This is a genomic window from Bacteroides sp. An19, assembly GCF_002160215.1.
Classification (GTDB): Bacteria; Bacteroidota; Bacteroidia; order Bacteroidales; family Bacteroidaceae; genus Phocaeicola; species Phocaeicola intestinalis.
The window spans coordinates 1-46720 of record NZ_NFKD01000034.1 but is presented as its reverse complement, the minus strand read 5'-3'; the positions used below and the strand labels follow the sequence as shown (position 1 = coordinate 46720).

General features: G+C 42.6%; 41 protein-coding genes and 1 tRNA gene. 7 read left to right on the top strand and 35 right to left on the bottom strand.

Annotated elements, in window-relative coordinates:
• Positions 1-201 precede the first annotated feature (201 nt).
• Positions 202-273: transfer RNA gene (locus B5F25_RS12925), tRNA-Arg, on the top strand.
• A 76-nt stretch (positions 274-349) separates the two neighbouring features.
• Here B5F25_RS12925 and B5F25_RS12920 read toward each other — a convergent pair.
• The 10 genes from B5F25_RS12920 to dapB form a co-directional block, all read right to left on the bottom strand.
• Positions 350-895, bottom strand: a complete 546-nt coding sequence (locus B5F25_RS12920; RefSeq protein ID WP_087207113.1) for a 7-carboxy-7-deazaguanine synthase QueE — start codon at positions 893-895, stop codon at positions 350-352.
• On the bottom strand, positions 882-1214 hold the full coding sequence (gene queD / locus B5F25_RS12915; RefSeq protein ID WP_022039288.1) for a 6-carboxytetrahydropterin synthase QueD: 333 nt from the start codon (positions 1212-1214) through the stop codon (positions 882-884). Before queD ends, B5F25_RS12920 begins: the two co-directional genes overlap by 14 nt.
• A 217-nt stretch (positions 1215-1431) precedes the next feature.
• Entirely contained in the window at positions 1432-4428 is a 2997-nt protein-coding gene (gene secDF, locus B5F25_RS12910) for a protein translocase subunit SecDF (RefSeq protein ID WP_087207117.1), read from the bottom strand.
• A gap of 292 nt (positions 4429-4720) precedes the next feature.
• Positions 4721-5800, bottom strand: a complete 1080-nt coding sequence (locus B5F25_RS12905) for an endonuclease/exonuclease/phosphatase family protein (RefSeq protein WP_087250004.1) — start codon at positions 5798-5800, stop codon at positions 4721-4723.
• Entirely contained in the window at positions 5797-6696 is a 900-nt protein-coding gene (locus B5F25_RS12900) for a rhomboid family intramembrane serine protease (RefSeq protein ID WP_087250003.1), read from the bottom strand. Before B5F25_RS12900 ends, B5F25_RS12905 begins: the two co-directional genes overlap by 4 nt.
• Complete coding sequence (locus B5F25_RS12895) at positions 6668-7345, bottom strand: rhomboid family intramembrane serine protease (protein WP_087207123.1); 678 nt, start codon at positions 7343-7345, stop codon at positions 6668-6670. Before B5F25_RS12895 ends, B5F25_RS12900 begins: the two co-directional genes overlap by 29 nt.
• 105 nt (positions 7346-7450) lie before the next feature.
• Positions 7451-8095 carry a WbqC family protein gene (locus B5F25_RS12890; protein ID WP_087250001.1) on the bottom strand — a complete coding sequence of 215 codons (645 nt, stop codon included), beginning with the start codon at positions 8093-8095 and terminating at the stop codon, positions 7451-7453.
• A gap of 3 nt (positions 8096-8098) precedes the next feature.
• The gene (locus tag B5F25_RS12885) at positions 8099-9010 is read right to left on the bottom strand and encodes a S26 family signal peptidase (protein WP_087249999.1); all 912 of its coding nucleotides are present in this window, start codon (positions 9008-9010) and stop codon (positions 8099-8101) included.
• Positions 9011-9087: 77 nt separating this feature from the next.
• Entirely contained in the window at positions 9088-10512 is a 1425-nt protein-coding gene (locus tag B5F25_RS12880; RefSeq protein ID WP_022039295.1) for a S26 family signal peptidase, read from the bottom strand.
• Between the two features lie 9 nt (positions 10513-10521).
• Complete coding sequence (dapB, locus tag B5F25_RS12875; protein WP_022039296.1) at positions 10522-11277, bottom strand: 4-hydroxy-tetrahydrodipicolinate reductase; 756 nt, start codon at positions 11275-11277, stop codon at positions 10522-10524.
• 84 nt (positions 11278-11361) lie between these two features.
• Here dapB and B5F25_RS12870 point away from each other — a divergent pair, with 84 nt between their 5' ends.
• From B5F25_RS12870 to B5F25_RS21810, 6 genes are all read left to right on the top strand, one after another.
• Positions 11362-12633, top strand: a complete 1272-nt coding sequence (locus B5F25_RS12870) for a DUF2851 family protein (RefSeq protein ID WP_022039297.1) — start codon at positions 11362-11364, stop codon at positions 12631-12633.
• 130 nt (positions 12634-12763) lie between these two features.
• Positions 12764-13168 carry an acyl-CoA thioesterase gene (locus tag B5F25_RS12865; RefSeq protein ID WP_022039298.1) on the top strand — a complete coding sequence of 135 codons (405 nt, stop codon included), beginning with the start codon at positions 12764-12766 and terminating at the stop codon, positions 13166-13168.
• Positions 13165-14277 carry a DNA-processing protein DprA gene (dprA, locus tag B5F25_RS12860; RefSeq protein ID WP_087249997.1) on the top strand — a complete coding sequence of 371 codons (1113 nt, stop codon included), beginning with the start codon at positions 13165-13167 and terminating at the stop codon, positions 14275-14277. The genes B5F25_RS12865 and dprA overlap by 4 nt, the downstream gene beginning before the upstream one ends.
• A 42-nt stretch (positions 14278-14319) precedes the next feature.
• Positions 14320-14559 (top strand): hypothetical protein, encoded by a 240-nt coding sequence (locus B5F25_RS21815; RefSeq protein WP_158100045.1) that lies wholly within the window; start codon positions 14320-14322, stop codon positions 14557-14559.
• Between the two features lie 40 nt (positions 14560-14599).
• A complete protein-coding gene (locus tag B5F25_RS12855; RefSeq protein WP_087213079.1) occupies positions 14600-15568 on the top strand; it encodes a DUF5106 domain-containing protein in 969 nt (322 codons plus the stop codon).
• 604 nt (positions 15569-16172) lie between these two features.
• The gene (locus B5F25_RS21810) at positions 16173-16343 is read left to right on the top strand and encodes a hypothetical protein (RefSeq protein WP_158100044.1); all 171 of its coding nucleotides are present in this window, start codon (positions 16173-16175) and stop codon (positions 16341-16343) included.
• Here the strand turns inward: B5F25_RS21810 and B5F25_RS12845 are convergent.
• The 25 genes from B5F25_RS12845 to B5F25_RS12725 all read right to left on the bottom strand — a co-directional run bounded on the left by B5F25_RS12845 (position 16340) and on the right by B5F25_RS12725 (position 46413).
• Positions 16340-17572 (bottom strand): hypothetical protein, encoded by a 1233-nt coding sequence (locus B5F25_RS12845; RefSeq protein ID WP_087249993.1) that lies wholly within the window; start codon positions 17570-17572, stop codon positions 16340-16342. The genes B5F25_RS21810 and B5F25_RS12845 overlap by 4 nt on opposite strands.
• Positions 17559-18443: a hypothetical protein gene (locus tag B5F25_RS12840; RefSeq protein WP_140406938.1), complete on the bottom strand. Its 885-nt coding sequence runs from the start codon at positions 18441-18443 to the stop codon at positions 17559-17561. The genes B5F25_RS12845 and B5F25_RS12840 overlap by 14 nt, the downstream gene beginning before the upstream one ends.
• 189 nt (positions 18444-18632) lie before the next feature.
• Positions 18633-19871: a hypothetical protein gene (locus B5F25_RS12835; RefSeq protein ID WP_162614416.1), complete on the bottom strand. Its 1239-nt coding sequence runs from the start codon at positions 19869-19871 to the stop codon at positions 18633-18635.
• Between the two features lie 155 nt (positions 19872-20026).
• Positions 20027-20692: an acetyltransferase gene (locus B5F25_RS12830; RefSeq protein ID WP_087249988.1), complete on the bottom strand. Its 666-nt coding sequence runs from the start codon at positions 20690-20692 to the stop codon at positions 20027-20029.
• A gap of 26 nt (positions 20693-20718) precedes the next feature.
• A complete protein-coding gene (locus tag B5F25_RS12825) occupies positions 20719-21861 on the bottom strand; it encodes a DegT/DnrJ/EryC1/StrS family aminotransferase (protein WP_087249986.1) in 1143 nt (380 codons plus the stop codon).
• Positions 21862-23029: 1168 nt separating this feature from the next.
• Positions 23030-23236: a hypothetical protein gene (locus tag B5F25_RS21250; RefSeq protein ID WP_140406937.1), complete on the bottom strand. Its 207-nt coding sequence runs from the start codon at positions 23234-23236 to the stop codon at positions 23030-23032.
• Between the two features lie 13 nt (positions 23237-23249).
• Positions 23250-24686: a lipopolysaccharide biosynthesis protein gene (locus B5F25_RS12815; protein ID WP_087249982.1), complete on the bottom strand. Its 1437-nt coding sequence runs from the start codon at positions 24684-24686 to the stop codon at positions 23250-23252.
• 146 nt (positions 24687-24832) lie between these two features.
• A complete protein-coding gene (locus B5F25_RS12810; RefSeq protein WP_206423551.1) occupies positions 24833-25747 on the bottom strand; it encodes a glycosyltransferase family 2 protein in 915 nt (304 codons plus the stop codon).
• Between the two features lie 189 nt (positions 25748-25936).
• The gene (locus tag B5F25_RS12805; RefSeq protein WP_087249980.1) at positions 25937-26533 is read right to left on the bottom strand and encodes a sugar transferase; all 597 of its coding nucleotides are present in this window, start codon (positions 26531-26533) and stop codon (positions 25937-25939) included.
• A 10-nt stretch (positions 26534-26543) separates the two neighbouring features.
• A complete protein-coding gene (locus B5F25_RS12800; protein ID WP_087249978.1) occupies positions 26544-27704 on the bottom strand; it encodes a glycosyltransferase in 1161 nt (386 codons plus the stop codon).
• 19 nt (positions 27705-27723) lie between these two features.
• Positions 27724-28818 (bottom strand): glycosyltransferase family 4 protein, encoded by a 1095-nt coding sequence (locus B5F25_RS12795; RefSeq protein ID WP_162614415.1) that lies wholly within the window; start codon positions 28816-28818, stop codon positions 27724-27726.
• The gene (locus B5F25_RS12790; RefSeq protein ID WP_087250006.1) at positions 28808-29830 is read right to left on the bottom strand and encodes a Stealth CR1 domain-containing protein; all 1023 of its coding nucleotides are present in this window, start codon (positions 29828-29830) and stop codon (positions 28808-28810) included. Before B5F25_RS12790 ends, B5F25_RS12795 begins: the two co-directional genes overlap by 11 nt.
• A complete protein-coding gene (locus B5F25_RS12785) occupies positions 29820-30815 on the bottom strand; it encodes a glycosyltransferase (protein ID WP_087249974.1) in 996 nt (331 codons plus the stop codon). The genes B5F25_RS12790 and B5F25_RS12785 overlap by 11 nt, the downstream gene beginning before the upstream one ends.
• Complete coding sequence (locus B5F25_RS21245; RefSeq protein WP_140406936.1) at positions 30805-31638, bottom strand: hypothetical protein; 834 nt, start codon at positions 31636-31638, stop codon at positions 30805-30807. The genes B5F25_RS12785 and B5F25_RS21245 overlap by 11 nt, the downstream gene beginning before the upstream one ends.
• 454 nt (positions 31639-32092) lie before the next feature.
• Positions 32093-33307: a hypothetical protein gene (locus tag B5F25_RS12775; RefSeq protein WP_087249970.1), complete on the bottom strand. Its 1215-nt coding sequence runs from the start codon at positions 33305-33307 to the stop codon at positions 32093-32095.
• Positions 33308-33318: 11 nt separating this feature from the next.
• Entirely contained in the window at positions 33319-34560 is a 1242-nt protein-coding gene (locus B5F25_RS12770; RefSeq protein ID WP_087249968.1) for an OmpA family protein, read from the bottom strand.
• A gap of 27 nt (positions 34561-34587) precedes the next feature.
• The gene (locus B5F25_RS12765; RefSeq protein ID WP_087249966.1) at positions 34588-36987 is read right to left on the bottom strand and encodes a tyrosine-protein kinase family protein; all 2400 of its coding nucleotides are present in this window, start codon (positions 36985-36987) and stop codon (positions 34588-34590) included.
• A gap of 10 nt (positions 36988-36997) precedes the next feature.
• A complete protein-coding gene (locus tag B5F25_RS12760; RefSeq protein ID WP_087249964.1) occupies positions 36998-37786 on the bottom strand; it encodes a polysaccharide biosynthesis/export family protein in 789 nt (262 codons plus the stop codon).
• Between the two features lie 21 nt (positions 37787-37807).
• Positions 37808-38353, bottom strand: coding sequence for a UpxY family transcription antiterminator (locus B5F25_RS12755; protein ID WP_087249962.1), 546 nt, complete (start codon positions 38351-38353; stop codon positions 37808-37810).
• Positions 38354-38928: 575 nt separating this feature from the next.
• Positions 38929-39588, bottom strand: a complete 660-nt coding sequence (gene mnmD, locus B5F25_RS12750; protein ID WP_206423552.1) for a tRNA (5-methylaminomethyl-2-thiouridine)(34)-methyltransferase MnmD — start codon at positions 39586-39588, stop codon at positions 38929-38931.
• Between the two features lie 58 nt (positions 39589-39646).
• The gene (locus B5F25_RS12745; RefSeq protein WP_087213074.1) at positions 39647-40108 is read right to left on the bottom strand and encodes a YqaA family protein; all 462 of its coding nucleotides are present in this window, start codon (positions 40106-40108) and stop codon (positions 39647-39649) included.
• Complete coding sequence (locus tag B5F25_RS12740; RefSeq protein WP_087249958.1) at positions 40084-41025, bottom strand: hypothetical protein; 942 nt, start codon at positions 41023-41025, stop codon at positions 40084-40086. Before B5F25_RS12740 ends, B5F25_RS12745 begins: the two co-directional genes overlap by 25 nt.
• A gap of 50 nt (positions 41026-41075) precedes the next feature.
• Positions 41076-42350, bottom strand: coding sequence for a phosphoribosylamine--glycine ligase (purD, locus tag B5F25_RS12735; protein WP_087249956.1), 1275 nt, complete (start codon positions 42348-42350; stop codon positions 41076-41078).
• 110 nt (positions 42351-42460) lie between these two features.
• Entirely contained in the window at positions 42461-44743 is a 2283-nt protein-coding gene (locus B5F25_RS12730; RefSeq protein WP_087249954.1) for a DPP IV N-terminal domain-containing protein, read from the bottom strand.
• A 155-nt stretch (positions 44744-44898) separates the two neighbouring features.
• Entirely contained in the window at positions 44899-46413 is a 1515-nt protein-coding gene (locus B5F25_RS12725) for a THUMP domain-containing protein (RefSeq protein ID WP_087249952.1), read from the bottom strand.
• Positions 46414-46720: the final 307 nt, after the last annotated feature.

Genomic DNA, 46720 nt, shown 5'->3' with positions numbered 1-46720 from the left:
TAACCAAGATCAGGAAGAAAATTAATGCCAGACCGAGAGAAAAACTCAATTTCTCGACTCCGGCTGAGGTCTTTTTCAAAAATATTTCGTAATGTTGCACTCGCTGGTTGACTCTGCCTATTACAAAAAATGTAAGGTCCTTGTGTTTTTCTTGAGCAAATATATGGGAATTAGCACAAAAAGCAGTAAATTTGCACACTCGCCTTGGTAGTTCAACGGATAGAACAAGCGTTTCCTAAACGTTAAATAGGGGTTCGATTCCCCTCCGAGGTACTTTTATTTACTATTTTACTATTTACGATTTACTATTTTAAGCAAATGACAAAATAGTAAATCGTAAAATCGTAAATCAAGGGATGTTTATCAATTTGTGTATCTGAAGGCTTAACCGCCACTGTGGATGCTTCTTTATATACTCAATCACTTCTTCTGTATTTTGGCACGAACATGGCTGTAGGAAATGTTCTTTTGCTTCTATTAATAAATAAGGAGAGACATCTTGTCCGAGATAAACCACTTTCACTTCATCAACATGCTTGACGCGAAGAATTGTTCCTTCTTTTGGAGAACAGGTTACCCAGTCTACCGCTTCGGGCAAGATTTGTGTTCCATTGGTCTCGACAGAAACATATTTGCCGGCTTTGTGCAACATATCAACCAATGCATCGTCTATCCACAACCCCGGCTCTCCTCCAGTCAGAATAACCATCCGGCAGGGATATTTACATACCTCTTCTACAATTTCCTCATCGCTCATTTCCGTTCCTGATTCATGCGATGTATCACAAAAAGCGCACTTCAGATTGCATCCCGAAAAGCGTACAAATACAGCAGGGGTTCCTGCATGTGCCCCTTCTCCTTGCAGGCTATAGAATATTTCGTTAATCTTTCTCATAAATTACCGTATTGCCTTCCGATTCCCTTACTTCCACCTTAAAACAATGTGGTACCTGTTCGCATACCCAACGAGCGATATTTTCTGCCGTCGGATTAAAAGAGAATACTTCATTCAAATGACGGTGATCCATTTGTTCTTTTACTATCTTTTTAATTTTAGAAAAATCAACTACCATACCACACTCGTCCAGCTCCTTGCTGCGGCAATATACGGTGATTATCCAGTTATGTCCATGCAGATTTTCGCACTTGCTGGGATAAGAAAGTGACAGGCTGTGCGAAGCCGATATTTCCATACGTTTGATGACTGTATACATAATGCTTGTTGTTCTAAGATTGTTTATCGTAAAAAACGGTTAGTGCCTAATGTCACCTCGGCACTTTGCAAAGATAAGAAAGAATTTGCATCTGGGCAAACAGGAAGAAAAGAGTCTATATAATAAAGGAGTTAAGCCTATAGCTGATTTTCCACCACCAGACTATTGACTTAACTCCTTTACTTCTTTAATTTCTCAATTCCTTATTATGATATTATCAGGCTTTTCCGGTTTCTTCTTTCTGTCCTTTCCGGCCTCCCAACATCAGGTAAGCCACCGGAGCAGCTACAAACAATGAGGAGAACGTACCGACTACCACACCCAGAATCATTGCAAATGAGAAACTGCGGATGCTGTCGCCTCCCAAGAAGAAAATGATAAGCAATACAATCAACGTACTCTGACCGGTATTCAACGTACGGGCAAGTGTCGTATTCAAAGAATCATTGAACAGTTTTGTACGTTCACGTTTCGGATACAGGTGATAGAACTCGCGCACACGGTCGAATATAACCACCTTGTCGTTAATAGAATAACCGATTACCGTCAATACTGCACCGATAAATGTCTGGTCTACCTCCAATGAGAACGGCATCCAACCGTAACATAAAGAATAAGCACCTACTACCAGCAGCGTATCCACCGCCAATGCAGCCGTTGCACCCACACTATATGCAATGTTGTTGAACCGAATCAAGATATACAGACCGATAGCAATCAAGGCAAAGATGACCGACCATACAGCAGATGTCTTCAAGTCGTCTGCTACGCTCGGACCCACCTTCTGCGAACTGATGATGGAACATCCTTCCGTATTGTCACGGTCAACAAACTGCTCGAGAGTCAAGCCATCGGGCAACAGATTGCCTTCCTTGAAAGCGTTATACAAAATACCTTCTATTTCGGCATCTACATTCGCACCATCCTCGGCTATACGATAGTTGGTGGTCACACGGATACGGTGTCCGTCAGTTCCCAAGGCAATGGCTTGGATATTGGCATCATCCACCTTGTTTTCCAATAAGTCGCGTACGGTTTCTGGCTGAACCACCTTGTCGAACTGTACAACAAAGTTACGTCCACCTGTAAAGTCAATACTGGGCGACAAACCACGAACCACAAACGAAACCACGCATACCAGAATAAGAATACCCCATACGGTAAACGAACGTTTGATGATTCCCATAAAGTTGAAATGCACATTCTGGAACAGGTTCTTCGATATGGAAGTAGAGAATGTCAGGTTACGGAGCTTTCCTTTTGCCAGGAAATGTTCGTAAACCAGACGGGTCATATACACTGCTGTAAAGAACGAGCAGATGATACCGATAATCAATGTGGTAGCAAATCCGCGGATAGGTCCGGTTCCGAAATAGAACAGGATAACACCCGTAATGATAGATGTCAGGTTAGAGTCGAAGATGGCCGAGAAAGCACCTGAATAACCCGCATTGATTGCTTCTTTCATTGTCTTTCCAGCCTTCATCTCTTCCTTGGTACGTTCGTGAATCAACACGTTGGCATCCACCGCCATAGCCAGCGAAAGCACCATACCGGCAATTCCGGACAATGTCAATGCGGCTTGGAACGAAGCCAGAATACCCATCGTAAAGAAGAAGTTGAATATCAGTGCAAAATTGGCAATCATACCTGGAATAAAACCATACATCAGGCAGAGGTAAGCCATCAAGGCAATCAAGGCTACTATAAACGAAACCAATCCCTGATTGATAGACTGCTGTCCGAGCGAAGGTCCTACGATATCTTCCTGTACGATACGGGCAGGAGCCGGCATCTTACCCGACTTCAGCACGTTAGCCAAGTCTTTAGTTACTTCCGGAGTAAAATTACCGGTGATTTCCGAATTACCTCCCGTAATCTCAGAATTTACACGCGGCGCACTATATACATAACCATCCAGTGCAATAGCTATTTCCTTGCCGATATTTTTCTTGGTCAGTGCAGCCCAGCGGCGCGAACCGTCGGTATTCATCGACATTGTTACACAAGGCTTGTTAAACTGGTCGTATGAGTCGCGTGCATCTGTGATGACATCACCTTCCAGCGGAGCACGTCCGTTACGCTCGGTTACGCGGATGGCATACAATTCGAATATGTGTCCCGTCTGGTCCATTTCCGAAGCCTTCACACCCCACATCAACTTCAGGTCACGCGGCAGGATTTCTTTCACTTGCTTCAGATTCAAGATGTTGTTTATGGCAGCTGTATCCTTATAGTCAGCATATCCTACGATAGCTCCTATACCGCTTTGGTTGGGCTGGAAAACAGCCAGCAACGGATGTTCTTTCTTCAGTTGTTCCAAATCGGCGGTGCTTTGAGCTTCGGCCGTCTCTCCCTTCAGTACTGCGGCCAGGCTGTCTTTCGAAGAAAGAGCGGCTTTGGCTTCTTCTTTCTTCATTTCCACCGAGTCGGTCTTCACCGAATCCGTAGCAGTCCCCATCGCAAGACGGGCACGTTCATCGGCCGACATCAATATAGGAACAATATCCTTGGCTTCGTATGTTTCCCAAAACTCCAGATTGGCAGAACCTTGCAGAAGGTTTCTCACACGTTCCGGTTCTTTGATACCCGGCAATTCCACCATGATGCGTCCCATCGAACCTTCTACTGCCTGAATATTGGGCTGAACCACACCGAAACGGTCGATACGTGTACGCAACACGTTATATGAGTTGTCGATGGCAGCCTTCACTTCTTCACGCAAAGCTCTTTCCACTTCAGCATCGGTGCTGCGAGTATTCACCTTGTCCTTCATCTGCTGTGTAGCGAACAGCTCGGCAAGCTTGCCATCGGGAACCAACTTTTTATACTCTCTCACAAACAGTGTGATAAAATCTTCCTGACTGGTCACCTGTTTCTTGGCAGCTTCTGCCACAGCCTTGTTGAAAGCTTCATCAGTCTTGTTGTCGGCAAGCGCCTTCACTACATCCGGCACAGAAACTTCAAGGATGACGTTCATACCACCCTTCAAGTCAAGGCCCAGTCCGATTTCCATCTCACGACATTGTTTCAGCGTATAACTGCCCAGCCATACCTTCTTGTTCATTACCGAATCAAGATAATGTGTCTCGCCTTTCGGATCTTCCTCCGCCTTATTCATGTGATAGCGGGTCACGAAAGAAAACGAAAGGTAGAACAAGCAGACCAGGGTCAGTAATAGCGCAAAAAACTTTACGAATCCTTTGTTTTGCATGTTACTTTAATTTATTATTTACTTTTTAATTAATATGCGTTTATTCAAGGTTGCAAATATAGTTCTTTTCATTTACATGAAGAAAAGGATTTTAATTATTTCGGCATTTCAATGCAAAAAAAGATGGATTTCAACAACAACAGGCATCAAGAAACAATCCTTTTCAGACAAAGAAGTGACCCGATTGCATATAAGTGCGCGGCTCTACGCATATAAGTACATCGGACAACGCACCTATATGCATAAGCCCATGTAAGTAAGTGCTTTCCTCATCTCAAGTTTTCCAGACGGTTCACCGCTCCAAGATGCACCATACGGGATAATGGTCGGAAGCACGGATGCTGCGGTCCACCTTACATTCGAGTACACGAAATGCCGGAGTAGCAAAGATATGGTCGATGCGAAAATAAAAGTGGTTCTGATTATAAGTAAATCCAGGACCGGCACCAGCCTCTACGAATACATCGCACAGCCCTTCACCGATAACCCGATGGGCATACGAAAGGGGAGAATCATTGAAATCACCGCAAACCAGCATATAACGTGAGCGGTTCCGCCGGATAGCCTGTGCCACCGAATCGGCTTGCGGACCCCGGAGTGCCCCAGCATCTGCCAGTTTGCGCAACAGGTATTTGCTCTCGCTCTTCACATTGCCTTCAGTGGGCGACTTCAAGATATCGTTGTACACCTTCTTGTCGTAACTGTCCAATTTATTCGACTCCAGATGGTTATTGATAACTACGATTGTATCTTCGTCCACTTTCAAGCGATACATCACGCTCCCGTTAAACTGACTGGCATACGCAATGCGCTCTTCCGACAAAATGGGATAGCGTGAATAACAAGCCAAGATGTCTCCCCCTTCCGTACGTGTCGTTTTCGAATACGGATAAGCCGCCAATGCTTCCTTTATTTGTGCCTTCGAAGCATGGGCTCCCGGCATAAACTCTTGCAGGCAGATAATGTCTGCCCCACTCTTGCGCAAATAAGCCAATACAGGATTCTCTCCGTCGGTTTCTCCTTTCTCGCCGGCAGCAATGCCCTGTGTGTTATACGTGAGAAATTTCAGGTTCTTCGCTCCTGGCGTACCCTCTTTGATAGAACCTACGGGGAAATATATCCGCAAGCTGTTCCATGCGGCAGCAAAAAACAACAAAGGCAAACACACTCCCCATGGCTTCAGGCAAAGCCAGACGAAACAAAAAGCCAGGTTCAGGCACATAAATATGGGAAAGAACAAACCTGCACACGCTCCTACCGGATGTTCTACCGGAGAAATATAAGGACTATAGGCACAAACCAGAAAGGCTATGCCTATCAATCCATTCGACAAGGCCAAAATGGTCAGTATGAAATGCTTAACGATTTTCATTTCTTGCTTGCATCAAACAGACTTTTCTTTTCGTCTTCGGTCAGACTATTGTAACCTGACTTTCTGAGCTTGTCCAATATACGGTCAATCTCATCAGCACGTGCTTTCTTGCGTGCATTGAAGTCGTAATCTTTTTCTTTGTCTCCATAATGCACTTTCATCTTCGGCTTGCGGGGAGTCTGACGCCAACGACCCGAACAAAAATCTAAAGCCATGTTAATCCATCGGGTTAGGTCGCGCCCCTTTACCAGACCAGAAGCAAACCACCATCCAGCCAAAGCACCTCCCAAATGAGCCAGATGTCCTCCAGCATTGTCTGCAGTCATAAACAACAGGTCGAGCACTACCATAAAGATAGCTACATATTTCAAGCGTACCGTTCCGATAAACATAAATTGTACGGAATAATCGGGCTCACGCACCGCCGTAGCCACTACTATGGCAAGTACTGATGCCGAAGCTCCCAGCAAGTATGAAAAAGCGACTGCATCCCGGAAGTAAGGGAAAAGATTATAAGCCACCATATAAAGTACCGCACCGGCTATGCCTCCCAACACGTATAATCCACGCAGGTGTCTTGCCGAGAAAAAGTTCAGGAACAGCCGTCCGAACCAATACAGCCACAACATATTGAACAGGATGTGCAAAATACCGGCATGCATGAACATATAGCTCAGTACCGACCAAGGCTGGCGGATAAATCTCTCCAACGATGCCGGAAACATGAGGTAATTCATCCACTGTTGTCCTCCCCCCATATTAAATAAGGTAAGGAAAAGGTTCACCAGGGCAACAAGCAAAAACACGCCGACATTAATGTAAATAAGTTGGGTCACAATATCCCCACGCCTGAAGTTCTCTTTCAGGTTAGTAATAAATCTGCTGTCCGCCGCCATTTTTCTTTCTCCAATAAATGATTAATATGAATCCAAAAAGCATGCCTCCCAAATGAGCGAAGTGTGCCACCCCGTCTCCCCCACTGATGCCCAGCACCAGTTCGAGTACGGCATAACCAATAACAAAGTATTTCGCCTTGATAGGCATCGGTATCGGAAAGATGAACATCTCGCTATTGGGAAACAGCATACCGAAAGCCAGCAAGATGGCATATACAGCCCCGGATGCTCCCACAGTGGTCAGCATATTCAAGTATTCTGCCATCGAAATGACACCCATACCGGTATCTACCCCATCGTATTGTGACAAACTCACTACATACTCGATGTATTGCACCGCTTCCTGTATCAGTCCGGCGCCGATACCGCACAAGATGTAATAGAATAAGAACCGCTTCGGTCCCCAAACATTTTCCAACGTACGTCCGAACATCCAGACTGCAAACATATTGAAGAAAATATGTTGGAAATTGGCATGCATGAACATATAGGTAATCAGCTGTGCCGGGTTGAAATCAGATGCCAGGAAGAAATGCAGCCCCAACATATCGTTCAAGTCGATTCCGTACCGTTTTGCCACGACATAGCCAAAAAAACACAGTACATTGATAATCAGTAGATTTTTTGTTACAGTTGGCATATTGTTCATATCGTTGTATTCTTTAGTTTTTAAGTTTATAAGTTTTTAAGTTTATAAGTTTTTAAGTTTATAAGTTTTTAAGTTTATAAGTTTTCAAGTTTAATTCTTCATTCATCATTCTTCATTATAAAAGCTTTCCTTCAGCACCAGTAATCCTTCGGGTCCCATATTGAATAACAAATCGATGATGCTTAGGTTCGGAAGGAAACCGGTTTGCGCATCGAACACCTGATAATAAGGCTTAGGCACGAACCGCGGGTCATTAGCCTCAAAAGGCTTTTTCGGATGAATCCGTTCGCGGAAGTCTTCTACCCCTTCGGGTGATACACAAAAATCATCAGTAGGTACAATGCAAGGTTGCATATCCAGTTGCCTGCATATCCACTGGCACAAGCCGGCATTGAAATCATACAAGAAAGTATACCTCCGCTTGTAAAACTCCTGGAATTCATCAGCATAATAATCAAAGAACGGGCTGTGCTTATAGCCCGCCACAAATGCATTCCAATGCACATGCCGCCAGTTCCCATGGTCGGAAATGCGCACATCTTTCATCAAACATTTCTGTTCGTCACTCTTTTCGGTAGGAATGGTCAGAGCCAACGGTCCTGCCGCCGAAGCGATAACACACCGGTTCCGGTAAGTCTGTTTCGCATAATGGTCGAACCGTTCCACATATACCTTATCATACGCATAGAGTTTCGTATAATACTCTACCGGTGCCAGATACGCCGAACTTAACAATATTTCTTTTTCCATTCTCTATTCTACACGTTGTAAGAAACGCCCCTTCCGGGTAGTAAACCAAATGCGCCACGCTTTGCCGATGATGCATTCTTCGGGCACAAAGCCAAACAAACGAGAGTCGGCAAGATTAACCGGGTCATTCGAAGCCATCCAATAATAATCCTTACTGAATGTGTACGAGCGTACCGGCTTGCCTTCCACCCACAAGGTATCTCCCTGCACGGTGGCATTTTTCCCCTCATGCGACACAATGGTGTTGCAAAGCAATACCGCATTCCAAGGATAGACCATCACCGGAATACCTTTTTCGGGCACCACATAAGGATGTACCTCCTTTGCTAGTTTGGCATTCAACGGTGTAAAAATTACCTTCCCTTTTCCCTTTTGCGCAACGAGATACAGTTCATATCGGCTGAAGCTCCGGATGAAATCGCCTTCCTCGGTATATCCCACCAAAGGATTCTCAGAAATACCTACTGCCTTCAATATTGCCTGTACAGTATCTTCTTGTGCCGAAGGATATACATACAAAGCTTTGTTGTCGGGACTCCAGACTTCATTTTCCGCATCAATCAGCTCGCGGTTCAACAACAATGTATCTCCAGCCCTACCTATACAACGGCTGATAAACACACCACGCCCCTCCATCCATCGGGACGGATTACCCGGACTTGGGTCGTTGAACAAGACTATATCTCCTTTCCTGATATCGCAAGAACCGATACGGTAGTATCCGAATACCGATGGAAAAGGCATACGCAAACCGTAGCTCCACTTGTTCACCAATACCCCTTCGCCTTCGTAAAGGCTGTTTTCCATTCCCGACGAAGGAATAAAGCAAGACGTGACAAGGAAAGCTTTCACCAATACTACCGCCAGCACACATCCGGCAATTCCTTTCAGTATGGTTTTCCAGCTTGCATTCATATAATTAATCAGGTACTGGCTGACCAGGTTTTCAATACATCAGGTATCTAAAGCCTGGCCAACCCGTACACGCTATGTTATTTTATCGAATCCACAAACTTAAACAACCGGTTCCAACGAACCTTACCGTCCAGCCATCCACGGTCTTGATCCAAGGACAACCAGATAAATATCGGCTTGCCCACAATATGGTCTTCAGGCACAAAGCCCCAAAAACGGGAATCGGCCGAATTATGCCGGTTATCACCCATCATCCAGTAATAATCCATTTTAAATGTATAACGGGTGGTCTCCTGTCCGTTGATATAGATTCTACCCTCCTTTACTTCCAAGGTATTTCCCTCGTAAGCATGGATCGGACGTTCATAAAAAGGCAGGTTGTCCAAAGTCAAGTCGATGGTCTCCCCCTTCTTTGGAATCCATATCGGACCATAATTGTCAAGTGTCCATCCGGTCACCTTATTTACGGGGTAAAGTCCTTCGATAGCCTCATCAGGCATGTTTTCGATAGAGACCACGATATCCTTGCGTGCCAAAAGACCTGCTTTCGCCTTCTCCGTCAACGGTATATTATAAACAGATTCCTCGGGATAATACATAGCCCGGTCCTCTGCACTGATACCCAGTTCGTGACACAGGTCATCGGGTAACATGCCTTTCGTATGTACGATATAGCGGTATTGTACATTGTCGGGCTCTTTGTTTGCCTTACCGTCCAGATATACAATGCGGTCTTTTATCTGAAGCGTCTGCCCCGGAAGTCCGACACAACGTTTCACATAATTCTCACGCCGGTCTACCGGACGTGCGATGACTTTTCCATATAGTTGCGGGTTTTCATCGATATACTTGCGTCCGGCTGCGTAATAATAATCAAATACTTGCCGTTGCTGCTCGGCATCCAAGCGCGAGAAATCGACCTGTTGTGACAATTGTCTGCCTGCATCATAACTCAACCGGTACAAGTCATCAGCAGGTATGGCTGTAGCCACGCTATCTCCTGCCGGGAAATTAAAGACCACGATATCATTCAGTTTTACCGTACCCAATCCGCCCACACGCTTGTAATCCCAATGAATCCATTCCAGATACGACTTACAATTGAAGACCGGAAGCGTGTGCTGAGTGAGCGGCATATGCAAAGGAGTCTGTGGAATACGAGCCCCATAACTCATCTTGCTTACGAACAAATAGTCGCCTACCAACAATGATTTCTCCAACGAAGAAGAAGGAATAACATAGTTCTGGAAAAAATACAGGTTGACGAAATAAACCGCTACCAATGCAAACACAATGGCATCTACCCACCCCATTACCGTGAGCACCGCCTTATTCTTCGATTTTTTCCACCACGTCCAAGGTATTTTCTTGGTGATATAGGCATCGAAGATAAAAGGGATGACGACTATACCCAGCCAGCTTTTCAGCCAGATGAGAAAGAGAATGTATAAAAACAAGACAATGCCGAATTTCACCCATTGCCTGCGCGATGCTTGTATCATACCCGATCCTTAAAATTGAAATAAGTCATTCATTCCCAAAAAGCCTTCGTGAACAGCTGTATATTCAGCAGCCAGCACAGCCCCCAAGGCAAACCCTTTCCGGTTTTTTGCATCGTGTGTAATGATGATGGAATCGGCTTCCGATTCGTAGCGGATAGTATGGATACCCGGCACTTCATCCCGCCGGATAGCACTGACCGGCAATTCATCTGGAGCACACTCCGTCGTTCCACTTACAGTACCGTCGGGAGCAGTTAAGGTACCCATTACCCATTTACTCTTACGGTCCAGGTTTTCCAGGATACCTTCGGCAAGTGTGATGGCTGTACCGCTGGGTGCGTCCACCTTATGGATATGATGTGTTTCCACCATCGAAACATCATAGTTGGGAAAACGGTTCATTATCTTAGCCAGATACTTGTTAACCGCCGAGAATATAGCTACCCCCAGGCTGAAATTGGATGACCAGAACAACGTCTTTCCTTCTTCCTTGCACAAGCGGCGCACCTCATCACCGTGTTCACCCATCCAGCCAGTACTACCTGATACAACTTTCACTCCTTGCTTGAAAGCCTCCATACAATTGCCGTATGCCACTGCAGGAGCTGTAAACTCAATAGCTACGTCTGCCGAGCGGAAAGCATCAGAATCGATGTCCTGATGATTGTCCACATCTATGATACTTACTATTTCATGTCCGCGGGAAAGAGCGACCTTTTCTATCTCTTTACCCATCTTTCCATATCCGATTAATGCTATTTTCATAAATAAATCAATTAAATTCAGCCACAAAGATAGCGTTTTTCGTTATTAATCATTACATTTAGCGAACATTTACACCTCATTAACATGGAACAACTCTTACATTACGTGTGGAAACACAAACTTTTTGCCCTTCAGCCGCTACAAACAACCGATGGACAAACAGTGGAAATCATCGACGTGGGACTGCCCAATATACATGCAGGCCCTGATTTCTTCAACGCCAAAATCAAGTTAAACGGTGTGCTGTGGGTAGGCAACGTGGAAATACATCTGCAAGCATCCGACTGGTTTGCCCACCGGCACCACCTTGACCCGGCATACGATTCAGTCATTCTGCATGTAGCTTCACGAATGGATGCCTCCCCAGTCCGTACCAACGGCGAACCTATCCCGCAAATGGAGCTGCATTGCCCGCCAGCCTTGCTTGCCCATTACGAACAATTGCTGCAGGAAGACCGTTATCCGGCTTGTCATGAACTGATTCCTTCCCTATCAGCGTTCTTCTTGCACAGCTGGCTATCCGCCTTGCAAGTAGAACGGTTCGAAAGCAAGACAGAACAAATACACCAGCGACTGAAAGCCTGCAACAGCGACTGGGAAAATGCTTTCTTTATCACTCTGGCGCGCAATTTTGGTTTCGGAGTGAATAGTGACACCTTCGAATTATGGGCAAAAACCGTACCTTTAACAGCAGTCAACAAGCACCGCGATAGTCTATTTCAGGTAGAAGCCCTATTTTTCGGACAAGCCGGACTGTTGCAGGAGCTTCCGATAGACACTTATACCGAAGCCTTGATAAAAGAATATGCTTACCTCAGCCATAAATTCGGACTTACTCCCTCGGCAGACTGCCATTGGCGTTTTCTCCGGCTGCGTCCGGGCAATTTTCCACATATACGTATTGCCCAATTGGCTTGCCTGTACCATCGTTCACAAGGATTACTTTCTCAACTGATGGAAACAGACAACCTGAAGCAAGTACGTGAACTGCTCCGAGGAGGTACTTCCGAGTACTGGCTGACACACTATACATTCGGCGAAATTTCTCCCGCTCATCCGAAAACGTTAAGCAACAATTCTATCGACTTGCTTATCATCAACACGGTAGTTCCTTTTCTATATGCGTATGGCAAACACAAAGCGAACGAAGCCCTTTGCCAACGTGCCAACCGCTTCCTCGAAGAACTGAAACCGGAAAACAATTACATCATCCGGACTTGGCAGGAATGTGGACTGAAAGCCAACCATGCCGGAGACAGCCAGGCGCTTATCCAACTCAAAAAGAACTATTGCGACCCAAAGAAATGCTTGTATTGCAGAATCGGGTACGAATATATGAAAAAGGTAACGAGGTAACAAGGTGACGAGGTGACAAGGTTTTAAATACCTTTACTATCCGAGGCCTTGTTTACTTGCCAACTTAAAAACTCAATAACTTAAAAACTCAATAACTTAAAAACTCAATAACTTAAAAACTCAATAACTCATGAAATATATCTATGAACTGAAAATGAAAGTACGCGACTATGAATGCGATCTGCAAGGTATCGTAAACAACGCTAACTACCAACATTACATTGAACACACCCGGCATGAATTTTTATTGTCTGCCGGCATCAGTTTTGCCAAACTTCATACAGAAGGTATTGATCCGGTAGTAGCACGGCTGACCATGGCATTCAAGACACCACTGAAAAGCGGAGACGAATTTGTTTCCAAACTCTATCTGAAGAAAGAAGGCATCAAATATGTCTTCTACCAAGATATTTTCCGTTTGCCTGATATGAAAATAGCCATTAAATCAACAGTTGAAACCGTATGCCTCATCAACGGACGGCTGAGTGACAGTGAACTTTTCAACAACCTTTTTGCACCTTATTTCAACGAATGAACACACAAGAAACACTTTACCGGCTTGCCTTGACCCAACTGCCCGGCATCGGCATCAATCATGCCCACAATCTGCTACAAGCGGCAGGGAATGCCACCTTTCTCTTTACACATACCAAAGAGTTACGCGACTTACTACCCCAAGTCAGCCCCAGACTTCTACAAGCATTCGACCATCCGGAAATACTTCGCAGATGTGAAGCCGAACTTACTTTTGCCGAGAAAAACCACATTGCCTGCCTTACCTCCGATGACGAAGACTACCCTTCCCGGTTACGCGAGTGTAGTGATGCTCCACTGGTCTTGTTTTATCAAGGCAATGCCGACCTAAACAGCCGCCACATCATCAGTATGGTAGGTACACGCAATGCCACAGGTTATGGCAAAGCCTTGTGCGACCGCTTCATACACGACCTGCAAGAACTGATGCCTGATACTCTTATCGTCAGTGGGCTGGCATACGGCATTGACATCCATGCCCATCGCGCAGCCTTGCAGTACCAATTGGATACAATAGGTGTACTGGCACACGGACTAGACCGGATTTATCCATATATTCACCGGCATACGGCTATTGAAATGACAACCCACGGTGGACTGCTGACCGAATTTATGAGCGGAACAAATCCCGACAGACAGAACTTCGTAAAACGGAACCGGATTGTAGCAGGTATCAGTGACGCTACTATCGTAGTAGAATCGGCATTGAAAGGAGGCTCACTGATTACTGCCGAAATAGCCGACAGTTATCATCGGGATTGTTTTGCCTTTCCCGGACGGGTAGACGATACTTACTCTGAAGGCTGCAACCGGCTTATCTACTCCAACCGTGCCATTTTACTTCAAAGCGCCGAAGAACTGGTGAAAGCAATGAACTGGAACCGCCCCAAAGAAATACCGGCGGCTATCCAGCGGCAACTGTTTCCCGAACTGAACGCGGAAGAGACACAAGTAGTACAACTCCTTCAAAAACAAACCGAAGGCATGCAAGTGAATAGCTTAGTAGTAGAAAGCAATATCCCCATAACCCGCATGAGTGGCATCCTCTTCGAACTGGAATTAAAAGGTATCATCCGCAATTATGCCGGAGGTGTTTACAAGCTGGTCTGAAAAATAATGAAGGATAAGAAGCTGTTTTGAATTTATCGTGCGATGATTTGGGATGAGTTTTTGAGGCATTTTTGCTTCTGTGATGAGGAAGATAGCGGGCTATCTGACGAAGAACAGGAGCGAAAAGGACCAAAAAATCGCCCAAAGCACACACGAAAACGGATACATCAAGCCAAGAAAACTTTTTGGAGAAATTCAAAACAGCTTCTAAAGATAAAGAATGTATGCCAAGCCAAATTTGCAAGGATTCTTTATGCTAAATCCTTCATTCTTCATTTATAAAATCGTATCTTTGCACTTGTAATATTCAAAAAATATGGGTATGAAAACACACCTTTATTACTACATCGCAATTGTATGCATCATTCTCGGAACTTCATGCACCTCCGGGCAAAAACAGCATGCGACCGAAGAACACACGTCCATACAAAAAGAAAATGTAGCCACACAACCAGACAAAGCACAGTTCCCTTTCCCCGACATTCCAGTGATGTTGACTGAGCCGGAAGAACGTCGTGAATTTCTATTGGCACACTATTGGGATAATTTCAACTTCTCCGACACGACTTTACTTAATAACCGTGACATAACTGAACAAGGATTCGTCAATCACATCTCGTTACTGGCAGATGGTGAAAGTTCTTCACAAGAAATCACAAAGAGTCTGGATGCTCTCTGCTCGCATATAGAACAGCAACGGGAAGCGTGCAAAACATTCATGCATTTGTTCGACGAATATTTATACAATCCCAACTCACCCTTATACAACGAAGCATTGTATCTTGTTTACCTGAACCGTATGCTGCAAAGCAAAACCATAGACGATGCGACTAAAAGCACATTGGCTTTCAAACAAAAGCTCATCAGCCGGAACCAGCCTGGTACACTTGCTTCTGACTTTACGTATTATCTACCCAACGGACAGGCAAGCAAACTTCATCAAACTCCAGCCTCAAACAACCGTCTGCTGCTGATATTCTATGATCCGGAATGCCCCAGTTGTCATGAAATCATGCAAGACATGCTGCACGACCAGACCTTGGCAGATGCTGTAACCGATGGGAAACTCACCGTATTGGCCATTTACACCGAAGGTAATCCAGAAGCATGGCGTAGCGATCTCTCCAACCTCCCGGCCAACTGGATGGTAGGCACCGACCGTGAGGCTATCAAGCTAAACGCCCTCTATGACCTGAAAGCCATGCCATCGCTTTACCTGCTTGATGGGAATAAAAAAGTCATTTTGAAAGATGCCCCCTACGCACGTATCCGTGCCGCATTACATTTTTAAGACATCAAGACGAGAAAAACTTTTTGGAGAAATTCAAAACAGTTTCTTCTATGTCATAGGCGGTGCAGGTATGTTCTAATTGGATAAGAGGACATGAATGGCATTTTCTTGTTTGTATGCAAAAATGCAGAATCTTGTCCAGATATGCGAACAAAAAAGAAAAAAATGCGTACTATGAGATGTTGGTAATACCATCATTTTTCTATCTCATGATAAATGGAATCAATTTCCTGTTGAAGCTGGATTATTTTTTCTTTTTGTTTATGTCTGTCCTGTACATTTATTACAATACCTGTTATATTTCCCATCAGCAACAGGATAAGTATCCCTATTAAAAGTTGGTTGTAATTAGTTTCGAGCCAGTATTTAAACATAATTCTACAAAAAATTTTTCTCGTCTTAGAAGCTGTTTTGAATTTATCGTGCGATGATTTGGGATGAGTTTTTGAAGCATTTTCGCTTCTGTGATGAGGAAGATAGCGGGCTATTTGACGAATAAAATCGGGAAAACAGACCGGAAACAAACGCAAAAGAACCTGATAGAATATTACTTTATTGGAAAATTTAAACGAGCTCTTAGAAGCTGTTTTGAATTTATCGTGCGATGATTTGGAATGAGTTTTTGAGGCATTTTCGCTTCTGTGATGAGGAAGATAGCGGGCTATCTGACGAAGAACAGAAGCGGAAAGGACCAAAAAATCGCCCAAAGCACACACGAAAACGAACACATCAAGCCAAGAAAAACTTTTTGGAGAAATTCAAAACAGCTTCTTAATGTTTCCGATGATTTTTCAATAATGCCTGGTGCCGTTCCATAGCTTCCGGGCAATTCCGCCTCACATACCCTCCTAAGCTATTGTAGACCAATCCCAATTTTTGTGCAATGGATTTCAGGTTTTCAGTTGTGGTTTCGTATAGCCGGATTGCCTCAGCATATTTTTCAGCTGCAAGTTTTGAAACATATTTCCCATCAGCGGTTTTCATCATGCCGTACCGCATGGCAAGCTCAGGTTCATGTTCTTTCAGGTACATTCTGAAAGTTTCAGGGTGCAGGCCAAAGTTGGTTGCAGCCTGCTGTATCGATTTACTTCCTGCTTTCAGGCTGGCTATGGCATCGGCATATTTACTCGCAGATGATTTCAGGTAACGTTTGGTTTGTTTTAAGTCTATACAGTCACGATCCACTGTTGCAATGTTGACTCCTCTACGTTCCAACATCAAATCGCGGTGCCATGTGCGCAGGTAATACCGGAAACCTTCCAGTGGGACGCCTGTCTGCTGTACAATGTCTTTTACTATCATGCTTGTATGCTTATACAGTTCCAGGGCTTTCTTATATTTCTCCACGGTCTCAGGTTCAGGTATATGTTTCCGTCCGTTTCCAGACGGATGGCCTATCCGGTTATGACGTTTGGCTTTTTCCCGTTCGGCAGAACGTTTTCTGATAACTGCTTTATGATAGAAACGCATGTATTGGCTCAGTCCGCCCAATGACACTTTACAATCTTCTGCCACTTCAGAAATAGTCTTTTCTGTCGTATTATACATTTTTACCGCTTTGTCATACATCTCTACAGAATGCCGGCGGGCTCCTCGTTTTTTGTTGTCACCGATACCTCGTTTCATTCTTTCTTTTTCCCTGCGTTCCAGTATGTCGGAATAATGCAAACGTAAAAAATTACCCAGACCGGTTTCGCTGACTCCAAACATACGGGCTATTTCCGAAATGTTCAGTCGGATATATGTCAGACTGTCGCAAGCCGCTACCGCATCCTTATATTTCTGGTGCGAACTGGGACGTTGTCCTTTCTTTGGACGAAGCTTGACAGGTACTTCTGTTTCTTTTATTCCATACCGTTTTAAGACCAACCACCGGTGGTAGCGATACAGATAGGCACGGAATCCGGCAACAGCGACCTGACATTCTTTAGCTATTTCCGCACCAGTCAAATCTGTTTCAGCATAGAGCTGAAGAGCTTTCTCGTATTTTTCATGGATAGACATAATGACAGGAATCTATTTGCCTGGAAACTTCTTTCATTATATGTTGACATTTGTTTTCGATAAGCACAGAGAGTGCGTAAAGCCATTCATCGCTATCCGCACGCAGTTTCAACAGGCAAGCAGACATAAATCTGACAACAGCTTTCATCGTGTCCCAGTCTGCCGGATATGCCTTGGTAATGCCTGCTTGTTCATACAGCATGCCTGCTTGTTTTACTATACAGGTATCTATGTTGCCTTTCAATGGCACCCGCATACGGTAGTAATGATAAATGGCGCAAATAATATTATCGTAAGCATCATCCAAGAACATATAAGAATTGCCGTTCAATACCCGGAGTCGTTGCAAAGCCTTGCAGACAGAAAGGTTCTGCCATTGCCCGTCGGTATCCCAGTCGATTATCCATTTTTCCAGTTGTTGCCTGAAACGCAAGAAACATTCTTCTCCTGCCGATTCGTCAGATAAAGGGTAACAAGAACAAGCCACACACCACAACCATTGGGGAATATCCCAGTTTTTTACTATCCGGCTTTTCTGTTCTACGAATTGCCACATCTGTCTGTAGCATGTATCCTGCCATTGCGAGTCCAGGACGCCGGGCGCATAAGCTAACGACTGCATTACGTCTGTCAACCGGCATGCGCCGATGATATCTGCTCTTTTATATCGATTGCTGCAAGTCTTATACAATTCTTTCATTCGGGTAAAATACTTTTCCCGTTTTCCATAAATAGAATCTAAAGCATCGGTTACAATCATTCCATATAAGGAAATATGAATCCGGGAAAGTGATTCAAGCCCCCAAACTGACAGGTTATGGCAGGGCAAATTCAAAATCCATTGGGCGTATTTTTGTAAATCGAAATCCATGAATACTCTAAAATAAATCTATACCGTGCAAGGTACAAAGCTTCAGTTTCAGAAACCGATGCGCATCACTGCGAATCGGTTTCCTAAGATTACTAAATTAAGTCAAAAATGTAGAAACGCTTTTCTACGGGTTTTGATAGAGATATAAAAAATAGTAAGTGCACAAAAACGGTGCACAAAAACGGAAGCCTATTGGGTTAATATATTCACAAAAGACACTTCATAAGGCAATAGCCGAAGTCTTATCTTCTCACCCGTGGCATGCACCTTCTTGCCTTTCATCTGTATCTTGTATTCATCCAAGCGGACATTTTTTATTCGGACATCCACTTCTTTAGACTTGTCCGAATCGTTCACTACCATGATGCCCATTTCTTTCTTCCCGTCCGTAGCTGCCAATACATAAGTATCTTCCGGCACCTTGTCCGGTTTCACCTCATAACCCAACTTATAGAGTTTGCCGAAATACCGGAAGGTATCATAAGCGGGAAGCACCACGAATTCTCCTTTACTGTTCCGCTTATACAGCCCCGTCCAAAATCCGGGCATGTCCGAAACATAATATACCGCTCCTGCCAAGTCTTCCGCCGCTTGCATGTGGATGAGCTGTTTGGCATACCAAGCGGCAGCCTGCTGGGTCTGAATCGCATAAAACGTAGCGGCTAAATTGTTCCATTTCTCATCCGGGGAGAGATAATTCCATTCATTCATGATAATATCCGCCCCCAGTCCATACTGCTTCAATTCATTCTTCAACTTCTTCGCATCTTCTCCGATTCCGGCAAAGTCGTTCCAATAATGATGCACGAAACAATGACCGATTCCCAATCCGTTATCCCGTATGTAACGGTAAAGTTTCGCCCGGTTTTCCGCGCTATAAGCATACGAAGGCGAAATATCCGCATCGGGATGCTTGGCGTGTATGCACCGCCATACTGTCTTATAAAACTCACAATAAGCGTCGAACGTACCGTTCCAGCACTGGTGATTATCCGGTTCGTTCCACACCTCCCACATTATACCCTTGTAACGAAAACCGTTATTCCACCCCTCTTCATAATGGGCAATAATCCGTTCGGCTATCCTTGCCCATTTATCGAAATCTTTAGGAGGAGTATTGTCTCCTGTGACAGAACCCAGATTCTGGATGTTTTCTCCCAATCGGAAGATAATCCGGGCACCGGTTTCTGTGGCGGCTTTCATCAATTGGTCGGTTGCAGAAAAGTTGTAAGAAGACGATTTAGATTCATCTGCGTCAAGATTCGGAAATATAGCACTGATGTTTACAGCTTGATTTTGTTGATTCAAGTATTCTACATCGTGATAGCGGATAATAGGAATATCCAATTCGTTAAATTCTGTAGACCAATCAATGGCATATCGACCATTTTGATATCCATACAATGGACCGTTACCTATACCGTTCAAAGGTTTTATGATGCATTTACTCAATACACCTTTATCCGGTTCAAAAGAAATCGAATTTTCATATTTTATAACTGAAACAGTAGAAAAAAACTTCGAATCACAAGAAACAAAATAAAAGAATGAAACTAAAGTAATAATAGGAGGATATGCAGCTTTCATCTTTTATGATTCAAAATCATTTTTAGCCAGCTTCTGCTTTCTATAGCAGGAACACCCATTACCGTAGTTCTATCTGGTACATCCCGTGCCACGATACTTCCAGCATTAACTACCGCATATTCACCTACAGTTTTATGGGGCATAATTTTAGCACCTGTAGAAATAAGCGCAACTTTTTTTACATGTGAGAAGCCTCCCATAAATGCATGGCTGTCTAACACACTAAAATCCTCTATAATAGCATCATGTCCAATAACAACACAAGGAAACACAGAAACGAAATCTCCAATTTTTATATCGGCCGTAATTAAAGATTGAGAAAAAATGATACATCCTGTTCCTATTTTTACATGAGGAGAAATAGTGGCCGTCTTTGATATTAAAGAAATAAATTCGCCTTGTTTCTCTCTAATTATGTTGATATATTTTTGTTTAGCCTTAGGATCTCCAAGAGCGCATATAAATACATCATTTTCTTGAATTTCATAATCCTCCACAGAAGATAGAATAGGTGGATAACCCTCATATCCATCTAAAAGAGTTTTATCACTATCTAAATATCCCTTATATACAAATGTCTCATTATAACCAATATAGTCCTCTCGAAGACTATACATTTCACGTCCTAATCCTCTTGCTCCAATAATTAATAAATTCTTCATGTCTTTTTTATTTAATTGTCAAACACTTATTTAATAATTTGCGCAACCACCCGATCCGTTTCTTCTTTAGTCAATCCGGCATACATTGGCAGGCAAATGACACTATCTGCTATCTTATTAGCCACAGGCAAATGACTTGGGTCTGCGGTTTCCAAAGAGCGGTAAACCGACAAGTTGCTTATCAACGGATAAAAATATCTTCTGCCTAACACATTCCTCATTTTCATCTTGGCATACAGTTCATCTCGTGTCATGCCATACACATCCGCATCTACAAAAATGGGAAAATAAGCATAATTGTGCTTTACGTCGGGCATATCCTCTAAATAAGAAATGCCTTTCACATTCTTCAATGCATCCCGAAACCACATCGCCACCTGCTTCCGGGATTCAATTGCCGCATCCGCTTGCTTCAAGTTAATCAATCCGTATGCAGCACGTATCTCGTCCATCTTGGAATTAATACCCGGAGCTACGATTTCAGTCTCTCCTGAAAAACCGAAATTTCTCAGGTAATCAATGTATTGTTTTGTTTCTTTATCATGCGTAATCAATGCACCGCCTTCTACCGTATTATACACTTTGGTTGCGTGAAAACTCAACGTAGACATATCTCCAGCTTCCAATATAGATTTCCCGTTCACTTCCACACCAAAGGCATGAGCCGCGTCATAAATCACTTTCAAGCCATGCTTGTCAGCTATCGCTTGTATCCGTTCCGTATCGCAAGGTGTGCCATACACATGTACAGGCATGATAGCGGTAGTCCGTGGAGTAATGGCTTCTTCTATCTTATCCGGATTGATATTGCAAGTCACCGGGTCAATATCTACAAACACTGGTTTTAGTCCGTTCCACCAAATTGCATGAGTGGTCGCCACAAAACTATAAGGTGTCGTAATGACTTCTCCCGTAACTCGCAATGCTTGCAAGGCAGTTATCAAAGGCAATGTACCGTTAGTGAAAAGCGAAAGATATCCTACTTTCAGGTATTTACATAGTTCTGCTTCCAATTTCTGATGAAACGGGCCATTATTGGTCAGCCATCTATACTTCCATATTTGTTCGAGAAACTTTACCAGTTCTCCCAAATCGGGCAACAAAGGAGAAGTTACGGTTATCAACTTATCCCGATGTTCCAAGTCGAATCCTATTTCTATGGTATTCATACTTTATTGAAGTTACTTATTAAAAATATAATTATAATATCAATTCTGAAGTTATGAGTTTATATTTCGTACTCGTTCAATCACCTTTTTATATGCAAAAACGGGACCTATACTTAGAATAATGGCCAATATAATTCTTAATATAGCGGTGATATATCTACATCCTATAAAGTTTAAATCTTCGGTAAGTGGTAGATATGAAAATACCAACATTTGACACAACAATATTTCATACGAGCATTTTCCTATCTTTATAAATAGCGATTGAAAACATTTGTTAATATATAGGTATGTTTTGTAAAGAATAAATACGAAAAGATAAGCTGGATAAAAGTAACAAACCCAATGATAGAATGACCAATAAGTATGTTTATAAAATATGGGTTCCAAGTTTAGAGAATTTCTTGTATAAGTAAAAAAAAGAAGAAATATTATACTTATAAAAGATAACATTAAAGTTATTTTATTTATTACAACACCTTTCCTAACCCACAAATATCCTAAAAGAAATAGAAATGTAAATCGAAAAAATAACAAAGTGTATAAATATTCTTTCATATGCCAATAGCTGCATACGAATTCTATAATCATACTTAATGATATAAATATAACAAATTGCCAAGAAATATTTTTGCATCTACAAAACAAAAAAGCAAATATAGGTAATAAAAAAAAGAATTGTATGTATATATATATATAATAAGAACCTGGACCAAGACCTCCTCCTTCTGTAGCAATTCTTTTCAGTATTAACAGCCAATTAGGTTCCTTTAAATATGCGATTATAATTTGAATGCAAAGAATAATTAAAAAAGGACGTAATATTCGATTGAAAAGTTTCTTTAGTTTATATGAAAAAGATACATTTTCAATACCTTTCTTATATGCATGAAATACTTGTATTATAAGGAAAAGAGGAACTGTTGGAACCGCCCATAGTGGCCAAACAAGATCATCTAACCTATCTATACTAAAGCAATGAGCAAATACTACAAAAAAAATACATACTCCTTTCAAAAAATCAATAAAAGGGTCATACCCTTCAGTTTTCAGTGGAATTTTAAATTGATTATTCCAGCATTCTTTCAAACTTTTATAAAATGTCATATCTAATTATTATTTATAATATAGTTTTACTTCATAATAGAATAGTATCTATAACTGATATTTAGAACATAACTTCAATCGTATTTTGAAAAGAAGAAATATTTTCAAAGCAAGCCGACATATCCTCAGCTGTTCTCGCTAATACCAAGCGAGTAGTTGCAAAATCAAATGCAGGAAAACCTGAAAGTGTATATCTTTCCCGTCGAAACATAGCGCAAATAATGAATTGCAACGCTACATCCTTAGCTTGCTCTATTTCATCTATCACCCACCGATTCTCATTAATCGGGATGATGAGACTTTATGATATTCATCAGATACCGCATTTCTTTTGCCCGAAATCCAAACGTCACAATTATATAAGAAACGATTCCTGCCAGTGTTCCCCATAACAGTCCGGTAACATCACTTCCAGTATTTATTCGGACAAAATACACTGCTATTCCCATTACAGCGGTATATCCCATTACGGGCAACACATCCTTCATTTGCTTCCAAAAACCTACCCGAATCAGTTTCCCGGTATAATAAGTGTTCAATATCCAAGCCAAAAACGAAGAAACAATACCACCTATACAAATGGCACGAATCCCGAACGGAAGGGCGACAAGCAACAGTCCCAACATTAATCCTTTCTTAATGATTTCCAAACGCAAGAACAAATCGGAACGGCCTTTCACTTGAAGCAGGTTCAAGTTTAGCGCATGAATAGGATAAAGCATAAAGGCAAAACAAAGCAACTGCATGTATTCTACGCAAGGCAACCACTTCTCGGTAATCATCAACACTATCAGCGGACGGGCAAGCAATGCGATTCCTGTCATTAATGGAAACACGATGAACGCCGCTAAGCGTAACATTTGCCGGTAAACTTTTGCCAAACGTCCATTATCATCCTGTATTTGGCTTAGCATAGGCAAAGTGACGCGTGAAAGCACTCCTGTAAGCACAGTAGGCGGAAGGGAAGCATAACCATACGCCCGTGTATAATAGCCCAAGCTGGATGCCGCGAACTTCTTGCCGATAATCAGGGTGAACAAATTGTTGCCCAATACATCCAATACGCCCGACAGCATCAGCTTGGAACCGAAGCCAAACAGTTCGCGGAACGAACGCCAAGAAAAGCAGAACCGAAGTTTCCATACCGAATGCCACCAATAAAGCATGCACGATACTACCGCTCCGGCTACTCCCGACCAAGCTATTGCCCATACGCCATAACCTGCGTATGCCATGCCGATGCCCGTGCCTCCTTTTGCCAATGCCGATACCACCGATATTTTAGCCTGTGTCTTGAAATCCATCCGGATAGTCAGATAAGTGCGTTGCACCAAGAAAAAAGCATTGACCACAAAAGGAATGGCGGCTACCTTTATAAGGTCTTGCAACAAGGAAACCTTGTAGAAAGCGGCAATGGACGGTGCCGAAAGGAACAAGCCTCCGTATAACATGAATCCGACTCCAATGTTGAAATAGAATGCCGTAGCGGCATCGGTATCCGTGCGGTCGGTCTTCCGTATCAAGGCGGTAGAAAGTCCTCCGTTCAGAATGGCATCCGACAAGGCGGTAAAAATCAACAGCATCCCCATCAGCCCATAATCGGAAGGGGACAGGAGGCGTGCCATATAGACTCCTGTTACGAACTGGATAATCTGTACGGAAAAGTTATCCGCTAAGTTCCAGAGTATGCCTTTAAAGGCTTGCTGGCGAAACGACATGGATTATTTAATCGAATGTCCGCATTTTACCAAATTACCTGTAGGGGCAGGGTCTGCCTGCCCAAATGCGCCCACAGATATATCAGTTGATGTATTCGGGCGGGCAGACCCCGCCCCTACAGGTTGGCATTTTGCGGATATTCATTTTATTTAAAATATCTATCTACAATTTTTTTCATTATGTACTTGTTTATTTCAAGGATACTACTCCATCCACAATATCTAATTGCTATAGGTATTATTTTTACAGCTTGGGAAAAAGAGTGTTTTTTGCGTATATAAAATAATACAAGTTCACCTAAAATGCGAATAATCCATTCCCTTGTATATTTGTTTTTTCTTCTTTGATATATTTCATAAGCATCAAAGAAACTATTCATTTTTTGGTTTTCTATGCATAATCCACTCCAAATTCCTTGATGATGAATTCGATAAATAGACATTAAGTCCTTCATAAAATATCCCATTCCATTCTCTAAGGATGAATAAAAGAGATGGATATCTAAATTATTTTTGAATGATTGTAAGAATGCTATGTCTAAACTATGCCTCCTTATTATCACAGACGATGTTTGAAATACATATCCCCAACGAATCCAATCTTGAAGTTTGAATGATATGCCTTCTCCTTTAATTTGCACAGGAGGCATACGAGGCCAAAATTTCTTTTCATCTTGTATGTATCTATCTGTTCGATGGCAACACAACGAATGGTCAGGATGAGATTCCAAAAAGTCCACTTGCTTTTGCAGCTTATGCGAATCAGTCCAATAATCATCGCCTTCGCAAAAAGCAATGTATTTGCCCCTGGCTTTCGGGAAAAGGAATTCAGTCGTCACGTGTTTTCCTTTCGAATACTGGTTTTCCGTCTGAAGGATCAGATGAAACAAGTCGGGATATTTCTCTTTGTATTCCCGGAGGACATCCTGAGTGCCGTCTGTGGAAGCGTCATCGTGAACAATAATTTCTATCGGGAAATTTACCTGCTGCATCAAGAAACCGTCCAAACATTCTCGGACATAAGGAGCATGGTTGTAAGTCAGGCAACAGATGCTGACCATAACACTATTGTTATCCATATAAATATCCAGTCTCAAAGTTCATTTATAAAAACCGATACTAATTGCTTTGCCTGCAAGATTAATAATCTTACACGTGCAAGATTAATAATCTTCCGGCTGTAAGATTAATAATCTTACAAACGAAGCACCTATATGCATCAGACATCGCAGTTAGTTGCACAATAAAAATCAGATAAGCTTCCCACCGAAAACACTCAAGAATGTATTTGCCATAATCTTGAAGTCAAGCCATAGCGAAGCATGGTCTAAATAAAACAAATCATACCGCAAACGCCGGAGCATCTTTTCTAACGTATCGGTATAGCCATTATGCAAAGTAGCATACGAGGTGACTCCCGGACGAACCTGATACAACAATTGGTAACGTGAATCCGCCTGCATAATCTGGTCGATATATACTTTCCGCTCGGGACGCGGACCGACAAACGACATATCCCCAATCAATACGTTCCAAAGCTGGGGCAGTTCGTCTAAATGATGCATCCGCAGGAATTTCCCTACCTTAGTCAATCTTTTATCCTGTTCTCCGCAGCAAAGCATGGCACCAGCCCTTTCGGCATCCGTTCGCATACTGCGAAACTTATAAATGTAAAACGGACGTCCGTGCAGCCCGATACGTTCTTGTTTGAAAATAGCAGGCCCGCCGTCTTCCTGCTTGATGGCTATGTAGCAAATCAAGAAAACTGGCGAAAACAATAGCAGCAAAAGAAAAGCGATAGTGCGGTCGAATATGAACTTAACGCCGCGTTCGAATGTGTTCATCATAACTAAGAGATTATTGATTCATAAACTTCCAGAATTGTTGGCTGATAACCTGTTGGGAGAGATTCTTTATGACATACTCACGTGCCGCTTTCCCCATGCTCTTACGTCTTTGCTTGTCTTCCAGCAAAGAAAGAATCGTCCGTGCCATATTGTCTTCATCGGCAATGGCTAATTCATCATGTTGGATATTCAAGCCCTCGGCACCGATGGAAGTTGTTACTACGCAACATCCGTATGCCATTGCTTGTATGATTTTGTTTTGTATTCCTGCACCTGTCAGCATAGGGCAAGCTACAATGGTAGCTTTCTGATAATAGGGTTCCACAGTATCTACATAACCGGTGACAATTACGTTTTTATAAGTTGCTAACTTTTGTACACGAGCGTCAGGTAATGCACCTACAATAACGAACCGCAAACGAGGGTAACATGACGTCAGTTTTGGGAATATATGTTCTGCAAAATAAGTGACAGCTATTATATTCGGTTCATAATTCATTTTGCCTACGAAAACGATATTTCCCCAGTCTTCATGCCGGGATACAAGTGCCTCATCAGGTATGTCTACTTTATTACCTACAACGTGAAGCAATGAATGAGCATGCCGTAAAAGGTATTGTTTATCTACTTCTGAAATGATGGCACAACGATTGAAAGAACTGAGTACCTGCTGTTCATAAATCGAACAACGTTTGTATTCTATCGCATACATCCATTTCCAAATGCCGTGACTGCATTTCCTAGCTTTTTCATAGTTCATTGAAAGAGCATCTACAAAGTCAATACATTTAAGAATGTTCTTGGTTTTTAGTACATATTGAGCAGTACGGATATTGTTGCAAAACACAATATCATATTCGCTTAAATGCTTGTCTATGTATGCTTGTATTTTCTTTTCGTAATAATAATTCACTTGTAAGGGCAAAGTATTAAACAAAAAACGTAAAGTCTGTAAATAGCTTTTCCACTTTGGCAATTTGAAACAAATGACCTTTCCCACTCCGGGCAATTGTTTGCGTACCCATTCTTCCCCTTCTTTTTTTTCAGACTGATAGACTACATCCACGTTATAGCGTTGCATCAAAAGCTCCAATTGTTGGACTGTCCGGATCTGAATGCCGCTTATAACTGGATAAAGGGGACGGGAAGAGATAAAAAGAACTTTTCCCATAAGCGTTATTACTTATCATTCATTCCATGAACAAAGTCTGCCATTTCCGGTAAATCGCATTCGGGGTATATTCCGATGCAACCTGCAGACCTTTCTTAGCATAAGCTTCACGAAGCTCCGGATGTTCTATCATCCGTATTATAGCATCGGATAATGCTTGTATGTTTTCAGGTTCTACCAAAAGTCCGGCTCCATCCTTCAATAAAGCCGCTGGTCCATTAGGACAATCGAAAGAAACAACTGGCAGTCCGCATGCAATAGCTTCCAATAATACCATAGGGAAACCTTCATGCCGTGAAGACATTACATAAAATGAGGCTTCTAAATATGCGTTGTGTATATTGGAAGAAAAACCTAAGAAATGAACATAAGGAAGCAAACCTAAATCATCCCGAAGTTTTTCAAGCATAACCCGGTCGTCACCTTCTCCATAAATGTCTATAGACCAATCTGGGTATTTAGTAAAAACAGGTTTCAATGCCTGCAACAATAAATCGTATCCTTTTTCCGACTGGAGCCTGCCTGCCGAAATCATTTTTTTTGCATTGCCGGCATGAATATTATCAACAATAGGAAATGGAAGCATATTGGGAATTACTGTTGTTTCCACACCATGGCGTTTATACTCTTGCGCATAACAATCGGTTAACGTAATGACTTTTTTAAAACGACAATACATCCAATTCCGGAAAGCACGAACAGGACGATTATATAACCCGTATTTGTAGTGTTCACAAGCAAAGGCCTGCCGGGCATATCCACTCATCCATAAAAAGAAACATACTAAAAATGCCTGTCCGATAATTATATCTTGTGGATTGTGCTGATAATACTTGCGTATAGCAATTATGGCTTTTATATATTGTACGAATATGGATAAAACCGATGCTTTATGAGTATAAGGCTCTGGTATGAGATAGTCGACCGTAACTTTTTCGTTTAAGGGAAAACTTGGTCTGTCCCCTTCCTTAAAAACAGAAAGGATAGACACTTTATGATTTTGCTCTGCAAACTTATTTGCCAACAATGTTGTTGTCCGCTCCGTTCCATAACAACGGGTTATATCAAGAATGACAAATGATATTCGCATAACTTTAAAAGCTTTACTTTTCAAAAGAAGATTTTTCTGGCAATATCTGTTGGAACACAGAAAGAATACGCTGGCGACATTCATCAAAAGGAATCCGTACATTTTGTTCGACATCATTCAACACGAGAATCTGTTTCTTCTGCCTTAAAATCACTTGTTCTATTTGTGGCAAAGTCCGTTCGTTTATTCTGTAATATACCGAACTGCGATAAACATTAATGGGATTGAATTGTCCGGTAGCCAGTTGCCAATAACGGAACAACCAGTGATTATAGTCATACTGCGTGCGGAACTTATGCGTGCTGGTGTCTGCCAGCAGCTCCCCATATGCACTCCATACGGTGTTTAGTGTAGACTTCAGGTATGCATTCGGCAAATGAGGATCTCTGAAACCCACAAAATAAGGCCAAGGGAGCAAGGCTAAAGTACGAAGCAAATAAGAGCCATATTCTATACGAAACCATTTACTCCAATCTTTACGAAGCACATTCCGTTGTTTAAATCGTTGATTGATGGCTGTAACATTATTCAATACGGTATGAGCAAAATTATTGGCAATACACGTACTTGCTACAATGTCAAATGTGGCCATATCACACGGCAAACCATTGTGAAAGAAACGTTTTGAATCCACTTTGTCTATAATAAACATATCGTCATTAAATAAAACAAAATGCTCAGATAAGCTATCCAGCCGATGCAAATGCAATTCGATAGGATTTGAATTAAATGTAGGAAGATACTCGGAAGGAATATAATCTTCATGCCGGACAAAATGCAATTTCGGATGCGCTAAATTCAACCATTCAGGATAATGTCCGCACGTAATGAAATGAATCTTATTCACCCAAGGAGCGAACTGTTCTACTCCGCGGAACCAATAAGGAAGCAATCCCCAATCACGGTAACGGACATCTCTCACATCGTCTGATTGCTTGCTTTCCGGCAGATGTTCCAAAAAAGATTTACGCCATTCAGAATCGTTACCGTCTACCCATAACAATACAAAATCTATTTTTAAATCCTTATTTCCCATTAGCTGTATAGAAATTTACAGGCAATATACCACAACGACATAAAAACCGGCGAATAAAAAGCCATGTTTTCAACATAAATTTTGCTATCTTATAGTGTCCAGACAAGCAAATCCAGACACTAATGGAAATCGGAGATTTGCATTTTTGATAACATGGATACACTTGATTTATTTCTTTATATAGATTTATAAAATCTTCTTTCGAATAAGCTTGTGAACACCAAGCAATTTTTTTTACAGAACATTTCATACTATTCAATTCTTCTTGATAAGCTTGAGGTAATTCCTTTTCCATATAAGAAATAAAAGCGATGCGAGATACAAGAGAATGTTCATTATAATTTAAGGATAAACTTTCTTTATTGATTGTCCGGTCATAATGATAAAAAGCTTTGTTTAAATAAACAATGTGTATGTTGTTCAGACACAAACGACAAACGACAAATAAGTCTTCTAATATCATATTTGCCGGAAATGTCAAATTATAATCATTATAACAAGCACGTTTTATTAATTTATTCCAACAATACCCCATCAATTTACTAGTCAACAAATTTTTCAACACAATGTCAGCTGTTAATGCTGTTGGTTCTTGTTTTACATATCGTTCTTTTAATTTTATTTCAAAATAATCACAAATTACCATATCGGCATCTTCTTGCTTTGCTTTTTGATAAAGTTCTTCCAACATGTTCGGCTCTACCCAATCATCAGCATCCACATGAATAGTATATTCGCCTTGCGCATGATCTATACCACATTGCCGGGCACTTGATACTCCACCATTTTTTTTATGAATAACACGCATGAACGGATATTTTTTAGCAAACCGATCGCAAATATTTCCACTGCTATCCGGACTTCCATCATCAATTAACAAGACTTCATAATCCTCAAATGTTTGTTCTGCCAAACTATTCAAGCAACGGTACAAATATTTTTCTGCGTTATAAATAGCTACAATTACAGATATTTTAGGATTCATATGCAGATGTTTTTAATGTTTCGTTGTCATTAATCGTTTCATCTTCTTCCCATGAATTTTCCTCAGCATCATTTAAATAACTGGCATTAAATAAAAGCATCCAAAACAAAGAACCTCCCGCCACGCCAAAATTTGCAATAGTTTTTTCTCCAATGCCGGAAATAAACATTACCACTATGACAGAAAGCATTGCCGTAGGAACCAAATCCTTATACTTTACCAGCTGAAAATAACGGCAGATAAATATTCCAACAGCCACAGCACCACCTATACACAACATAAAAGCAATCCCATTATCGACCGGAAAGTCGACATTTCCCACCATATCAGATTGTAATCCTGTCAGGAAAGTAGACGGGGAAGAAAACATATTCATTACAATGTGCAGGTTATTAATCCGACCACTTACCAATGTATTGAAATCTGTCAAGAATTCGGTTAAAAAGATAAATGCTATTAATATGATAGGTATCAGACTTAAAAATAACTTGTTATAGACATAACGTTTCAAGAAGTTTTCCGGGACAAGATATGTCAATAATAAAAGTATGCAAGCAAAAAAAGAAGTGCGGCTGGCTGAGTATTTAAAAGAAATAATGCTTATGATCAAAATTAAGCTAAAAGACAACCATCTCCATCGTCTGTACATTAAGATATACAAGCAACACAAGGTAACAAAGATTGTAATGCCTGGAGTATTAGGATTTCCGTAGCCCAAATCGTAGGATACACCGTCAGCTACCTTGTCCGTATATGTGTAATTTACTTCTAATATGTCATTTTGTATTAAAATACACCTCATCAGTAAAACCATAACTTCCATAAAAAAGAATGATTTTACAATGAATCTGAAATCTATATCCTTGAACGCAACAGCCGACAGGAACAACGGTAAAAACAATTTGATACCATTCAAATTAAGAGGGATAATCGCTATGTAAAAACAAACGACACATCCAATCAACCATATTGATTTGCGTGACATACGCCGATGCAGTATTTCCCGCACAATAATAATGCAAGGAAGTAAAAATATCAATGCTAAAAGTGGGAGTACAGATATACCCATATTAGGTAAAATATCCTTGAGCCCCAAGCATATTATTGACAAGCATAAAAAAGTTTTATCAATGAAATGATTGAATGGTATATATAATTCTTGTTGATACATAACCAAAATAAAACCTCTGAAGAAGATGTGTCAGAAACGACTCTGATGCATCTTCCTCAGATAGTTACTATGCTAATGAGAACGAATTAGTATATAAGTGCTTCATTTATTTCATCACCGCAAAATTAACGCTCTGCTCGTATCCTGTCACGCCATACTTGGCATTGACATCATACGTGCGGATATCGAAACGGTTGGACGCGATGCCGTAACGGTTGACCAAGATGTCGCGGATGCGTTCGGCACGACGGCGGGCAAGACGTTCGGAAACGCCCCCTGTATTGCCTACAATAGTCACTTTCATATTTCTATCTCGTTCCATATAGCGTGCCACACGGAAGATATTAACTTCCTGCAACTCTTCGTTGAAAGAAGTCTTGTCTTTTTCGAATACGACCGAAGGAATCAGCAAAGTATTGGTGATTGCGCCTTCCTGCTGAACGGTCTGGACAATTTCTTCCTTGGGCAACACTTCTTCGCTCCGAATGGTAGTTATGACATTGTTGAGTGCCGCAACCTGCTCTTGGGGCACCAATCGTACCACCCGGAAACCTTGCCTGCCAATGCGGTAACTCAAACCGATATTCCCGTTCAAGATGCCGGCGAACTTATCGCCTTTGCCCAACTCTCCGTCGAAACTGGAATTGGTAATCGTACCGCCTATGCTGGCGTGTATGCCCAAACGGGAAGTGATGTTATAGTTGCCTGTCAAACCCAACCGGAAACCGACTTTGGCGTTTTTTTCCATACCATGGTATTCCATGGGACGAAGCAAACCTACGCCTACATAGCCTTGCGCCGTCCAGCGGCGGTTCAACCGGTTATTGGATGTAAAAGCATTATAGAGGTCGAACAGGAAATCGGCATTCAATTCAAAATACTTGATATCCTGACGGTAACCGTTCTTTGTATCTACCCCCTCGCCTTTCCAGTATTGTTCTACCGGGTCGCCTTCATCGGTCCATCCGTGGTCGTAGGCGTAAATGCCTGTAGAACCGCTATTCCAGCCTTTCAACCGCATTCCGCCAAAATTAATGCGAACACCGAAATCGGGATGAAACCATTTGCCCACGGTAAGGCTGAAACCCGGTTTCAACCGCTTGCCAAATGAAAGCTGTGAATCATCTTCACCCATCAGCATCCGTCCGGCAAAGTCGGCTTCGATATAAAAGTTGCTCCAGAAAGGTGCCGTATAACGTGTCTTATAATCAACCTTGAGCGTATCCATCCGTACGGTCCGCTCTATTTCCTGCTGTTGGGCGTGCAGCTTAACCGTTGTGCACCCCAAAGCCAAAACTGCCAGTGCCAATATCTTTTTCATATCTTCAGTCTTTATTTTTCGTTTTTGTCGTTGACAATTCTCATAATTACCACGCGGTTCCAACGGTAGTCTTCATTGTATACGCGCTCGGTATCTCCTTTTGCATTGATGGTGAGGCGGGAAGGAGCGATGCCACATTTATCTACCAGATAATCGTAGACAGCCTTTACCCTCCGTTCGCTCAACTTCATATTATATTCCGGATAAGCAGTCTCTTTATCAGCAAAACCAGTTAATTCCAACCGTGCTTCAGGATAACGCAACAGGTAACGTGCCACACGCTCGATGTTCAGTTTCTGGTCTTCTTCGATGTTCGACTGGTCAATAAAGAAACGAACCGCAAAAGCGGTGACTGTAGTATCCTTCACTACCGGACGAGTTTCTTGCTTAGGAGCCGTCCGGTAACGAATCTGTTCGTAAGTGACCGGATTAACCTTGGCATAGCGTTTGAACTTACGCCCGCCGAACTTATAGCTCAACCCCACCGACAAACCGCCATAACCTTCTACCGAACGATTCCGCTTGTGAGTAATACCTCCGATTTGACCATCAAAAGTTTCATCGACAATCGTTCCTTGAAACTCGCCGAAAACATCCCAATGCTTGTTCAAATTCACATTCAACTGGATTCCAGCCTTGAAAGCAAACGAATTATTGGCACCCATGCCTTGCGCACCAAACGCATGGGCAAATCCCGGACCTGCGGAAAGAATCAACCGTACCGGCTTCATGTCATTGGTAAACCAACGGACCGCATCGGTGATGACACTGACCGACCAATCCATATACGCAAATTTACGGTGCAACCAATACTCGCCATATTTTTCGGATATATTGTATTTCAAATCGGCTGGAATCTCCGTGCGGTCGGCACCTTCGCCATAAATGTCAGAAAACTGAAAAGCGGACAAACGGGAGTGACCTGACAAACGACCTGCTCCCATCTGCACCTTGAATCCCCATACGGGAGTAAACCATTTGCCCACACTGATGCGCCCTACGAAACGGCTGCGCGCCATAAAATTATCATAAACCCGATTGGCTTCCGCTGCCAACGAGTTGATACCGCCGGAAAAACTAAGAAACCAGTTTGATGTACCGTCTCCAGCCACCACCAAATCGGTAGAATCTCCTATCGCTTCAATAAATTCAGCCTGCAATCCGGTACGGATTGTGTCTGTCTTCACTTCTTGGGCAATAGCCATAACAGGCAACAATCCCAAAAACATTCCGATAAAAATCGATTTCTTCATAAGCCATCTTATTTCTGTTTACTAATCTCATTTGTATTTCCCATAGCCGTAATGGTAACCGTAACGGCTGCCATACTTATAAGCGTACCCGTGCTTGCGGTCGCTTAAATTGATGGCATTGACCACACAAAGCAACTTAGATAACCCACATTGGTTTTCTAAAATATGAATGTTGTCGAGGCTGTTCTTAGGCGTATAGTCCATGCGGCACACATAAATTCCGCAATCGGCATAACGTGCGATGATGGTAGTGTCGGCAACCATGCCGATGGGGGCGGTGTCTAAAATCACGTAATCGTATTTTTCTTTCAGTTGTGCCAATGCACTTTCGAATGTTCTTTTTTCAAGTAGTTCGGTGGGAGAAGGAGGGATGGAACCGGCTGTCAAGATGTCCAGTCCTTCTATTTTGTCGGATTTCTGAATCAGGTCCGACAGGCTTTTATGTTCCATGTCCTCCAGATAATCGGTCAGTCCTTTGGTTTGGCGAGGCAGGTCAAACAACTTGTTTAAACCGGGCTTGCGCAAATCCATTCCTACAACGATGACTTTCTTCTTCAAGAAAGACAATGAAACAGCAAGGTTTCCGGCAATAAATGATTTTCCTTCATTGGGCATGGTGGATGTGACAATTACAATTTTTCCTGTATCGCCTAAAGTCATCAACAAATTGGTCCGCAGGATACGAAATGCTTCTTCAATGATGTCGTTGCGGTCTTTGCGGATGGCAATCCCTCCGAATTGTTTTTGTTTCTCGAACGGGATTTCATAAAGAGGAACCTTTATCTGATTCTCCACGTCTTCACTATCCTCTATTTTATATTTTAATAAGTCGCGTAGGTAGATGATTCCGGCAGGCACCCCTAAACCGAAGAGAAAAGCGGCAGCCATAAAGATTAGTTTTAAGGGGAAAACAGGCTTTTTCCCAGCCGCTGCATTTTCTATTATACGTCCGTTAGTAGCTGTAGAAGCCAAAGTGATGGCATTTTCTTCGCGCTTTTGCAACAACATGGTATAGAGTGAAGCCTTGATTTCCTGCTGGCGGGAAATATTCAAGAAGTCTTTTTCGTTTTGCGGAACTCGGCTGATACGGCTCTCAAACTTACGCGCTTGACGGTCAAGGTCGTCTTGAGTTATCTGCAACCCATGAAGCACATTGTTAACCGATATTTGAACATTGTTTTTCATGGTTTCAATGCTTGCATTAATATTGATGATGGCCGGGTTGTTTTCGGAAGAAGTCCGCAACAAGCGTTTCCGTTCCATCAACAAATCATTATACCTGCCGATAACCGTATTAAGGTCGGCATCTTCCAGTCCGATATTGATAGGAATCACCTCATTTTGGTTTTTGGGATTGGTGATGTATTCTTTCAGGTAGTTGACTAATCGGATTTGTGTAGCATTGGCAAGGCGCTGTTGCTCATATTTAGAGCTTTCTTGTAAAGCCAGTTGGGTGTCATTAGTCAGGTCGGTCAAACCGGATTGTTGTTTGAAATCTACCAGCTGCGTTTCGGTCTGACTCAACTCTTGGTCAATAATCACCAACCTTTCTTCAATAAACTCGGCACTTTTTTGTGCTACTTCATTCTTTTCGTCATTTGCGTCTTCATTATAGTTCTGTATCAAACGATTGACGAAATCAATGCCTCTTGCTTTTACTGTATTTTTGAAAGAGAGTTTAGCGATGGTAGTGGTCTTCGATGCCGGTTTTATCTCAAGATAATCCTTTTTATAACTATTCGCTACACCAAAAGGCGTATTGATATAAGCCACCAAATGCACGCTGCCGTCCTCGCTTAATATTTCTACGGAATCGTTACGGGTAAAACTAATCGTACCAAACCGTGCCGGATAGATTGCCGGAAGCGAATCGAATGTCCTTTCCTCTTCTAATTCCTGTTCATCGCCATACTTGTCGGTATACTCGTACTCGACTTTTACGTGTAATTTCCCGTCCTGCTGATACTCTACATCAAGTTCCAGTTCCGATTCCAACTTGTCAGCTTCTTGCGGAGTAAGATAGATATTTATCGGCGTATCCTTGTAAAGGGGTTTATCGCCCAACAGACCTTTTTCACGAATGTCTATATACAACCCCAAATCGCACACCACCTTCTGAATCAGGGTACGCGACTGCAAGACCTCCAGTTCGTTCTCGAAATTACTGGTCATAGAAAACAGACCGAAATCTTGCCCGATAGCCATATTCTCGCCCATGCCTTGATACTGATTCTGGTCGGCCACTTTAATCAATACGGCTGAACTGATTTTATAAACCGGCGCGACATAACATATAAATAAAAACATAGCCGCACAAAAGAAACATACACTTGCCACAAACCAAGGCCAATAGGAAAGGTATTTGAAAAATGTGGCATAAAGGCTTTCACTGCCTTTCTTCTTTTCTAATTTATTGGTAGTACGCATATTCGTTTATTCATTTTACAAAAACAGTAGCCAAAAGACTGGCTATGGATACCAGTATGGATGTCATGTTCAGCCAAAGCGAGGTAGTATTACCTATATCCGAGTTTTTTGCTTTCACTTTATTTGGCCGCACATAAAGGATGTCATTTTGCTTCAAATAATAATAAGGAGAAGTGACAATCCCCGCATTCGTCAGATTCAAGTTGATAATCTCCCGCTCTCCATCTGCATCTTCGCGGATAAGTTTCACATCATCACGGACACCGTAAATCGTCATGTCGCCAGCCATTGCCAACGCCTCCAACACATTCACTTTCTCATTGCTCACCGTGAAACTGCCCGGACGGTTCACCTCACCCAAGACGGATATTTTATAGTTCGCCATCCGCACCGTGACAATAGGCTGTTCATTAACAATATACGCTTTCAATCTCTCTTGAATCATCTGCTCAGCTTCCCGTTTTGTACAACCTCCTACATGGAGCCTGCCAAGGACAGGGAAATCTATCATCCCCTCATTATCAACCAAATACTGCTGTAAAGTCGGCTGGGATACCGTAGAAATAGAAGTGTTAAGCGAGGTTTGAACCGTCAGATTAAAAGGTGCAGCCGTCAAAGGATCGGTCGCATTTACTGTGATGGTCAACAAATCTTTAGGCATGATTTTCGCATCATATAATGGTAAATCTTCTGGAAAATCATTGACTATTTGAGGATTTTGTAAATAAGGTACATTCTTATAGCTAGTACATCCTGCCAATATCAATGTAGTGAGGAATAAAAATAAGAACTGTTTCATTCAATATGGCTTTAATTTAATTTATATTTTTTGTAAAAAGCACTGTGGTATATACGAAGTAGCCACTGCACACACTCCTTGTATAGCAACAATAAGCCGATGATTTCCTTTTATGCGCCGGATATATCCTTCTGCCCCCTTTAATGGTCCGTCTATCACCCGGACATGTTCTCCTTTATGATACGGGACAGAAAAATCCCCAAAATATTCTAGACCTTTTTCTCCAGAAGAGGATACAAGCATAAACATATTCATTTCTTTTTCGGGGATAGCTATGGGTTTTTTGCTTAAGCTGTTTTGTTTGACGTATAGCATTACGCGGTTATTTAAAAGTTCTTGTACTTCCAATGCCTGATGTTCTGTGGACTGAAAGAATAATAACGAAGAAATAACTGGTTTGCGAATTTTCTTTTTCACGCCATTTTTTAAGACAACAAAAGTAGTTTCACAAGGAATGTAACTATTGATTTGTCGTTTTTTTAGATAATCTTCAACCCAAAATACCCGATTGAAAAAAACTTTTAAAGCATACCAATGGATTGATGTTTCGGAAAGATTTTTTCCCATTTTTATTTATTTCAAGATAAATCTTCCATTCCTCTACATCCTGTATTCATTGGATATAAAGGTCTAAAAGAAAGGTATCTATATGTACATATAGCATTTACAACATTGCTCTTGATCCAAGAACAGATTTGTTGTTCCTTTAATATTTCTATCTGTTTATTACTATATCAGTAATTCTATCAATGAATCTTTTCTATACAAAAAGATGTGTGCAAAGATATAAATTTTATTTATATGACAAATAAAACAGTAAAGAAAATATTTTTTATTTAATAAAATAAATGTTGATGATTTTTGTCTGAGTTGATTTTGAAACAGTAATGGGAAAGCATCTTTGCTATAGTTTGCAGAGTGTTATTAATGCGAATCAGAAGTCAAACGTAGTTATGTTTCACTAGAGTTATCGCTTCGTTCAGGAATTAAAGGCCAATAGTCTTGCTGCTGAAACCGATGCAAAAAGTATTGGCATCTATACTTTAAGCAACATTAAAATGTGTATATTGTATATGCCACAGGATAGGGATAATGTGCACATCGTCTCTACAACACATGGTTGACAGAAATAATATTGTCTCTTAAAAGCGTTTACTTGCCCGTAATATCTCACGCTTGCCTTCTGGAGGACCGGGCAAGCGTTCTACGGTAAAGCCTGCAGCTTGTAGGGTACGACGCACGATACCTTTAGCACAATAGGTAGTGAGGATACCTCCAGGATTCAAATGGGTAAAAAGACGGGTAAAGAGTTCCGGACTCCACATCTCAGGTTGTTTTTCGGGAGCGAAGGCATCGAAATAGATTATGTCGTACAAATCGGGGAAAGTATAGGTAGTAAAGTCGGTTTGTACCTTGTGTAAAGTGAAAAAAGGGGTAAGCGGAACGTCTTTTTCCCATGGTGCAGTATGAAGTGTACGGAAAGCTGTGGCATGTTCGGGAGAAATCTGTTCGGGATAAGCAAGACAGTTTGCCAGTTCGGGTGTTATAGGGTAGCGTTCAAGGGTGGTATAATGTACGATACGTCCGGATTTTCCGGCTGCAAGCAAGGTAAGGAAGGCATTCAGTCCTGTGCCGAAGCCTATTTCCAATATGTGGGGAGAGGGAGAAGGATGGTGTTCCAGTCCCATTCGGATAAAGATGTGTTCCGATTCGGTGAGTGCTCCTTTTACAGAATGGTAGTGTTCATTCAATTCGGGGACGAAGAGTGTGTTGCTTCCATCAGCGGTTTGTTCGAGTTCTATCATCTTTATTTGTGGTTTAGTCAATATATTTCAAGTTAAAGCCAGATTTTTTCACTTCTTACATTAAATCAATTACCCCTAGCGTTGCAGCTACCAAGATAGTATAACGTGCCAGTTTTCCAAGGGTCATCGAGAGTGTTACTATCCATACGTTGGCGCGCATCCAACCCAGCACAATGAGGATGGCGTCACCTATCACAGGCAAGAAAGAAAACAATGCCATCCACGAACCTCGCCCACGAATAAAACGTTCGGCACGATCCATCTGTTTTTTATCTACCTTCAGGTATTTCTCTATCCATTCCATTTTGCCCAGATGCCCTATCCAGTAGCAAGTAATGCCTCCTAATGCATTGCCACTGGTTGTAGCAATTGTAGACCATACAGGATCCAACCCTAATCCGACACATGCCAACAGAACAGCTTCAGATGAGAATGGCAAGACAGTTCCGGCAAGAAAGGCGGAAATAAACATCCCGATGTATCCCCAGTCTGTCAGAAGTTGAAAAAATGCATCCATAGATTAAATAAACAAAGTGAAACCCATAAGATAAGGGTAGTATTGAACAGGATATGCGAAACCCGGTTGAACGTCAGGGCAAAATAATGTGCACTTATCAAAGAGGCAGGAATCAACATCAATGGTAACAATGCCTGGAAATATTGTGGCTGTAACACACACAAAAGGTTAAGCCAAAGCATCATCCATACAAAGATACGCAACAGAATACGTGTCTGTACTTTGTCTTTGAAGGCAGACCGCAGGTAGAATGTGCCGTAAATACCGGAGAATATCAGAACAATGCTCCATGACACATAATGAGTGAGCGTCAGTGTATGATAGTTGATGGGCTGGAATTGGAACAGACGCATCAGGTAAGGATAAACCGCTTCTAAGTCGTCCGTCCATACGTAGTATCCGAACAGTAGCCAGTAGGGTAGTGTAAAGCCGATAATGCCGGCAAAGAAACTACGGATATTGAGTGAACGCAGGCTGATAGTGTGTATATATAATAAAGGTGTAAGCCAGGCCAATGCAGGAAGTATAAAACTGCTTATCCCCAGACAGAAGAATGCTTGAAACAGGGCTCCAGAAGCATAAGGAGACTCGTAGCTCCGAAAAAGGAACAAGAGCATCAGTATAAACAAAACTGGCAAAATACATGTCAGCGAAGTTTCGTGTAAGAACGGCATAGCTGCATAAAGCAACAGGAACAGAACTGCGGGAAGTGTAGTGCGGGTACGTATTAAAACGAACTTGGTTTCTGTTTCAATCAGCAGGTAAGAGGTAAGTCCATATGCCAGCAACGAACTTATGCTTGGCCAATCATGAACCGAAGAAAGTGTCCAAACGATCAGCGTAAGAATAGCAGCTACAGGAAGGGTCAATCTTCCTGTAGCTACTTGGTATTGGAATCTGTTTCTTGATGAAAACATAATTAACAGTTCATTGATTTATGACACACAGATAATATAACGAGTATCATTTATAAATCAAATCCGATGTCGGAACGGAAATATTTCTTCTCGAAATGAATCTTTCCGGCATTGGTGAACGATTGTCTTAAGGCTTCTTCTTTATTGGTTCCATACGAGCTGACGGCAATGACACGTCCGCCGTTTGTTACCACTTGCCCGTCTTTTATTGCCGTTCCGGCATGGAACACGATGCTTCCGCCTGCTTTGGCTTCTTCAATGCCGCTGATGGGGAATCCTTTCTGATAGGCTTCGGGATAACCGCCGGATACCAGCATGACACATACGGCTGAGCGCGAATCGATTTCCAAGGTCTTTTCATGGAGGTTTCCGTTTGCCACGCCTTCGAAGAGGTCTACCAGGTCACTCTTGATGCGAAGCATGACGCTTTCCGTCTCGGGGTCGCCCATACGCACGTTGTATTCGATGACCATCGGGTCTCCTTTTACGTTGATAAGCCCGAAGAAGATGAATCCTTTGTAGTCCAATCCTTCAGCAGCCAGCCCTTCTACCGTGGGACGGATAATGCGGTCTTCTACCTTTTGCATCCATGCTTTGTCGGCAAACGGAACGGGAGATACCGAACCCATACCGCCGGTATTCAATCCTTTGTCGCCTTCGCCGATGCGTTTGTAGTCTTTGGCTTCGGGCAGGATTTTGTAGTTCTTCCCATCGGTCAGTACGAAGACTGAGCATTCGATGCCGCTCAGGAATTCTTCGATGACAACGGTTGCCGAAGCGTTTCCGAACATTCCTCCCAGCATTTCTTTCAGTTCTTTCTTAGCTTCTTCCAAAGTGGGAAGGATAAGCACGCCTTTGCCGGCACACAAGCCGTCGGCTTTCAGCACGTAAGGTGCCTGCAGGGTTTCGAGGAATGCCAGTCCTTCTTCCAGGTTGGCAGAAGTTATGCTTTTATAGCCTGCCGTAGGGATGCCGTGACGTTGCATGAACCCTTTAGCGAATTCCTTGCTTCCCTCCAAGGTTGCTCCGGCTTTCGACGGACCGATAACCGGAATATTTTTCAAGGCTTCATCGTTGCGGAAGAAGTCGTAGATGCCTTTTACCAGCGGGTCTTCAGGACCCACTACCAGCATGTCGATGCCGTTTTCAAGGACAAAACGTTTGATGGCTTCGAAGTCATCGGCTTTGATGGCTACGTTTTCGCCTACCTCTTGCGTTCCGGCATTGCCCGGAGCGATGTACAGCTTTTCTATTTTCGGACTTTGTGCGATTTTCCATGCCAATGCATGTTCGCGTCCGCCTGAACCTAATAACAGTAGTTTCATATCCGTTCGATTTAAGTTGATGTCTTTTATTATATTTATTCACCACAGAGGACACAGAAGCACACTGCGTTTTTATTATTTCCTCTGTGGTGAAATCGGGTCATATCGGGTTATTTTAAATAATCAAGGAAATAACGCGTGATGTGTTCATGCAGGTGAACGCGGTCACGTCCCATCATGTTATGCCCGTCTTCGGGATAGATGAAGAGGTCGGGATGCGTTCCGGCATCGATGCATGCACGCAGGAAAGTAATCGTATGTTGGGGAACGCACGTGGGGTCCATTCCGCCGATGATGATTTCCAACCTTCCTTTCAGATTGCCGGCTTTGGCTTTCAAATCCCGACTTTTATATCCTTCGGGATTGGTTTGCGGCGTGTCCATATAGCGTTCGCCGTACATCACTTCGTAATATTTCCAGTCGATGACCGGACCTCCAGCCACGCCTACCTTGAAGAGGTCAGGGTAAGTCAGCATCAGGTTGGTGGTCATATAGCCGCCGAAACTCCAGCCGTGTACGCCTATCTTTCCGGCATCCACATACGGAAGTGATTGCAGGAACTTGACTCCTTCCACTTGGTCTTTGGCTTCTTCTGCGCCTAATTGGCGGAAGGTACAGTTTTCGAACTGAATGCCCCGGTTATCACTTCCCCGGTTGTCTACCGTAAGCATTACATAGCCTTGTTGTGCCATATACAGGTCCCATCCGCGTGCATCATAGAAGCGTGTGTTGTGAATCATCTGTGCGTGCGGACCGCCATATACGTAGATAATGGCAGGGTATTTCTTGTTCGGGTCGAAGCCCACCGGCTTAATCAGGCGATAATACAGGTCGGTCTTTCCGTCGGCGGCTTTGATGGTGCCGATGCTGATTTCGGGCAAGTTGTATTGTTCTTTCATCGGGTCAATAGCAGTAAGCAATGTAACGCCCTTTTTTCCGTTGGTAGGCAGGATGCTGATTTCACGTGGAACATCGTTCGATGTAAAATTGTCTATCAGGAATGTTCCGTTTTCCGAGAGTTGCGCGCGGTGCATTCCGTCCCGTTTGCCTATCAAGGTACGTTTCCCGGTCTTTACATCAAGGCTGAAGACATTGGTCTGGAGCGGAGAGATTTCCGTGCTTCCGATGATGACGGTCTTCATCTTCTTGTTAAAGCCTAAGATTTCCTGCACCAGCCAGTCTCCTTGGGTGAGCGGGGTGGTCTGCAGGTATTCGCAATACGTGTCGTCCGCATCCTTTCCGGTTTTCCATTCGCCTGCCTGAGGCTTTTGGGTATCCATTAGATAAAGGTGGTGATACCCGTCGCGTTGGCTCCAGTAGATGAACTTGGTTTCGTCCCAGGGCAAGAAAGCCAAGGGGTGTTGCGGCTCTACGTAACGGGCATGCTTCTCTTCGTAAAGCACGCCTTTCTTCTCGCCGGTTTCGGCATTGTATTGCACCAGTTGTGCGTGGTTCTGGTCGCGGTTCAGTTCGATGACATAGATGTCTTTCTCGTCGGGCGACCAGCTGATGTTGGTAAAGTAACGGTCGGTTGGGTCACCTGCCTGCAGGTAAATGGTTTTTCCCGTCTTTACATGATAGATGCCGACGGTCACCTTGTGGCTGGTCATGCCTGCCATCGGATATTTGTCGGGCACGAGGGTTGCGATGCGGGTGGTGGTGTTCACCTGCGGATAATCGGTCACCATGCTTTGGTCCATCCGGTAGAAGGCCAGATACGTGCCTTTCGGGCTCCAGAACGTACCTTTCATGATGCCGAACTCGTTGCGGTGAACCGCTTGGCCGTAAACGATGTCGTTATCTATTTCCTTTACACCCGTTGGGTGCGGGCTTACTGCGGTGGAAAAATCCCCGTGGTTGGCAATATATAAATGGTCGCCTGCCGTATAAGCAAGATAGCCGTTCTCTTTGCAGAAATCAAAGTTGGCGGCGTTTGCTTCTTGGATGCGGAACATGTTGGTTAACTTCTTCTGGACAAAGTCATAGAAGAAGACATAGCTTTCACTTTTTTCTTCATCTCCCACATAGCCCGAAAACATCAGGAGGTTCCGGTTTCCCCAAGGCAGGGAAGCGCCTTGCAGGGTGTGAAGCGGCTTGATGGGAGCTAAAAGTTTGTACGGCTTTTCTCCGTTTTGCAAGGCTTCGTTCACTTCTTTCAATGTCACCAGTATAGTTTCTTCTCCGGTACGGTTATCTATTTGCCTGATATCGTCCACATCTGCACGCACACATACATCTCCCCACCATTGCAACCCTGGTAAGTTTTGAGGAGTCAGGTTAAAATAATTGCTTCCACCGGGAATCACATCATCCAGTGTGAACGCTTTTTTTTCTTGGGCGCACAAAGTAACGGTCATGCAAAGTGTTATAATAAATGATAGAAATTTTTTCATATAGGTTGTGATTTTAGTTTTTGAGTTCTTTAGTTTGTAAGTTTTTCAGGCTCTTGAGTTCTTGAAACTTTAAACCAAAGAACTTACAAACTCAAAAACTTACAAACTTACAAACTTAAAAACTTACAAACTTACAAACTTAAAAACTTACAAACTTAATTTTCTTCTTCCGGTTTCCGGCGGCGATGCATATAGCGCAGGTTTGCCGGGATTCTGGCCAGTTTATCACTTTCTTCATTGCGTGAGAAACGTTTCGGTTCTTCGCGGTTGAAAGCTTGTTTGCGTTCCCGTGTAAACTCTTTGCCGTCTTCAGCCCTGCGAGGACGGAACGAACGACGGTCATCTTCTTCCCTGTGACGGTCTTCACGCGGACGAAATCCCGGTTTATCCCATTCCCGACGAGCGCTGTCACGGAAACGTTCTTTACCTTCGCGCCGTCCGTATTCCACTTTTTCACCGTGATGACGCGCACGTACTATCTTTTCTTCACCCTTTGGCTTGAATTCTTTGTCAGGATTCTCACTACGGAATTCACGATATTTACCGTCAAATAGTTGGTATTTGCGGAACTGACATTCCAAAGCACCGTTGAAGAGCGGAATTTTTACTGATGCTTTCAGTCCGATCTGGTCGAAACATTCGTCCCGATAACTCAATATCCACGCATCATTACTTGTAAATGCGTGTTTCAACCGTTCGCCTATCATCTGATACAATCCTAACAAGTCATCTGAAGAGATGCGTTCGCCATAAGGCGGATTCATAATGATAAGACTCTTTTCTTTGGGTTGCTCAAATTGTTGGAACGCCTGTACCTTCAATACGATGTCTTTGGTCAATCCGGCTGCCTTTACATTATGAGTTGCTATTTCATTGGCTTTCGGATTGTTGTCGTAACCGTAAATTTTGTGGGTAAATTCACGTTCCTGTGAATCATCGTTGTAGATGGAGTCCAGCAGTTCCTTATCAAAGTCTTTCCATTTCTCAAAAGCAAATTCTTTACGAAACACGCCTGGAGCTATATTTCTGGCTATCAGTGCCGCTTCAATGGGGATGGTGCCCGAACCGCACATCGGGTCTATCAGGTCGCATTCTCCCCGCCAGCCTGTCATTAGAATCATTCCGGCCGCAAGCACCTCATTCAAGGGTGCCTCTACTTGTTCTTGCCGATAACCGCGGCGATGAAGCGATTCGCCCGAACTATCAAGTGAAAGTGTGCATTGATCTTCGGCAATGTGAATATTCAGTGCCAAGTCAGGGTTATTGATCCGTACCGATGGACGGCTTCCGGTTTTTTCGCGGAAATAATCAACAATGGCATCTTTTACTTTATAGGCTAAAAATTTGGAGTGACGGAAAACCTCCGAAAATACCACTGCATCTACCGAAAAGCTGGTCGTATTATCCATATAATTCTCCCAAGCTATGGCTTTTACGGCATTGTACACCTCGTCGGCATTTGTCGCCTGAAAATGTTTGATAGGTTTCAGCACGCGGATAGCAGTGCGCAAGTTGAAATTGGCGCGGTACATCATTGTTTTGTCTCCGGTAAACGATACCATACGCCGTCCGATCTGGATGTTTCCTGCTCCCAGTTCGGTGAGTTCTTGTGCCAATATTTCTTCCAATCCCTGGAAGGTTTTGGCGATCAGCTCGAATTCTTGGTTCATCTTATAGTAAATTACGTAATTTCAAATAATTGTGCAAAATTAGGAATTTTCGTTCAGTCAATCAAACGTTTGCGTGTGTTTCTTGCGCACCTTGCTGTTATTTGTGCGGCTAGAAGGGGGAGTACTATAAAATAAAATCCCTAAGTTGTAACAACTTAGGGATTCATAAGCGAATATTTTTTATTTTTTTGCGGTGCGTACGGGACTTTAACTTACACAATCAAGAAATCTCACAAAGCTGCAATATGTTGATAATAATCAAGTTATTACAAATCAACTATATTACTAAATATCATTAAATACCTTT

Excerpts from the sequence above, each read along its gene's own strand:
- B5F25_RS12920 (WP_087207113.1), bottom strand. The coding sequence starts at position 895 with ATGAGAAAGATTAACGAAATATTCTATAGCCTGCAAGGAGAAGGGGCA.
- queD (WP_022039288.1), bottom strand. The coding sequence starts at position 1,214 with ATGTATACAGTCATCAAACGTATGGAAATATCGGCTTCGCACAGCCTG.
- secDF (WP_087207117.1), bottom strand. The coding sequence starts at position 4,428 with ATGCAAAACAAAGGATTCGTAAAGTTTTTTGCGCTATTACTGACCCTG.
- B5F25_RS12905 (WP_087250004.1), bottom strand. The coding sequence starts at position 5,800 with ATGAAAATCGTTAAGCATTTCATACTGACCATTTTGGCCTTGTCGAAT.
- B5F25_RS12900 (WP_087250003.1), bottom strand. The coding sequence starts at position 6,696 with ATGGCGGCGGACAGCAGATTTATTACTAACCTGAAAGAGAACTTCAGG.
- B5F25_RS12895 (WP_087207123.1), bottom strand. The coding sequence starts at position 7,345 with ATGAACAATATGCCAACTGTAACAAAAAATCTACTGATTATCAATGTA.
- B5F25_RS12890 (WP_087250001.1), bottom strand. The coding sequence starts at position 8,095 with ATGGAAAAAGAAATATTGTTAAGTTCGGCGTATCTGGCACCGGTAGAG.
- B5F25_RS12885 (WP_087249999.1), bottom strand. The coding sequence starts at position 9,010 with ATGAATGCAAGCTGGAAAACCATACTGAAAGGAATTGCCGGATGTGTG.
- B5F25_RS12880 (WP_022039295.1), bottom strand. The coding sequence starts at position 10,512 with ATGATACAAGCATCGCGCAGGCAATGGGTGAAATTCGGCATTGTCTTG.
- dapB (WP_022039296.1), bottom strand. The coding sequence starts at position 11,277 with ATGAAAATAGCATTAATCGGATATGGAAAGATGGGTAAAGAGATAGAA.
- B5F25_RS12870 (WP_022039297.1), top strand. The coding sequence starts at position 11,362 with ATGGAACAACTCTTACATTACGTGTGGAAACACAAACTTTTTGCCCTT.
- B5F25_RS12865 (WP_022039298.1), top strand. The coding sequence starts at position 12,764 with ATGAAATATATCTATGAACTGAAAATGAAAGTACGCGACTATGAATGC.
- dprA (WP_087249997.1), top strand. The coding sequence starts at position 13,165 with ATGAACACACAAGAAACACTTTACCGGCTTGCCTTGACCCAACTGCCC.
- B5F25_RS21815 (WP_158100045.1), top strand. The coding sequence starts at position 14,320 with ATGATTTGGGATGAGTTTTTGAGGCATTTTTGCTTCTGTGATGAGGAA.
- B5F25_RS12855 (WP_087213079.1), top strand. The coding sequence starts at position 14,600 with ATGAAAACACACCTTTATTACTACATCGCAATTGTATGCATCATTCTC.
- B5F25_RS21810 (WP_158100044.1), top strand. The coding sequence starts at position 16,173 with ATGATTTGGAATGAGTTTTTGAGGCATTTTCGCTTCTGTGATGAGGAA.
- B5F25_RS12845 (WP_087249993.1), bottom strand. The coding sequence starts at position 17,572 with ATGTCTATCCATGAAAAATACGAGAAAGCTCTTCAGCTCTATGCTGAA.
- B5F25_RS12840 (WP_140406938.1), bottom strand. The coding sequence starts at position 18,443 with ATGGATTTCGATTTACAAAAATACGCCCAATGGATTTTGAATTTGCCC.
- B5F25_RS12830 (WP_087249988.1), bottom strand. The coding sequence starts at position 20,692 with ATGAAGAATTTATTAATTATTGGAGCAAGAGGATTAGGACGTGAAATG.
- B5F25_RS12825 (WP_087249986.1), bottom strand. The coding sequence starts at position 21,861 with ATGAATACCATAGAAATAGGATTCGACTTGGAACATCGGGATAAGTTG.
- B5F25_RS12815 (WP_087249982.1), bottom strand. The coding sequence starts at position 24,686 with ATGTCGTTTCGCCAGCAAGCCTTTAAAGGCATACTCTGGAACTTAGCG.
- B5F25_RS12810 (WP_206423551.1), bottom strand. The coding sequence starts at position 25,747 with ATGGTCAGCATCTGTTGCCTGACTTACAACCATGCTCCTTATGTCCGA.
- B5F25_RS12805 (WP_087249980.1), bottom strand. The coding sequence starts at position 26,533 with ATGATGAACACATTCGAACGCGGCGTTAAGTTCATATTCGACCGCACT.
- B5F25_RS12800 (WP_087249978.1), bottom strand. The coding sequence starts at position 27,704 with ATGGGAAAAGTTCTTTTTATCTCTTCCCGTCCCCTTTATCCAGTTATA.
- B5F25_RS12790 (WP_087250006.1), bottom strand. The coding sequence starts at position 29,830 with ATGGGAAATAAGGATTTAAAAATAGATTTTGTATTGTTATGGGTAGAC.
- B5F25_RS12785 (WP_087249974.1), bottom strand. The coding sequence starts at position 30,815 with ATGAATCCTAAAATATCTGTAATTGTAGCTATTTATAACGCAGAAAAA.
- B5F25_RS21245 (WP_140406936.1), bottom strand. The coding sequence starts at position 31,638 with ATGGAAGTTATGGTTTTACTGATGAGGTGTATTTTAATACAAAATGAC.
- B5F25_RS12775 (WP_087249970.1), bottom strand. The coding sequence starts at position 33,307 with ATGAAAAAGATATTGGCACTGGCAGTTTTGGCTTTGGGGTGCACAACG.
- B5F25_RS12770 (WP_087249968.1), bottom strand. The coding sequence starts at position 34,560 with ATGAAGAAATCGATTTTTATCGGAATGTTTTTGGGATTGTTGCCTGTT.
- B5F25_RS12765 (WP_087249966.1), bottom strand. The coding sequence starts at position 36,987 with ATGCGTACTACCAATAAATTAGAAAAGAAGAAAGGCAGTGAAAGCCTT.
- B5F25_RS12760 (WP_087249964.1), bottom strand. The coding sequence starts at position 37,786 with ATGAAACAGTTCTTATTTTTATTCCTCACTACATTGATATTGGCAGGA.
- B5F25_RS12755 (WP_087249962.1), bottom strand. The coding sequence starts at position 38,353 with ATGGGAAAAAATCTTTCCGAAACATCAATCCATTGGTATGCTTTAAAA.
- B5F25_RS12745 (WP_087213074.1), bottom strand. The coding sequence starts at position 40,108 with ATGGATGCATTTTTTCAACTTCTGACAGACTGGGGATACATCGGGATG.
- B5F25_RS12740 (WP_087249958.1), bottom strand. The coding sequence starts at position 41,025 with ATGTTTTCATCAAGAAACAGATTCCAATACCAAGTAGCTACAGGAAGA.
- purD (WP_087249956.1), bottom strand. The coding sequence starts at position 42,350 with ATGAAACTACTGTTATTAGGTTCAGGCGGACGCGAACATGCATTGGCA.
- B5F25_RS12730 (WP_087249954.1), bottom strand. The coding sequence starts at position 44,743 with ATGAAAAAATTTCTATCATTTATTATAACACTTTGCATGACCGTTACT.
- B5F25_RS12725 (WP_087249952.1), bottom strand. The coding sequence starts at position 46,413 with ATGAACCAAGAATTCGAGCTGATCGCCAAAACCTTCCAGGGATTGGAA.